Genomic DNA, 56,291 nt, shown 5'->3' with positions numbered 1-56,291 from the left:
AGGCCGCGGGGGTCACGCTCGCGATCGAGCCGCTGCATCCGATGTACGCCTCCGATCGTGCCGTCGTCTCGACGCTCGGTCAGGCGCTCGACATCGCCGCCGACTTCGAGCCCGCCGTGGTCGGTGCCGCGGTCGACACGTTCCACATCTGGTGGGATCCGCAGGTGCTCGAGCAGATCGCCCGTGCGGGTCGCGAAGGCCGCATCGCCACCTACCAGGTGTGCGACTGGAAGACTCCCCTCCCCGCCGACGTGCTGCTCTCGCGGCACTACACGGGCGACGGGGTGATCGACTTCGGTTCGCTCACCCGAGCTGTCATCGCGACCGGGTACGACCGCGACATCGAGGTCGAGATCTTCAACGCCGACATCTGGGCGGATGCCCCCGAGAACGTCGTGCGCCGCACCGCCGAGACCTTCGCCGCGGCCGTCTCCCCGCACCTCGGATGACGCGCGCCGGTCGCCGCTCGGGACTGAGAGGATGACGCCATGACCCGCACCCGCCCCGGACTGTGCTCGGTGACGTTCCGCGAGCTCGCGCCCGAGCGGATCGTCGAGCTCGCAGCGGATGCCGGGCTCGAGGCGATCGAGTGGGGCGGCGACGTGCACGTGCCGTCGGGAGACATCGTCCGAGCCGGGGAGGTCGCCCGCCTCACTGCCGACGCGGGCCTCGCGGTCGCGTCGTATGGGTCGTACTTCCGTGCCGGAGCGGACGAGCCCCTGACGCCGGTGCTCGACAGCGCCGAGGCGCTCGGCGCCGACCGGGTGCGCATCTGGGCGGGCAGGATCGGCTCGGATGCCGCGACCGCCGGCGACTGGAGCGCGGTGGTCGACCGGGTGCAGGCCGCGACAGCGGAGGCGGCAGGCCGCGGCATCACGCTCGCCCTCGAGTTCCATTCCCGCACGCTCGCCGACACGGCGCCGACCACACTGCGGCTGCTCGACGAGGTCGGAAGCCCCGCGCTCTCGACGTACTGGCAGCCGACGGTCGGAGCCTCGGTCGACACCGTGCTGGAGGAGTACCTCGCGCTCGCCGCGCACACGAGCGCGGCGCATGTCTTCTCCTGGTGGCCGCAGGACGAGCGGCTGCCGCTGCGGGCGCGGGATGCGCTGTGGACGCGGTTCTTCGCGGCGGCGACGTCGGCCGCAGCGCCCCCACGGGATGCGCTTCTCGAGTTCATACCCGGCGACGATCCGGCCCTGCTCGCACGCGAAGCGGCAGCGCTGCGCGACTATCTCGAGAGGCCCGAGTGACGAAGAGTCGGGAAGTAGGCTCGGAGACATGACCAACCCCGCATCGCCCGCGGAGCGGCCGGCGTCGGAGCGCGCCTCGCGTCATCCCCGCGGCCCCGCGCCCACGCTGCACGATGTGGCGCGGGAAGCCGGTGTCTCCCTGGCGACGGCCTCGCGCGCGCTCAACGGCTCGGAGCGCAAGGTGGCCGAGTCGTTCCGCGAACGCGTCGAAGCCGCGGCCGCGAAGCTCGGCTACACGGCCAACGTCTCCGCCCAGGCGATCGCCCGGGGAACGTCCCCCGTCATCGCCCTGCTCGTCGCCGACATCGCCGACCCCTACTTCGGTCTGATCGCGTCCGGCGTCGCGCGTGGTGCCGATGAGCACGGGCTGGTCGTGACGATCGCGATCACCGAACGCGACCAGGCGCGGGAGGCGCGGATCGTGCGTGCCCTGCGCGGTCAGCGGCCGCGCGGGCTGATCCTCGCGGCTTCTCGCACGCAGGAGCCGATGGAGGTCGACACCGCGCACGAGCTCGCCGAGTTCGCCCGCCTGGGCGGCACGGTCGTCGCCTTCGGGCCGGACGGCGATGCCGACCGCCGCATCGAGATCGACAACCGTTCCGGTGCCGAGACGCTGGCGCGGCGAATGGCTGAGCTCGGTTACCGCTCGGCGATCATCCTGGGCGCCGCCGAGGGCGTGCGTACCTCCGACGATCGCCTGGCCGGCTTCCGCGCCGGGTTCGAGGCCTCCGGAGGCGTGGTGGAGAGCGTGCGGCGGGGCGACTTCCGACGTGAATCGGGGAGTGCGGGCATGGCAGCCGCGCTCGCCGACGGGGTGCCGGCGGGAACCCTCGTCTTCGCGATCAGCGACGTCGTCGCGATCGGCGCGATGTCGGCCATCCGCGATGCCGGTCGTGAGATCGGTGCGGACATCGCGGTCTGCGGCTTCGACGACGTGCCGGCCGCGAGCGATGTGTCACCGGCTCTGACGACCGTCCGCGTGCCGCTGACCGAGGTGGGCTACCAGGCGTTCCGTGCGACGGTCGACGCCGACTGGGAACAGTCGCCGCTCCCTGTCGAGGTCGTCGTGCGGGCGAGCACTCCCGCGATCACCCGATGACCCGCGTGGTGCTGGCGCCCGACAGCTTCAAGGGCACGATCACGGCGGCCGATGCCGCGGCCGCGCTCGCCGAGGGCTGGGCCGCGGTGGATCCCGCCGCCGAGTTCGTGCATCGGCCGATGGCAGACGGCGGGGAGGGCACGGTCGCCGCATTCGAGGCCGCGGTCCCTGGCGCGGTCCGGATGCCGGTCGTCGTCGACGGTCCTTCCGGAACGCGCGTCGACACTTCGTGGCTGCTGCTGCCGCCGAGCGAGGATGCGCCCGCGGGAACCGCGGTGGTCGACCTCGGCTTGACCTCCGGAATCGAGCTCCTCGACGAGCTGCGGCCCTGGGATGCCGACACGAGGGGTCTCGGCCAGGCCATGGCCGCAGCCCTCGACCACGGCGTCTCGTGTCTCGTGGTCGGCATCGGGTCGAGCGCCTCGACCGACGGCGGCACCGGGATGCTCACCGCGCTGGGTGCGCGGTTCCTCGACGCGTCCGGCGTGCCCGTGGCCCGCGGTGCCCGAGGGCTCGCCGAGATCGCCGCGGTCGACCTGACGGGGTTGCGAGCGGCGCCCGAGGTGCGCGTGCTGACCGACGTCACCAACCCGCTCACCGGCCCACGGGGTGCGGCCGCGGTGTTCGGCCCGCAGAAGGGGCTGCGCGCGATGGCGGACATCGCGCTCGTCGACGACGGTCTGCGCCGCCTCGCCGAGCTGCTGGGCATCGACCCGGCGGGGGAGGGCAACGGCGCGGCGGGCGGCACCGGTGCCGCGCTCGTCGTGTGGGGCGGCGTGCTCGCTCCCGGCGCCGCCGAGGTGGCCGAGCTCATCGGCCTCGCCGACGCGATCGCCGACGCCGACATCGTCATCACCGGTGAGGGCTCCTACGACGGACAGTCCGGCGACGGCAAGGTGCCCTCGTTCCTCGCCGGCCTCGCCGCTGCGGCGGGCACCCGCGCGTTACTCGCCGCCGGACGCATCACCGCGGATGCCGACACCGCGCTGTTCACGGTATCCGTGTCTCTCACCGATCTTGCCGGATCCTCCGACGCAGCTCTCGCCGACCCCGCGCACTGGCTGCGGGAGGCCGGCGCCGTGCTGGCCCGCGCCGCGGCGTCCTGACTCAGGCCCTGCAGGCGGGCCTGAGGCCTCGGATGCGGCCGTGACACGGCGTTGTCTCCGTCGGAAATTGTTCATCCGACGTAGGGTTCGCCCTCTGCTACGATCAGCGCAGAATACCGGTTGTTCGATCGAATGGACTGAGCCGGCTTCGCTCGATCTAGGGGAGATTGTCCGTGAGTCCTGTCCGTTCGCGCCGTCGCGCTGCGCTGTCCGAATCCCACCGGGGGCTGGGGTCCCGCATGCTCCGCACCGGCGGAGTCCTGCTCACCGCACTCGCGCTGATCGCCTCCTCCGCAGTGCCCGCCGTCGCCGGCGAGATCGCACCCGCGACCCCGACGATCGTCACCGCAGCGGCACCGGATCTGGTCAGCGACGACCCCGCCGTGGTCTCCGCGGCCCACGGAGCGCAGATCAGCACCGAACTCGGTGACGTCTCATCCCGCGATGCTTCTTCCGACGATGCTTCTTCCGACGACGCCTCTTCCGACGCCGTACCGCCGACCCAGGATGCCCCGTCGACGCAGTCGCGCATCGCCGGTGCGGCAGCGACCGAGGCGGGCCCGCCGGAATCGAGCTACGGCGAGGTGGTGAGGGTCACCGTCTCCGGACGCTTCGTGACCCCCGCCGGAGCAGCCGTCAGGGGAGTGAACCTCCGCGCGGAGGCCATCTACGGCGATGGTCCCGGCCTGTTGGCTCAGGTCACCACCGGCGCAGACGGCACCTTCACGATGCACGTCGACACGGCGCGTCCGTTCTATCTCCTGGTGACCCCGGGGGCGGGCTATGTCGCCGGAACGCTCGGCACGGACCGCAAGATCCTTCCCGGCAACTGGGCGGAGGATCAGTGGGTCCTCGAGCCGGTCGCGGCCGTCTCGACGCTGGGCGATGTCGCGCTCGTCGCGGGACAGCAGGTGTCGGGAACCGTGGCGGTCACGGGCCCCCTGTCGCTCACCGAGGCGCGGCTCCAGCTGTCGGCGGACGGCATGCAGTTCGATCTGCCCCTCTCGATCCAGACGGGCTCGACGCCCTGGTCGGTGACCGTCCCCAAGGGTACGTATCGCGCATCGGTGAGCGCGTACGGCCTGGGTATCGACGCGTACCACGGAGGAACCTCGTACGAAACGGCGAAGCTGATCGTCGTGAACGGTGCGGTGGCGAACATCGGGATCGGCGTGACGGTGAGCTCCCGGACCATCTCGGGCACGGTCCGCGATCTCAAGGGGAACCCCGTCGAAGGCGCCGGTGTCACGCTGAACCCTCGCCCGTGGGTGGCGGGGAGCCTCTCCCGGTCCGCGTCCACTGCGGCCAACGGCACGTACACCCTCATCAACGTCGTTCCCGGTACCTATGACCTGAGCTTCTCCAGTTCCGGACCGCCCACGTACTGGCCCGGCGTCGGCAGCTGGGAGGATGCCGGGACCATCACCGTCACGGCGGCCTCCGGTTCGCTGACCGGCCGCGACGCCACGGTGACGGCCGGTGTGCGCATCTCCGGCACGTCGACCGACCCCGACGGGACGCCTCGAGAAGGCGACACGGTCTGGTTCCGTCTGGCGGGCAACGACGTCGGGTCCACCGTGACCGCTGCCGACGGCTCGTACTCGTCCTACCCGCTGGCGGCGGGGGAGTACACCGTCGGTCTGAGCCAGGCGGGCTCCACGGGAGCGCCGCAGCAGTGGTACGACGGCAAGAGGAGCGCGGCCGAGGCGGATCTCGTGCGTGCGACGACGGATGGCACGGTCTACGACGGCATCGACTTCGTCGCGGTGAAGGGCGGCTCGATCGCCGGCACCGTCTCCTTCGCGGGCGGTGCCGCGGTGAAGGGCGCCACGATCTCCGTGTTCGCGGCGCACAACACCTTCCAGCCGGTCGCCACGGCGACCACGGATGCGCAGGGCCGATACACGGTCAAGGGTCTGAACCGCGAGAACTACGTCGTCAAGGTCACCTCCGGCACGAGCGGCGTGGTCGATGTCTGGTACGGAGCCACCGCGAACGATCCGGCTGCCACGGTGATCGAGCTCGGCCTCGACGCGACGTTCCGCGCCGACGTCACCGCCGTCCTCGGCGGCACGATCAGCGGAAGCCTCACGCCGAGCATCGCAGGTCAGTCGTACTGGGTCTCGTTGAGCAAGCAGGACGGCTCCGATCAGCGCTCCATCGCGGTGCCGACCACCGACGGCTCGGCCGTGAAGTGGGAGGTCTCCGGACTGACGGGCACGTGGATCGTCTCGGTCAACGGCGTCTACTGGAACGGCTCCGAGTCTCCCGATGGTGTCACGCCGATCACGGTCCTGCCCGGAAAGGTCTTCGGCGGCGTCGACTTCGATCTGCGCAAGAACCTGAACGTCACGGGGGCGTTGCGGACGACCGACGGATCGCAGATCGCGCGCGTCGACGTGACGATCGAGCGCCAGGACGGCGAGTGGTGGAACTACGTGGACTCGTCGTACCCGACCGGTGCGCAGTTCGGGTTCTCCGTGGAACCGGGCGTCTACCGTGTGCGCACCTCCGGATTCTCCCCGAACGGCGACGCGCTGCGCGAGACGACGACGCCGTTCACCGTCGTCGCCGGCAAGCCGACCGTGCTCGACATCGCGACGCAGCGGGGCTGGGCGGTCAGCGGACGCCTGACCGATGCGGCGACGGGTGAGCCGGTGTCCGGGGCATCCGTGCGGGCGCAGTCGCTCGTCACCTACTCGACCGCCTACGGCATGACCCAGTCCGACGGGACCTACCGCGTCGTGGTCGGGGCCCCCGGCGCCTGGGACGTCGTCGCGGCGGAGGGTTCTGCCACCTACTCGGCCGCGACACGACGCGTCACCGTCGCCGGCACGGATCTCAAGGACATCACGTTCGCGCTCGCCAAGGGGCAGCGCGTGAGCGGCCGGGCGACCGGCGAGAACACGACGAATCCGCTGCCCGGCATCCAGGTCGATGTCTGGAACGCCGCGGGGGAGATCGTCGCCTCGGCGACCACCTCCGGCGATGGCACCTATCGCACTCCCGCCCTGGCCGACGGCACCTACACCGTGCGCTTCGTGAACTGGAACGGACTGTACGTCGAGGAGTGGTGGAAGGATGCCACGACCTCGGGAACCGCGACGAAGATCAGCGTCGCGGGCAAGCCGGTCACGGCCGTCGACGCCTCCATGCGTCTCGGCGGCGTCATCATCGGGTCGGTGCTCGACGCCGACGGCAACCCGCTCGCCGGGGCCACGGTCGGCCTCGCGTCGATGCCGGACACGGGGATCGGGGCGTTCTTCGCACCGCTGACTCAGATGTTTGGTGCCACGCCAGGGGGAACGATCCTCGACGTCGAGACCACAACGGATGAGCATGGCACCTACACCCTGCCTCCGGTTGAGGCGGGATCGTACGGGTTGTACGTGTACTCGCCGACGACGGGCACGACGTGGTTCGACGGCAAGAAGACGTTGCGCGAGGCGGATGCCGTGGAGGTGTCCGCCGGAGGGACTGTGAGCGTCTCGCCGCAGCTGCGTGCGCTCGCCTCGGGGGAGGAGCCGCGCACGCCCGAGCAGTCCATCAGCGATGAGTTCACGATTCAGCGACAGCCCGCCGACGTGACCGTGACCGACGGTGAGACGGCGACCTTCCGTGCCGCCGCATCGGGCGCGACGGCCCCGACGATCCGGTGGGAGAAGCGCAAGCAGGGAGCCGCGACGTTCACGACGATCGCGGGTGCGACCGACACGACGCTCGCGCTGACCGGAACGCTGGCCGACTCCGGCACAGCGGTGCGCGCCGTCTTCACGTCTGGAGGATCGACGAAGACGACGGACATCGCGACGCTGACCGTGAAGGCGAAGCCGTCGGTGCCGAAGGCTCCGACGGTGCCCGTCGTGTCGAAGCTGCAGGACACGGCCGCACAGCTCGACTGGACGGCGCCCGCCTCGGGAGGATCTCCGATCACCGGGTACTCGGTGCGGATCTACACCGGGGGAGCGCTCGTCCGAGAGATCGCCGTCACCGGTGCGTCCTTCTCGCTCACCGGGCTCACCGCGCAGACGACCTATGCGGCGTCTGTGACCGCGGTGAACGCGGTCGGCAGCGGTGTGGAATCGCCGCGGGTCTCGTTCACCACGCTCAAGCCCCTGACGGTGCCGACCGCTCCGACCGCGGTGTCGGCCGTTCCCGGCGACGGGCAGGCCGTGGTGTCGTGGAAGGCGCCGACCTCGAACGGCGGGTCTGCGATCACGGGTTACACCGTGACGGCGTCGCCGGGCGGTGCCAAGGTGACGACGACGGGTGCGACGACCGGGACGGTCACCGGACTCACGAACGGCACCGCGTACAAGTTCATCGTCACGGCGACGAACGCCGTCGGGACGTCCGTGGCATCGGCCGTCTCGGACGCGGTCACCCCTGTGGCCGCACCGAAGGCTCCCGGCGCCCCGACCGCGGTGTCGGCGGTGGCCGGCAACGGGCAGGCGACGGTGTCGTGGAAGGCCCCGACCTCGAACGGCGGGTCTGCGATCACGGGTTACACCGTGACGGCGTCGCCGGGCGGTGCCAAGGTGACGACGACGGGTGCGACGACCGCGACGGTCACCGGGCTCACGAACGGAACGGCCTACACGTTCACGGTCACGGCGAAGAATGCGATCGGCACGTCTGTCGCGTCTGCCGCCTCCGCGGCCGTGACGCCGACGACCGCCCCGACCGCTCCGGTGGCCCCGACCGCGGTGTCGGCGGTGGCCGGCAACGCCCAGGCGACGGTGTCGTGGACGGCGTCGGGGTCGAACGGCGGGTCCGCGATCACGGGCTACACGGTGACGGCGCAGCCCGGCGGCAAGACCGCCACGACCACGGGTGCCACGACGGCCACGGTCACGGGCCTCGCGAACGGGACGGCATACACGTTCACGGTGAAGGCGACGAACGCGGTCGGCTCCTCTGCGGCCTCTGCCGCATCCGCCGCCGTCACGCCGAAGGCTGCCGTCGCCGCGGTTTCCCGTCAGTCGGGTCCTGGTCGGTATGAGACGGCGGTGGCGGTGTCGGTGGCGTCGTTCCCGACGGCAGGTGTGCCGGTGGTGTATCTCGCGAACGGGCGGGACTTCCCGGATGCGTTGGCGGGCGCAGCGGCGGCGGGGCACTTCGGTGGTCCGGTGCTGTTGACGGAGCCGGGCGCGTTGCCACCCGTCGTGGCCGCGGAGCTGGCGCGTCTGAAGCCGCAGAAGATCGTGATCCTCGGTGGCACGGGTGTGGTGTCCGAGGCGGTCAAGAAGCAGGCGGGTGCCTACACGACAGGCGGCGTGACTCGGCAGTCGGGTCCGGGGCGGTATGAGACGGCGGTGGCGGTCTCGGTGGCGTCGTTCCCGACGGCCGGTGTGCCGGTGGTGTATCTCGCGAACGGGCGAGGCTTCCCGGATGCGTTGGCCGGTGCGGCGGCGGCGGGACACTTCGGTGGTCCGGTGCTGTTGACGGAGCCGGGCGCGTTGCCGCCGGTGGTGGCGGCGGAGCTGGCGCGTCTGAAGCCGCAGCGGATCGTGATCCTCGGTGGCACTGGTGTGGTGACCGAGGCGGTCAAGAAGCAGGCGGGTGCGTACACGACGGGCGGTGTTTCCCGTCAGTCGGGTCCTGGTCGGTATGAGACGGCGGTAGCGGTCTCGGTGGCGTCATTCCCGACAGCTGGCGTGCCGGTGGTGTATCTCGCGAACGGGCGGGACTTCCCGGATGCGTTGGCCGGTGCGGCCGCGGCGGGGCACTTCGGTGGTCCGGTGCTCCTGACGGAGCCGGGGGCGCTGCCGCCGGTGGTCGCTCAGGAGCTGGCGCGTCTGAAGCCCCAGAAGATCGTCATCCTCGGTGGCACGGGTGTGGTGACCGAGGCGGTCAAGAAGCAGGCCGAGACCTACGTCAAGCGCTGACGACAGAGGGTCGAGGGAGCGACCCGGTCGCTCCCTCGACCCTCTGCGGCGCAGAAGCGCTCGGGTCAGCCCTCGAGCGCAGCCGACACCACGGCGCGCGCCTCGGCCTGCACCTCGGCGAGGTGCTCCGGGCCGCGCAGACTCTCGGCGTACAACTTGTAGACGTCTTCGGTGCCCGACGGCCGGGCGGCGAACCAGGCGTGCTCGGTCTGCACCTTGAGGCCACCGATCGCCGCGCCGTTGCCCGGTGCGTGCGAGAGCTTCGCCGAGATGTCTTCGCCGGCCAGAGTCGTCGCCGTCACGGCCTCGGGAGCGAGCTTCGCGAGCGTCGCCTTCTGCTCGGGCGTCGCGGGAGCATCGACGCGCTGATAGGCGGATGCGCCGAAGGCAGCCTCCAGCTCGCGGTAGCGCTCCGACGGCGTCTTGCCGGTGACGGCGATGATCTCGGCGGCCAACAGGCACAGCAGGATGCCGTCCTTGTCGGTCGACCAGACCGAGCCGTCTCGGCGGAGGAAGGATGCTCCGGCAGACTCCTCGCCGCCGAACGCGACCGAGCCGTCGAGCAGGCCGGGCACGAACCACTTGAACCCGACGGGCACCTCCAGCAGGCGCCGGCCGAGCGACTCGGCGACGCGGTCGATGATCATCGACGACACGAGCGTCTTGCCGATCGCGGCATCCCGCGGCCAGTCCTGCCGGTGCGAGAAGAGGTAGTCGATCGCGACGGCCAGGTAGTGGTTCGGGTTCATCAGCCCGGCATCCGGGGTGACGATGCCGTGCCGGTCGGCGTCGGCGTCATTCCCGGTGAGGACGTCGTAGGAACCCTTCTTCGCGACCAACGAGGCCATCGCCGAGGGCGACGACGGGTCCATCCGGATCTTCTCGTCCCAGTCCAGGGTCATGAAGCGCCAGGTCGGGTCGACCTCGGGATTCACGACGGTGAGGTCGAGATCGTGCATCTCGGCGATCAGCGACCAGTACTCGACGGATGCTCCGCCCAGGGGGTCGGCGCCGATGCTGACCCCGGCGGTGCGGATCGCATCGATGTCGATGATCGAGGGCAGGTCACGCACGTAGGCGTCGCGGAAGTCGTAGCCGTTGAGCGCATCCCAGTCGACGTCGGCGAACCGCACCGACTTGACGCCCTCGAGCCCCGCGGCGATCAGCGCGTTCGCCCGGTCGGCGATCCAGCCGGTGGCATCGGTGTCGGCGGGTCCGCCGTGCGGCGGGTTGTACTTGAAGCCGCCGTCACGCGGAGGGTTGTGCGACGGGGTCACGACGATGCCGTCGGCGCGGCCCGGGTCGTCCGCCGCGCGTCCGCGGTTGTAGGTGAGGATCGCGTGGCTGAGCGCCGGCGTCGGCACCCACGAGTCGCGGGAGTCGACGCGCACATCCACACCGTTGGCGAGCAGCACCTCGATCGCGCTGCGCTCGGCGGGCAGCGAGAGTGCATGCGTGTCGCGGCCGAGGAACAGCGGACCGGCGATGCCCTGGGCCGCCCGGTAGTCCACGATCGCCTGAGTCGTGGCGAGGATGTGGTTCTCGTTGAAGCTGTTCGACAGCGACGAACCGCGGTGGCCGCTCGTGCCGAACACGACCCTCTCGGCGGCGACTTCTGGGTTCGGCGTGCGGTCGTAGTACGCGGCGATCAGCTCGTCGACATCGATCAGGTCACTTTCCTCCGCGGGGAGGCCGGCACGGCTGGTCATCTCTTCAGTCTGCCCCCTGATCGCCCGGTTCGCATCCGCGAAGTCATCCGCATATCGCTCTCCCGGCAGAGGGATAAGGTGAAACCCGTGACTGAACGCCGTACCTACAGCTATCTGGGCCCTGCCGGAACCTTCACGGAGGCGGCGCTGGAGCAGGTGGCCGAGGCCCGCGGTCAGCAGTGGCGCTCCGTGCACAACGTCGGTGAAGCTCTGGCCGACGTGCTCGAGGGCCGCAGCGACGCCGCGATGATCGCGATCGAGAACTCGATCGAGGGCGGCGTCTCCACCACGCAAGATGCCCTCGCGACGCTCCCCGGCCTGCGCATCGTCGGCGAATACCTGGTGCGGGTCAACTTCGTGCTGGTCGCGCCGCGGGGGACGACGCTCGACCAGGTCGAGGTGATCGCGGCGCATCCGGTCGCCTATGCCCAGTGCCACGGTTGGCTCGGCGCACACCTCCCCTCGCACTCGCACGTGCCCGCATCGAGCAACGTCGCATCCGCGATCGGCGTCCTCGACGGCACGCTGCCCGCGCAGGCAGCCATCGCGGCACCGGGCATCGTGAACCACTACGACGTCGACGTGCTCGCAGAGGGCATCGGCGACAACGCCCAGGCCGTGACCCGCTTCGTGCTCGTCACCCGCACGACCCGTTCACCCGAGCCGACCGGGGCGGACAAGACCTCACTGATCGTCGAGCTCCCGCACGACCACCCCGGCTCGCTCCTCGAGATGCTCGAGCAGTTCTCGACCCGCGGCATAAACCTGTCGCTCATCGAATCGCGGCCGATCGGCGACGAACTCGGCCGCTACCGGTTCGTCATCGACGCCGACGGGCACATCGAGCACGAGCGCATGGCCGATGCGCTGCTCGGCATCCGGCGGTTCAGCCCTCGCGTGGTGTTTCTCGGTTCGTACCCGCGCGCCGACCGGCAGATCGTGCACTACCCCGAGCGCTACTCCGACGACATCTTCATCGAGGCGCGCGACTGGCTGCGCGGAATCCTCTCCGGCGAGCCCGACGTCTGACGCCACCCGCCCGACCGCCCAGCACGGTCAGGCGGATGCCGTGGTTCAGTGCTCCTGGAAACGCGGCCAGTCGCTGCCCGGAGCCATATGGGAATGCAGGGCACCCTTGGCCGACGCGAGGTTCGGGTACGTCCCGGTCACCTCGTCGGAGCCGACCATCGTCACCGTGTAGCCGTCGTCATCGTGGCGGATGCTGCCGACGACGCCGTTGCGGCCATAGGCGACCCAGAGGGCGAGAGTCTTGGTGGTGCTCATCATCGAACTCCTTCTGCTGCTGCCGACAGTGCGATCGCCGAAGGGGCTGCGCCCCTGTCGACGGCACTGTTCGTGACGCTACGCCTGAACCGGCGGGAAAACCAGGGCTTGACAGGTGATCAGCGTGCTGCGGCGATGAGCTCGAGTGTCTGTGCGCGACCGGTCGGTGCGTCGTTCGGCTCGGCGTCGTAGGCGCCGGCGACCGGAGACAGCATGACCTCGTCGACGCCGTATCGTTCGGCGAAGGCGCCGATCTCCGCGGCCACACTCTCGCCCGTACCCACGAACCAGCGCGAGCGGGCGGCCTGCACGACCTCGTCGGTCGCGGCGTCGGTCTCGGCGGCGGCCGCCTGCTCGACGGTCTCGAGCGCGGCGAGCGGCTGATTCAGGCGCAGTCGCGCCATCATGCGCAGCTGCGGGAGGGCGCGTGCCTCCGCCTCCTCCTGCGTGGGTGCGGCGACCGCGTTCACCGTGAGGAAGGTGCGCGGCTCCGGGTGCTCCTCGCTCGGACGGTAGCCGGTGCGGTACAGGTCGAGCGCGCGCTCGAGGCCCTGACCCGAGAAGTGGTTCGCGAAGACGTAGGGCAGGCCGTGCGAGGCGGCCAGCTGCGCCGAGTAGTCGCTCGAACCGAGCAGCCACACCTCGGGGGTGCCGGTCGCGGCGGGTGTCGCGCGCACGGTGTACTCGCCGCCCGAGGTGAAACGCAGCGCGGCACCGTCGGCGGAGAGGAGGGCTGCGATGTCCTGCACGTGGCGGGGGAACTGCTCGACGTCGCTCGTGGTGCCCGAGCCGCGCAGCAGCTGGGTGATGACGGGGTCACTGCCGGGGGCGCGGCCGAGACCCAGGTCGATGCGTCCGGGCGCGATCGCCTCGAGCGCCGCGAACTGCTCGGCGACGATGAGCGGGGCGTGGTTGGGCAGCATCACGCCGCCGGAGCCCAGGCGCATGCGGGAGGTGCGGGTGGCGGCCGCCGCGATCAGTACCGGAGGTGTGGTGGATGCCACCGACGGCATGTTGTGGTGCTCGGCGAACCAGTACCGGCGGTAGCCGAGCCGATCGGCGATCTGGGCGAGGGACAGGGAGGCGGCGATGGCCTCGGCACTGGTCTGGCCGGTGCGCACCGGGACGAGGTCGAGGACGGAGAGGGCGACGTCATTCATCCCGAGGGACAACCCGCCGCCGCCCTCCGGCATTCCCCGATCAGGCCGCGAGCGGCGTGGCGGGGGTCAAAGCTTCCTGGAGAGTCCGGCGCGCGAGTCGGCAGCGGATGTGCCAGGCGGCGCTGTAGCTCTGCTCGGGGAGCGAGGCGAGGGGGCGGCGCACGCGGCGCCGCCCCCGGAGGGTCAGGCGTCGATGGCCTGGCGCTGCTCGGTGGACTCCACGGTGATCTTGCGCGGCTTGGCGCGTTCGCTCACGGGGATGATCACCGAGAGCACGCCGCTGTCGTACGAGGCGCTGATGCCGTCGAGGTCGACGCCCTCGCCGAGTGAGAACTGCCGCAGGAACGAACCTGCGCCGCGCTCGCGGGCGAGCCAGCGCACGCCTTCTCGGCTGTCGGCCGTGCGCTGCGCCCGGAGGGTCAGCTGGCCGCCGTCGAGGTCGACGTCGATCGATCCGGGATCGACTCCCGGCAGGTCGGCGTGCAGGATATACCGGTCGCCGTCGCGGTACAGGTCCACCGGCATCAGCCGGGGTGCGCGAACGGAGTCCAGCACGCTCGCGGCGAAGCGATCGAGCTGACTGAAGGGATCGAAGGTGAGTGCCATGGGTGTCTCCTTTCGTGCGGCCCATTCGGGCGAGGTTTCGATGCAGGTTATCTGCATCTCTTGCTGTAGATTTTTTATAGAACAACTTCGTAAAACTCGCAACTCGAGCTGAGGGACTTTTCAGGATGACGCACCGCGACTCACGCACACCGCTCTACGGCATCGCCGTGGCGGCCCAGCTCGTCGACCTTCCCGAAGCGACGCTGCGGCTGTTCGAGAGCAAGGGCCTGCTCCTGCCGGCGCGGAGCGAGGGCGGCACTCGGCGGTACAGCGACGACGACATCGACCGGCTTCGGCGCGCGGCGCAGCTGCGAGACGACGGCCTCAACATCGTCGGGATCGCCCGGGTGCTCGAGTTGCAGGACGAAAACGCCGACCTGCGCGAATCGCTCGCCGACAGCGCGGAGTCCGTCACCGAACCCGTCGGGCCCGCCTCGCGCCGCGTCTGATCGACGCATTGCCCTGCGGGGCGGCGATACGCTTCCCTCATGGAAGCGGGTATCTTCTACGTCCTCGTCGGCTCGGTCGCGGTGGCGGCGTTCGCGCGCTCACGAGGGTGGCCGGCGCCGCTGCTGGTGACGGTCGTGGCGCTCGCCGTCTCCTTCCTCCCGTTCGTCCCCGACATCGACATCGACGGGCACCTGCTCCTCAGCCTGGTGCTGCCGCCGCTGTTGTACTCGGCGGCGCTCGACGTGTCCTTCGTCGGGTTCAAGCGCAGCCTCCCGCAGATCCGGCGACTCGGCATCTGGCTCGTGCTGATCACCGCCCTCGCCGTCGGATTCGTGGCCTGGTGGATCTTCCCCGCGCTCACCCTCCCCGGCGCGCTGCTGCTCGGTGCGATCGTCGCCCCGCCCGATGCGGTGTCCGCCGCGGCGATCGGTCGCCGACTCGGTCTGCCCCGCCGGATCATGACCGTCCTCTCCGGCGAGAGTCTCATCAACGACGCCACCTCGCTCACGCTGTACCGGGTGTTCGCGGCGATCCTCGCCGGCGCCACGGTCTCGGTCTGGGGTGGGATCGGGCAGTTCCTGCTCGCCGTCGTGATCGGGGTCGGCATCGGCCTCGTGTTCGGCATCGTCCTGCACCAGCTGCGGATGCGCATCAGCGATGCGGTCGTGATCGGCACGTTCGGGCTCCTCGCTCCGTTCGGCGCCTACGCGATCGCCGAGCATCTGCTGGGCTCCGGCGTTCTCGCCGTCGTCGCGATGGGTCTCTACGTCGGCTACAACTCCCCGCGCACCGACTACACGACCCGTCAGCAGGAGAAGCCGCTCTGGCTCTCGGCCGACCTGCTGCTGGAGAGCTTCGTGTTCGCCTACATCGGACTGCAGTTCCCGCGGGTGCTCCGCGATCTCGGCAGCGAGTCGGTCGGGCACATCCTCCTGCTCTCGGGGGCCGTGCTGCTGGTCGTCCTGATCGTGCGGCCGCTCTACATCTATCCGACGAGCGCCTGGGCGAACTTCCAGGACCGCAGGAAGCTCGAACGGTGGGATCGCGGCGTGCAGAGCGGCGAGTTCGCGAAGCGGCACCGCAAGTCCCGACGCTGGGGGGACTACACCGCCGACGAGCTGCGCAGCCAGATCGTGCGCGACCGGATGGCGGGGCTCAAGCTCACCTGGAAGGACAGCGCCGTCATCTCCTGGGCGGGCATGCGCGGCGTGGTCACCCTCGCGATCGCGGTGGCCGCCGCCGACCTCGCGACGCTCGACAGCGAGGCCTCGCACGCGATCGTCGTGGTCGCGTTCATCGTCACCGTCGGCACGCTGCTGCTGCAGGGGCTCACACTGCCGCTGCTCATCCGGAGCCTCGGGATCGCCAGCGACGCCGATGAGAAGGAAGACGAAGCGGCGCTCGCCGACGTCAGGGCGAAGAGCCGCGAGGCCGGCAAGGAGTTCCTGGCCGAGAAGCGGGTCGAGTGGGAGGCGAAGTACGGGGAGGTCGATCTGAGTGTGTTCGACGCGTTCACGAAGCGCATGACCCGGGTCGAGAAAGACACCGACGAGGCGCAGAAGGTGGAGGATGCCGCGAGCCGCCCGTCGTACGAAGACCTCGTCGCCCTGTCCCGGGGATGGCTGCAGGTGCGGCGCGAGATCCTCCTCGCCGAGCGTGATGCCGGCAACCTCGACGAAGAGGTGATGCGCGAGCTGATCGCCGCGATGGATGCCGAGGAGCTCGCGCTCGACACCCGTGGCGCGACCCGTCAGCAGAGCCGGGCATGACCTGAAACGGCAGAGCGCCCCGTCCCGAGAAGGGGCGGGGCGCTCTGTGCGAGGCGGGAATGGGTTCAGCGGGCGCTGACCGGCTCCTTGTCCGAGGCGGCATCCGCTTCGGGTGCCTCGTCGTCGCCGGAGTCGTCGGCGAAGGGCAGGCCCTCGCGCGGCGCGTTGTAGAGCTCCTCGTTCAGGATGCCCTCACGCTTGGCGACGATGGTCGGGATCAGTGCCTGGCCCGCGACGTTGACCGCGGTGCGGCCCATGTCGAGGATCGGGTCGATCGCGAGCAGCAGTCCGACGCCCTCGAGCGGCAGGCCCAGGGTCGACAGCGTCAGCGTGAGCATGACGACCGCGCCGGTGGTGCCGGCGGTGGCGGCGGAGCCGACGACCGAGACGATCACGATCAGCAGGTACTGCACGAAGTTCAGCTCGATGCCGAAGAACTGGGCCACGAAGATCGCCGCGATGGCCGGGTAGATCGCGGCGCAGCCGTCCATCTTGGTGGTGGCGCCGAGCGGCACGGCGAACGACGCGTAAGAGCGCGGCACACCGAGGTTGCGCTCGGTGACGCGCTCGGTGAGGGGCAGTGTGCCGATCGAGGAGCGGCTGACGAAGGCCAGCTGCACGGCGGGCCACACACCCGAGAAGTACTGCTTGATCGACAGGCCGTGCGTGCGCACCAGGATCGGGTACACGACGAACAGCACGAGCGCGAGGCCGATGTAGACGGCGGCCGCGAACCAGCCCAGGGAGGCGAGCTTCTCCCAGCCGTACTTGATCACGGCCGAGCCGATGAGGCCGAACGTGCCGAGCGGGGCGATGCGGATGATCCACCACAGCACGCGCTGGATGACCTTCAGCAGCGACTCGGTGAAGACGAGGAAGGGCTCGGCCTTCTTGCCGGCCTTGAGGGCCGCGATGCCGATGACGGCCGCGACCACGATGACCTGGAGGATGTTGAATCCGACGCTCGACGAGAAGGTGCCGTCGACCTCACCCGGCGAGGTGTTGACCGTCAGGCCGAGGAAGTTCTGCGGGATCAGGCCCAGCAGGAAGTTCCACCAGGTGCCCACCGTGTACGGCTCGCCGGTCTCGAGACCCTCGCCGGCGCGGTTGCCCGGCTGAATCACGAGGCCGAGGACGATGCCGATGATGACCGCGATGAACGCGGTGATCGCGAACCACAGGATCGTCTGGCCGGCCAGGCGTGCGGCGTTCTGCACGCGACGCAGGTTCGAGATGCTGGCGACGATGGCCGTGAAGATCAGCGGGACGACGGCGGCGCGCAGCAGCGTGACGTACGAGTTGCCGATGGTGTCGAGGGTCGCCGACAGGCCGTTCGGGTTCTCTGCCGTGGCTCCGAGCTGGCGGCCGATCAGGCCGGCGGCGACGCCGAGGACGAGGGCTGCGAGGATCTGGAAGCCGAACGAGGTCAGCAGCTTCCGGACCGGCCCGCGGGTGTCAGGCGCCTTCTGGGCGCGTGCGGTGGTGCTCATGAGGGTGGGGACTCCAGAATCACGGCGCGCCGAGTGCGCGCCCTGAGGCCCAACGCTACGTCTGCCTGAGAATTCCCTGGGCGGATGTGACGAACGATGACGCGGGTGTTGCGTCAGCGCGGGGCCAGCACGAGCAGCTCGCCCACCTCGCAGTCGAGCGCCTCGCAGATCGCGCGAAGTGTCGAGTACCGGATGGCGCGGGCGCGGTCGTTCTTCAGCACCGACAGGTTCACGATGCTCACCCCCACCGTGGCGCTGAGCTCCGTGAGCGTCATCCCCCGGTCGGCGAGCAGCTCGTCGAGCCGGCAGTGGATGCCGGTGAGCTCGTCGTCGCTCTCGGCCGGGGTCACACCAGTCCCTCCGTGTCCTTCTGCAGACGCTCGGTCTCCTCCTGCAGGCGAGCCCTGTCCTGCTCGAGCCGCGATCCCTGGCGGAAGACGGCGGCGAGGGCGACGAGGGCGAGCGCGGCTCCGAAGGGGAGAGGGGTGACGGTGAGCTGATAGGCCGAGGGGTACCACTCGCTGTCGGGCGGGAACACCTCGCGCAGGCCGGTGGTCGCGGCGATGCCGCTCAGCAGGTCGGCCGCGACGCCGAACACGAGGACCGCGATGGCGCCACCCACGAGAGCCCGCGTGACCGTGCGCGAGAACACGCGTCCGCGCAGCGTGTGGAAGCAGATGACCGCGAGGATCACGGCGGGCATGGTCGTCAGGGCGAGGGTGCTCAGCTGTGCCGCTGCCGCGAGGAGGCGAAGCCCGAGGGAGGCGTTCCCGACCGTGAAATCCGCGAGCGACGACCCGCTGCAGGTGAGCATGGTCGTCGCGCTGTCGCCGAATTCGGAGCACGGAAGGTCCGCCGGCCATGCCACCCAGACGTTCGTCTCGCCGTGGAGCTCGGCCCAGTCGACGGTGAACGCTTTCGCGATGACGATCACTGCGCCCACGGCCGAGAGCAGGATCCACCACGCTGAGAGGGTGAGGGCGGCATCGAGGGCGACGGTGCGGCTCCCGCGGCGGCGACTGTTCCAGACGACGACCGCCACGATCAGGGCGATCACCGCGAGCCCGATCCCGATGAAGAGCAGGGATTGTCCGAGCTCGTCAGATCCGAAGGTGAGCATCAGACGAGTCCCTCCGTCTCCTTCTCGAGCGCCGCCTTCTCGTGCTGCAGGCGGATGCCGCGGCGGAATGCGACGGCCACCAGGCCGACCGTCACCCCGGTGGCGAAGAACGGCGCGATCGTCCAGAACTCGACCAGATGTACGGGCTCACCGTCGCCGAGACCGAGGGCGCTCGTCACGCCGTTGCGCCCCATGGTCTCCAGCATCACGATCAGGATCGGCGCTCCCACGAGCGTCCAGCCGATGATGTTGAACGCCCAGACGTTCGCGCGGACGAAGAACCGGCCGCGCAGGAAGTTCCAGGCGACCAGGGTCACGCTCGCGATCACCAGGAGCGCGGCGAGAGCCCACAGCGCGATCGCGGCGATGATCGCGACGATCGATACCGTATCCACGCCGCTCGCGATGATCATCGCCTCGTCGGCGAACCCTTCGATCGAGATGGCGCCCGAGTCGGTCGTCGCCGAGATCGGCTGCTGGTCGATCGGGATCGTCCAGGCGATTCCGGTCTCACGGAACGTTCTCGCGACGCGCAGGATCGTGGCGAACGCGACCGTGACCAGCGCCGCGGCGGCGTAGAGGATCACGGTGATGGCATCCGCCGTCTCGGATCGGGTGGCCCTGGTGGTCGTGTTGGTCGTGGTCATCAGACGAGTCCTTCCGTTTCGCGCTGCAGTCTTCGGCCGATCTCGAACAGGCCGGCGACGAGGGCGAGGGCGAACGCCCAGCCCACCGGCGCGAGGTCGAACTGCACGAGGAGCGTCCACAGCACGTCCTCGACCTGCGGATCGGTGGTGGCGAGGTCCTGCACGATCATGGCTCGACCGATGCCGCCGGCGAACTGTCCGAACAGCGATCCGGCGATCATCAGAGAGGCGGCGACGCCGAACATCCAGCTGAGTGAGGAGCGGAACGGTCGCGAGCGGATGAGGGAGACGCCGAGCCACCAGACGCCGGCGCACAGCGCCACGGTCGCGAGGGCGGGGAGCAGCGTCTCGAGGAGCAGCATCCAGCGGGCGCCCGAAGGCATCGCCGGAACCGTGACGAGCGCGGTGTCGACCGTCGCCGCGCTCACACCGGAGACTCCGTCCAGCGCGGTCAGGTCGACGTCGTGCACGGGCATCGACACGGTCGGCGCGGTGCCGAAGATCTCGGATGCGGCCGAGGTGACGGCGACGATCGCGCCGATCCCGACGCTGACGGCGCCGGTGGCGATGAGTCCGAGAGCGATCCCGTCGACGAGTGAGGGGCGTCCTTCTCTGGTGCGCATCGCTGCCTCCTTGAGTTCGGTTGTTATCGACTGTCGTTAACATAACGACTGTCGATAACTCGGTCAACCCCCGGTATGCCCACGGCGAACACGGGCATACCTGCCCTGCGCGGTGGTTACTCTCGATGTACAGGCGCAGAGAACGCCATAGGTGTCAGCGCTTCGCCCCGTGCGAATAAGGAGTCACAGCATGTTCGAGAGATTCACGGACCGAGCCCGTCGAGTGGTCGTCCTCGCCCAAGAAGAGGCGAAGATGCTCAACCACAACTACATCGGCACCGAGCACATCCTGCTCGGTCTCATCCACGAGGGCGAAGGCGTCGCCGCCAAGGCCCTCGAGAGCCTCGGCATCTCCCTCGACGCCGTGCGCGAACAGGTGCAGGACATCATCGGCCAGGGTCAGCAGCAGCCGACCGGGCACATCCCGTTCACGCCGCGCGCCAAGAAGGTGCTCGAGCTCAGCCTCCGCGAGGCTCTGCAGCTCGGCCACAACTACATCGGCACCGAGCACATCCTGCTCGGCCTCATCCGCGAGGGTGAGGGCGTCGCCGCTCAGGTGCTCGTCAAGCTCGGCGCCGACCTCAACAAGGTCCGCCAGCAGGTCATCCAGTTGCTCTCCGGAGCCCCTGGCCGCGAGCCGGCATCCGTCGGTGCGCAGACCAACGACTCGCCTGCCGGCACCCAGGGTGGTTCCGCGGTGCTCGACCAGTTCGGTCGCAACCTCACCCAGGCCGCCCGCGACAACAAGCTCGACCCGGTGATCGGGCGCGAGAAGGAGGCGGAGCGGGTCATGCAGATCCTCTCCCGCCGCTCCAAGAACAACCCCGTCCTGATCGGCGAGCCCGGCGTCGGCAAGACCGCCGTCGTCGAGGGTCTGGCCCAGGCGATCGTCAAGGGCGATGTGCCCGAGACGCTGAAGGACAAGCAGCTCTACTCGCTCGACCTCGGCTCTCTCATCGCCGGTTCCCGCTACCGCGGTGACTTCGAGGAGCGCCTGAAGAAGGTCACCAAGGAGATCCGCACGCGCGGCGACATCATCGTCTTCATCGACGAGATCCACACCCTCGTGGGTGCGGGTGCCGCCGAGGGCGCGATCGACGCGGCCAGCATCCTGAAGCCGCTGCTCGCCCGTGGTGAGCTCCAGACGATCGGTGCCACCACGCTCGACGAGTACCGCAAGCACTTCGAGAAGGATGCTGCGCTCGAGCGCCGCTTCCAGCCGGTGCAGGTCAACGAGCCGACGCTGCCGCACACCATCAACATCCTCAAGGGGCTGCGCGACCGGTACGAGGCGCACCACAAGGTGCAGATCACGGACGGTGCCATCGTGGCCGCGGCGAACCTCGCCGACCGCTACGTCTCCGACCGGTTCCTTCCGGACAAGGCCATCGACCTGATCGACGAGGCCGGCGCACGCCTGCGTCTGTCGATCCTGTCGAGCCCGCCCGAGCTGCGTGAGTTCGACGAGAAGATCGCCACGGTGCGCGAGCAGAAGGAAGTCGCCTCCGAGGAGCAGGACTTCGAGAAGGCCGCATCCCTCCGCGACGAGGAGAAGAGCCTCCTCGCCGAGCGTCTGCGTCTCGAGAAGCAGTGGCGTGCGGGCGACGTCGCGACCTCTGCGGTCGTCGACGAGGGTCTGATCGCCGAGGTGCTCGCACAGGCCACCGGCATCCCCGTCTTCAAGCTCACGGAAGAGGAGTCCAGCCGACTCGTCTTCATGGAGAAGGCTCTGCACCAGCGCGTCGTCGGTCAGGAAGAGGCGATCGCCGCCCTCTCCAAGACCATCCGTCGTCAGCGTGCCGGTCTCAAGGACCCGAAGCGCCCCTCGGGCTCGTTCATCTTCGCCGGCCCCACGGGTGTCGGAAAGACCGAGCTCGCCAAGGCTCTCGCCGAGTTCCTGTTCGACGACGAGGCGGCTCTCATCTCGCTCGACATGAGCGAGTTCGGTGAGAAGCACACGGTCTCGCGTCTGTTCGGTGCCCCTCCCGGATTCGTCGGATTCGAAGAGGGTGGCCAGCTCACCGAGAAGGTGCGCCGCAAGCCGTTCAGCGTGGTGCTGTTCGACGAGATCGAGAAGGCTCACCCCGACATCTTCAACTCACTGCTGCAGATCCTCGAAGAGGGTCGACTCACCGACGGCCAGGGTCGGATCGTGGACTTCAAGAACACGGTCATCATCATGACCACCAACCTCGGTGCGCGTGACATCGCGGGCGGTCCCGTCGGCTTCCAGATCGAGGGCAACGACTCGACCAGCTACGACCGGATGAAGGGCAAGGTGAACGAAGAGCTCAAGCGGCACTTCAAGCCTGAGTTCCTCAACCGTGTCGACGACATCATCGTGTTCCCGCAGCTGTCCAAGACCGAGCTGGTGCAGATCGTCGATCTGTTCGCCAAGCGCCTCGGCGAGCGTCTGCTGGACCGTGACATGACGATCGAGCTGTCGCAGGCCGCCAAGGAGCGTCTCATCGAGATCGGCTTCGACCCGGCGCTCGGCGCCCGACCGCTGCGCCGCGCGATGCAGCACGAGGTCGAGGACCGCCTGTCGGAGAAGATCCTGCACGGCGAGCTCAACTCGGGCGACCACGTGAAGGTCGACGCGAAGGACGGGGAGTTCCTGTTCGAGCACGGCCCGCGCGGCGAGAAGGTCGCGGTCGGTGCCAACACCGGCGGCGGCGCGATCGCCGGCACCCCCGACCTGGCGGTCGCCAGCGGGGAGTGACCTCCGGCTGAATCACGAAGGCTGAATCAGGAAAGGGGCGGATGCTGCGGCATCCGCCCCTTTCCTGTGTCCGGCACAGGCGGCGACGGGTCGTGGGTTCTAGGCTTGTCCCGTGAGCGAGTACATCGTCCGACCGGCGCGCAGTGCCGACATCGTCGGCATCCGCAACCTGCTGCAGCCCCTCGTGGAGCAGCGCATCCTGCTCGGCAAAGACCTGGCGGTGCTCTACGGCGCGGTGCAGGAGTTCGTCGTCGCCGAGGCTGACGGGGTGCTGATCGGATGCGGCGCGCTGCACGTGTTCTGGGAAGACCTCGGCGAGGTGCGCACCCTGCTCGTGCAGGATGACTGGCTGCACCACGGTATCGGCCGGGCCATCGTCGATCGTCTCGAGGAGAATGCGCGCACGCTCGGGCTTTCGCGCCTGTTCTGCCTCACGTTCGAGGTCGAATTCTTCAGCCGCCGCGGCTTCACTCCGATCGGTGAGCAGGTCGTCGACCCCGACGTGTACTCCCAGCTGCTGCGCAGCGGTGACGCGGGTGTCGAGGAGTTCCTCGATCTCGCGCACGTGAAGCCGAACACGCTCGGCAACACGCGCATGCTCAAGGTGCTCTGAGGACGCACGGCAGACCACCGCCGCGGCCTCCCAGGCTCCACGGGCACGATCGCTTAACCTGGAACCATGCCCCGTCCTTCCGCTGCCGTCTATCGTCGTCGGCGCCTGGTCGTGGTGATCGGGCTCATCCTGCTCGTCGCCGCCATCGGCATCGGGATCTGGCTCCTGATCGCGAAGCCGTGGGCCGCGGCGGATGCCTTTCCGAAGCCGACGTCCTCGTCGTCGCAGACACCCTCCACGACTCCGACGACCGATGCCGAGTCGCCGTCGCCGAGCCCCTCGGCCGAGCAGACGCCGGCGATCGTCGCGTGTGAGGCGAAAGACGTCGAGGTCTCGGCGGTCACGGACGCGGAGACCTATGCCGCGGGCGTCCTGCCGAAGCTCTCCATCTCGTTGACCAACAAGGGCACGAAGGACTGCACGCTCGACGTCGGATCGACGACGCAGGTCTTCACGATCTCCAGCGGCGCCGACGTCTGGTGGCGATCGACGGACTGCCAGGAGAACCCGAGCAGCATGATCGCGACGCTCACCGCCGGCACGACGGTCACCAGCAAAGACCCGGTGACCTGGGATCGCACCCGTTCGAGCGTCGAGACCTGCGACCAGGAGAACCGTCAGCGTGCGCCCGGCGGGGGAGCCTCGTACCACGTCGAGGTCTCCATCGGCGGGTTCACGAGCTTCACGACCACCCAGATCCTCCTGTACTGATCCGCATTCGCAGTTCGAAGGGAACGCGCCGCAACGCCTTCGAAATGCGTCGCGTCGAGCGACTTCCCGTGCGGAAAGACGCGACCTCGGGAGCCTTCGCTGTCTGAGGCAGACAGGCGCGGATCTTTGGGATACCATTGAGGTGACTCTCCGCATCATGCGGCAACATGCCATCCCCAGTGGCGTCGAACTACAGCGTCCCCAGCGCTTCGACATCGCCGCACCGAGAGTCCGAGGGCCCTCTCGAGTACCCCAGTCCCCAATGGAGGACTCGAGAGGGCCCCTTTACGTCTCCGCGGTCGATTCCGCGCGCTGCGCCTCGCCGCCTGCATAAGCTGGATGCATGGCAGCGAAGAAGGCGAAACCCGGGAAGAAGAAGCCCGCCCCCGAGGACTTCCGGTCGGAGGCTCTGGCTCTGGCGCTCGAGAAGCAGGATGTCGCCGCGGTCGCGCTCGCCTTGCGCAACGGCACCACGGTCGTGCCGCTGATCACGCCCGGAGCCCGCGACAATCCGCTCGACAGCGGCGAGGTGTGGACCTACCGCGACCCGAACACCGGCGACCTCGCGCTGCTGTTGTTCAGCGACGCGAAGAACAAGCCCGCCAACCTCCCGCCCGGCGTGGGCATCTACACGTCCGACTGGCTCCGGAAGTTCCTGGCGGCGCACCCGATCACGACCGTCTTCCTCGACATCGCGGGCCCGCATCCGATGCAGGCCGACCCGATCGAGCTGCTCAAAGCGCTCGACGCCTGAGGCGGACGTACGCCGATCTCAGGGAGCCGAGGGGCTCCCGATCAGAACGGCGGGACGTCGCGATCGGAACGGCGTGACGTGTTGCGCGCGCGCACATCGCCGAGCGCGGCGCGGAGCGTCTTCGACCGGTCGTCGACGACCTGCTCGTAGCCGAGCCGGGCGGCCTCGGACCGACGCTGCGCCGCCTGGGTGACCGGACGGATCTCGCCGGCGAGGCTGAGCTCGCCCACGGCGGCGACCGTGCGCGGCACCGAGAACTGCTGGATGGAGCCGGCCACCGCGATGGCGATCGCGAGGTCGGCTGCCGGTTCGGTGAAGCGCACCCCGCCCACGGTCGACACGTAGACGTCGAGCGTGCTCGTCGTGATGTTCGCGCGCCGCTCGAGGATCGCCAGAACCATCGCCACGCGCGACGAGTCGACTCCGTGCACGATGCGGCGGGGGTTCGGGGCGTTGCTGGGAACCGTGAGCGCCTGCACCTCGACGGGAAGCGCGCGGCGCCCCTCGAGCGAGATCGCGACGCACGTGCCGGGCTCGGTGGCCCCCTGCGAGAGGAAGAGGCCCGAAGGGTCGGGGACCTCGGCGATCCCGTCGCCGGTCATCTCGAAGCAGCCGACCTCGTCGGTGGGGCCGAAGCGGTTCTTGAGCGCGCGGATGAAGCGCAGCGACGTCTGCCGGTCGCCCTCGAAGTGGCACACCACGTCGACCAGGTGCTCGAGCACGCGGGGGCCTGCGACCTGGCCGTCTTTCGTCACGTGACCCACGATGATGATCGGCAGATCGCGGTCCTTCGCGATGCGGATCAGGGTCGCCGCGACCTCGCGCACCTGGCTCGGCTGCCCGGCGGCACCGTCGATCAGCGACGACGAGACGGTCTGCACCGAGTCGACGATCACGAGCTGCGGTTTGACCTCGTCGATGTGGCCGAGGATGGTCGCCAGGTCGGTCTCGCTCGCCAGATACAGCTCGTCGTGCAGGGCACCGGTGCGCTCCGCGCGCAGACGCACCTGGCCGGGGGATTCCTCAGCACTCGCGTACAGGACGCGGCGTCCACCGCGAGCCGCCTGGGCCGCGACCTCGAGCAGCAGGGTCGATTTGCCGACGCCCGGCTCACCGCTGAGCAGGATCGCGGCACCCGGCACGATGCCCCCGCCGAGCACCCGATCGAACTCCCCGACACCGCTCGAGCGCCGCGGAGCATCCTGCGTCGTGATCTGCGTGATGGGTCGTGCCGCGCGATCCGCCGTCGGAGCGACGGGGCCGACGCGTCGGAGGATGCCGGTCTGCGCTGCCTGCTCCTGGACCGTGCCCCACTGCTGGCATTCGCCGCAGCGGCCGACCCACTTGGCGGTGGTCCACCCGCATTCTGTGCATACGTAGGCTGGAGGAGCGGGTTTTCGGGTGGCCATGCTGCCAGGCTATCGCCGGGATCGGACATCCCTATCGACCAGGTGTTTATTCACGGCCGGACACCGGTGCAACCGGCCGGTATCACGGGATACTGGGATCATGGCCAACGGCGGGTCCGTCTGCGGGCCGATATCGAGCTACTCCCGGGTGCAGATCCTGCACCTGCTCTTCGAAGCGGGAAGCGCGAAGGCGCGCGCCGAACTCAGCATCGCTGAGCTGTGCGAGGCCACGGGTCTGCATCCCAACACGGTCCGCGAGCACCTGCAGCGGCTGATCGAAGGCGGCCACGTCATCCCGACCGTCGAGCACCGCACGACGCGGGGGCGACCGCGCACCCTCTACCGGGCCGCCACAGGCGCGCCGGGGGCATCCAGCCCGGTGGCGCGCGACAAGGCGAAGGCGGCTGCACGTCGGGGCGACCTGATGCGCAGCATGATCCCCGACGCCGGGTCAGGGCTCGGCCGCGATGCCACGTATCAGCTCGACGCGCTCGTGGAGCACCTGGAGGAGAGCGGCTTCGAGCCCCTGATCGACGACGGCAGCCTCACGATCGACCTCAGCCCGTGTCCGCATGCGGCCAGCCGGTCCGAGGACCGCCCGATGCTGTGCCGCGTGCATCTCGAGCTCATGCAGAGCGTGCTGAACGAGGCCGGCGGACCACTCGAAGCCGAGTGCGTCCGCGACGCCGTCCTCGCATCGGACTGCACCGTCCAGCTGCGCGACGCCACGGCGCGGATGGCCGAGGGAACGACGCTGCGGCGTCCCGGCACGGGGCAACAGCCTCACAGAACAGGAGTAGCGCATGGAATGGCTTGATCCGCTCGCTCTCGCCCGATGGCAATTCGGGCTGACGACCGTCTACCACTACCTGTTCGTTCCGCTGACGATCGGCATGGCCCTGGTGGCCGCGATCTTCCAGACCGCGTGGGTGCGCACCGGCAAGGTCCAGTACCTGCACCTGACCCGCTTCTTCGGCAAGATCTTCCTGATCAACTTCGCCATGGGCGTCGTCACCGGCATCGTGCAGGAGTTCCAGTTCGGCATGAACTGGTCGGACTACTCCCGCTTCGTCGGCGACGTGTTCGGCGCCCCGCTCGCGTTCGAGGGCCTGCTCGCGTTCTTCTTCGAGGCGACGTTCATCGGACTGTGGATCTTCGGCTGGGACAAGCTCCCGCAGAAGCTCCACCTCGCCACGATCTGGTGCGTCTCGATCGGCAGCATCCTCTCGGCGTACTTCATCATCGCGGCCAACGCGTTCATGCAGAACCCCGTCGGCTACACCTTCAACGAGGCGACCAACCGCGCCGAGCTGACCGACTTCTGGGCGCTGCTGACCAACCCCGTCGCTCTCGCCGCCTTCCCGCACACGATCTTCGGCGCGTTCATGTTCGCCGCCGGTGTCGTCATCTCGGTCTCGGCCTGGCACCTCTCGCGCGGCCAGCACTTCGACACCATGCGCATCTCGCTCAAGTTCGGGCTGTGGGCGATGATCGTCTCCACCGCGGGCGTCGTGCTCACGGGAGACCAGCTCGGACTCGCGATGTACGCCGCGCAGCCGATGAAGATGGCGGCAGCGGAGGCGACGTTCAACACGGTCTGCGGACCGGACGCCTCGTTCAGCCTCTTCACGCTCGGCACACCGGACGGCAGCTCCGAACTGTTCTCGATCCGAGTGCCGTATCTGCTGTCGCTGCTGTCGACGCACACCCTCGACGCCTGCGTGCACGGCATCAACGACCTGAATGCCGAGTACGCCCAGACGTACGCCGCCACGGGACTCGAGGACTTCGCCCCGGTCCTGTGGATCACGTACTGGGCGTTCCGCTGGATGATCGGCCTCGGCATCGCCGCCGCGCTCGTCGCCGTCGTCGGCCTGTGGCTCACCCGCAAGGGCGCCAAGAAGCCCCCGGCGCAGTGGATGTGGAAGCTCGCGATCTGGTCGTTCCCGCTCGCGCTCGCCGCCAACATCATGGGCTGGGTCTTCACCGAGATGGGCAGACAGCCCTGGATCGTGTTCGGGTTGATGACCACCCAGGACGGTGTCTCGCCGGGAGTCAGCGGCCTCGAGGTGCTGATCTCGCTGATCTCGTTCACGGCGATCTACGCGGCGCTCGCCGTCGTCGAGATCCGCCTCATCATCCGGGCCGCGCAGAAGGGACCGGACACCGACGAGCAACCGCACGAGGAGACGGCCCAGCTGCCGTCGGTCGTCTACTGAGAGGGAGGAGCATCATGGATCTCGCAACACTCTGGTTCTTCATCGTCGCCTTCTTCTTCGTGGGCTACTTCGTACTCGACGGGTTCGACTTCGGTGTGGGCATGTCGCTGCCGTTCCTCGGCAAGGACGACGTCTCGCGCCGCCAGGTCATCAATACGATCGGCCCGGTCTGGGATCTCAACGAGACCTGGGTCATCGTCGCCGGCGCCGTGCTGTTCGCGTCGTTCCCCGAGTGGTACGCGACGTTGTTCAGCGGCTTCTACCTGCCGCTGCTGCTGATCCTGCTCGCGCTGATCCTGCGCGGCGTCTCGTTCGAGTACCGGCACCAGCGCGACAGCGCGAAGTGGAAAGCGGGCTTCGACCGGATGATCGTGATCGGCTCGGTCGTCCCGGCGCTGCTGTGGGGCGTCGCCTTCGGCAACATCGTGCAGGGCGTCGCGATCGACGAGAACCACATCTACGTCGGAGGCTTCTTCGCGCTGCTGAACCCGTACGCCCTGCTGGTCGGCGTCACCACGCTGCTGCTGTTCTTCCTGCACGGCGTGCTGTTCGTCGCACTCAAGACCGACGGTCAGGTGCATGAAGACGCGCGGCGCCTGGCGAAGAGGGCGGCCATCCCCACGATCCTCGTCGCGGCGGCCACGGTGATCTGGACGGTCATGATCGCGATGGGGCGCGAGGCTCCGCTGCTCTGGCTCGTCATCGGCGCCGGTGCGCTCGCGGCGGTCAGTCTCATCGCAGCAGTCGGGTTCTCGCTCGCTCGGCGCGACGGCTGGGCGTTCTTCTCCGGCATGCTCACGGTGCTGTTCGCCGTGGTGATGCTGTTCGCCGCCCTGTTCCCGTTCGTGATGCCGTCGACGATCGACCCGGCCTACAGCCTCACGATCGCGAATGCGTCGAGCACTCCGTATACGCTGCAGATCATGAGCTGGACCGCCTTGATCGCGATGCCGCTCGTGCTCGCGTACCAGGCGTGGACGTACTGGGTGTTCCGCAAGCGCGTCACCCGCAAGTCCATCGAGGGGGCTCCGGCGCACGCGTGAAACCCGTCGATCCGAGACTGCTGCGATACGCGGGTGCCGCGAGGGGGTTCCTCGCGGCATCCGCGTTGATCGGCGTCGTCCAGACGGCGGTCGTGATCGTCTTCGCCTGGCTGCTGACGGATGCCGTCACCGGGGCGATCGCGGGGCGTGATGTCTCGGCATCCCTGCTCTGGCTGCTGCTCACGGCACTGCTGCGCGGGCTGCTGATCGCCGCCTCGGATGCCGCGGGGACGCGGGCTGCCGCGAAGACGGGGATGCAACTGCGCTCGGCCCTGATCTCGGCGGTCGGGCGACTGGGACCGGGGTGGCTCGCACAGCGGAACCAGACCGAGCTCGCCGTGACCGCGGGGCATGGACTGGAAGCCCTCGACGGGTACTTCGCCCGCTACATCCCGCAGCTCGTGCTGACCGTGATCGCGACGCCGGTGCTGGTCGCGGTGATGTGGTGGCAGGACTGGCCGAGCGGGCTGACCGCGATCATCACCCTGCCGCTGATCCCGCTGTTCCTCATCCTGATCGGGATGGCGACCCGCACGGTGCAGACCCGGCAGTGGCAGACGCTGCAGCGCCTCGCCGCCCGCTTCGCCGACACGGTGCAGGGACTGTCGACGCTGCGGCTGTTCGGGCGTGAGCGACGCGCTGCCGACCGCATCGAGGTCACCGCCGACGAGTATCGCCGCGAGACCATGAAGGTGCTGCGGTTCTCGTTCCTGTCCGGCTTCGCGATGGAGCTGCTGGCCTCGCTCGCGGTCGCGCTCATCGCGGTGTCGGTCGGGTTCCGGCTGCTGTCCGGCGACCTGACGCTCGAGGTCGGGCTGTTCGTGCTGCTGCTCGCACCCGAGGCGTTCCTGCCGATCCGACAGGTGGGGGTGCAGTTCCACGCGGCCGCCGAGGGTGTGGCGGCGACAGAGGACGTGTTCGAGGTGCTCGACGCGGCGCGGGCCCGGGTGCAGATGCAGGACGGTTCCACGGATGCAGGAGGAATCGCCGAAGAATCGCCCGACATCCGTGAATCGATCCTGCAAGTGGGACCGGCGGGAGCAGCGGGACCGGCGGATGCGGGAGCCCTCGTGGTCGAAGGGCTGCGCGTGCGGGGTCTGCCGCCGGTGTCGTTCACCGCCGCGCCGGGGACGATCACGCTGATCGAGGGGCAGAGCGGCGTGGGGAAGTCGTCGCTGCTCGCGGCTCTCCGGGGAGCAGCCGACTTCGACGGGGCGGCCGCCTTCGCCGGGAGCGACGTTCGCGAGCTCTCCCCGGCGGCGTGGCTCGCCTGGGCTGGGCAGACTCCGGGGCTGATGCGGGGGACGGTCGCCGCGAACGTCGCGCTCGGCGACGCGGAACCGGATGCCGACCGCGTCCGTGTGGCGCTCGACGCCGCCTGCGCCGAGGGCATCGACCCCGCCCTCGAGCTCGGCGTGCAGGGCAGTGGTCTGTCGGGAGGCCAGGCGCAGCGGATCGCTGTCGCCAGAGCGCTCTACCGGCAGTCGTCCGACCCGAGCCGGGTGCTCGCACTCGATGAGCCCTCGAGTGCTCTCGACCCCGACACCGAGGGGCGGCTCTGGCGGTCGCTGCGCGCGCGAGCGGATGCCGGGGCGACCGTCCTCCTGGTGTCGCACCGTCGGACCGCGCGGGACATCGCCGATCACATCGTGACGCTGGGGGTGAACGCATGAGCGGGTCGACACGTCGCGAACGGATCCGCGGCGTCCTGAAGCTCGCGCAGCCGCCGATCGGACGCTTCCTCCCCGGACTGGTCTGGGGAGTGCTGTCGGCTGCCGCCGCTGTGAGCCTGCTGGCGGTCAGCGGCTGGCTCATCGTGAGCGCCTCCATCGTCGACTCGCTCGTCCCGCTGTCGATCGCGGTCGTCGGCGTGCGGTTCTTCGCGGTGTCCCGCGCCGTCACCCGCTATCTCGAGCGGCTGAGCGGCCACGATGCGGCGCTGCGCCAACTCGCCTCGACGCGGGCCGACATGGTGCGGAGACTGACACCGCTCTCTCCGGCCGGTCTCGGCTCGACGGATCGCGGACAGATGCTCACGGCGCTCGTGGACGATGTCGAGAACCTGCAGAACCTGCCGCTGCGTGTGGTGCAGCCGCTCGGGGTCGCCGCGGTCGTGGCGGTCGGGGCCGTGGGCTTCATCGCATTCGTCTCGCCGCCGGCCGCCCTCACGCTGGCGGTGTGCCTGGTGGCCGCTGCGGCTGCGGCGATCGGACTCGGCTGGGTGTTCGGCTCGCGTGCCGAACAGCTCGTGTCCGTGCGACGGGCCGAGCTCTCGGCCGCGCTCGTCGACTACTTCGGCAGCCTCGACGTGCTCCTGGCTTACGGCGCCGAGGCGAAGGCGCGCGAGCGGATCGCGGCAGCCGACGCCGCATTGCGACGCGTCGTCGACCGTGCCTCGTTCGCGCAGGCCATCGCCGCCGGCGTCGTCTCCGCGGTCGCCGGGGCGTCATCCGTCTGGGCGCTCGCCGCTGCCGCGCCCGGGCTGACCGACGGTTCGATCGACGGACCCTGGTTGGCCGTGGCGGTGCTCGTGCCGATGGTGGTGTTCGAGATCTTCGGCGCGGTTCCGGTGGCCGCGGCGTCGTGGCGGAGCGTCCGCTCGAGCGCGGAGCGCATCGTCGACACGCTGCCGGAGCGGATGCCCGATGAGCTGCGGCCCGACGCGGGCGACGACGTCGAGCTCGCCGGCACGCCGACGATCCGGATGCGCGGCGTTCGCGCGAACTGGCCCGGCGGTGACCCTGCGCTCACGGGGGTCGACCTCGATCTGCAGCCAGGAGAGCGGGTGCTGGTGGCAGGGCCGAGTGGGGCGGGGAAGAGCTCGCTGGCGGCCGTCCTCGTCGGCTTCCTCCGCGTGCAGGGCGAGTACCTGATCGACGGGCAGGACGCAGCGGAGATGTCGGGGCCGGCGCTGCGTCGAACCGTCGGCCTCTGCGAGCAGAGCCCCCAGCTGTTCGATGAGGACATCCGCCAAAACCTGCTCTTCGCGCGCGACACGGCGACCGACGATGAACTGTACGCCGTGCTCGACCGGGTCGGTCTCGGTGAGTGGGCGCGGGAGCGCGGCGGTCTCGACGCCCGGGTCGGCGACCGGGGCGCGCTCGTGTCGGGCGGTCAGGCGCAGCGCATCGCCCTCGCCCGCGCCCTGCTGCGTGGGTTCCCCGTGCTGGTGCTCGACGAGCCGACCGCGGGGGTCGACCCTGATGCTTCCGATGCGCTGCTGCGCGACCTGCTCGAGGCGGCGGGGGAGCAGTCGGTGCTGTTGATCTCGCACGTGGCCCCGCCCGCAGGAACGGTCGACCGCGTGGTGCGCCTCGACGGCGGCCGCACGGTCTGAGTCGAGACGCCGACGTGACGACCGATGCGGGTCGTCTCGGCGTGACGAGACCCCGAATTAAAACGGTTCGGTCCGCGACCTGATCCGACGCCATCCGCGATACTGGATGTAACACGTTACATGCGTGTTCTGAAGGGATCGTGCACGTGAAATCCGGGGAAGCACTCGCCAAGGACCTGTCCAACTGGAATCCGGAAGACGACGCCACGTGGGACAGATCCCTCGCCTGGCGCACCCTCTGGATCACGACCTACTCGCTGTTGCTCGGCTTCGCGACCTGGTACCTGGTCAGCGCGATCGCCCCGCGGCTGAACGCCATCGGCTTCGACCTCGACCAGGGGCAGCTCTACTGGCTGGCGGCGATCCCCGGTCTGGCCGGCGGTCTCCTCCGCTTCGCTTTCATGTTCCTCCCGCCCATCGTGGGCACCAGGGCGCTCGTGGGATGGAGCTCGCTCCTTCTCGCCCTCCCCATGCTCGGGTGGACGCTCGCGGTGCGCGACACGTCGACTCCCTATGCCGTGCTCCTGGCATTGGCCTTCGCAGCGGGGATCGGCGGCGGCGTCTTCTCGGGCTACATGCCGTCGACCAGCTACTTCTTCCCGAAGCGGATGCAGGGCACGGCGCTCGGTCTTCAGGCCGGCATCGGCAACTTCGGCATCGGCGTCGTCCAGGTGCTGGTGCCGTGGGTGATCGGTTTCGGGCTCCTCGGCACCTGGTTCCTCGACCCGCAGTCGACGGTCGACGGCGGCGCGAACATGTGGCTGCACAACGGCGGTCTCGTCCTGATCCCGTGGGCGGTGCTGGCGAGCATCCTCGCCTTCGTCTTCCTCCGGCGCGTCCCCGTGCAGGCGAACTTCCGGGAGCAGCTCGACATCTTCCGCCTGAAGCACACGTGGATCATGACCGCGATCTACATGATGACCTTCGGTGCCTATGCGGGGCTCGCGGCGCAGATGGGGCTCATCATCGTCAACGTCTACGGCGGGTTCGAGAACGCCCCCGATCCGCTCGCCTACATGTGGATCGGTCCGGCACTCGGGGCCCTCGTGCGCGCGGTCGCCGGCCCACTGTGCGACCGATTCGGCGGGGCGCCGTTCACGTTCATCTCGGGCATCGGCATGACCGCCGGGACCATCATCACGCTGTTCTTCCTCGCGCCGACGGACGTGAACGGGTTCTGGGGATTCATGGCCGGAATGATCACGATCTTCTTCTTCGCCGGTCTGGGCAATGCGGGAACGTTCAAGCAGATGCCGATGCTGTTCCCGAAACGTCAGGCGGGCGGCGTCGTCGGCTTCACCTCCGCGGTCGCGGCCTTCGGACCGTTCATCGTCGGGATGTCGTTGTCGGCCGTCGCCCCGTTCGCGTTCTTCGTGATCTGCGGGGTCTGGTGCCTGTTCTGCACGGCGCTGACCTGGTACTACTACGCGCGTCCGGGCGCGCCCGCCAAGAGCTGACCGCACGATCTGAGAGTTGCGCCATGACACCGACCACGCATGACATCCATCCGGCCACCGATGGTCCCCTCGCCGACGCGCTGCTCGGCATGGGGCGCTTCCTCCGACGCGGCGAGGTCTCGCAAGACCTCCGGTCGCTCTTCCTCGAGGGCGGCCGCTCCGGCGACGTGTTCTACCGCGACCGGTGGGCGCACGACAAGGTGGTCCGCTCCACCCACGGTGTCAACTGCACCGGCTCCTGCTCGTGGAAGGTGTACGTCAAAGACGGCATCATCACGTGGGAGGCGCAGCAGACCGACTACCCCTCGGTCGGCCCCGATTCGCCGGAGTACGAGCCGCGGGGCTGTCCGCGCGGCGCGGCCTTCAGCTGGTACACCTACTCGCCGACCCGCGTGCGCTATCCCTACATCCGCGACACGCTCGCCGAACTGTATCGGGCGGCGAAGGCGCAGCACGGCGACCCCGTGACGGCGTGGGCGTCGATCGTCGAAGACCCCGAAGCCGCGCGCTCGTACAAGAGCGCGCGCGGCAAGGGCGGACTGGTGCGCACCACCTGGGACGAGGCGCTCGAGATCGCGGCGGCGGCCCATGTGCACACCGTCAAGACCTACGGCCCCGACCGGGTCGCGGGTTTCTCGCCGATTCCGGCGATGTCGATGGTGTCGCACGGCGCCGGAGCCCGTTTCCTCAATCTGCTCGGCGGGTCCATCCTCTCGTTCTACGACTGGTACGCGGATCTGCCCGTCGCGAGCCCCCAGGTCTTCGGCGACCAGACCGACGTGCCCGAGTCCGCCGACTGGTGGAACGCGGGCTACCTGATCATGTGGGGTTCGAACGTGCCGGTCACGCGAACGCCGGATGCGCACTTCATGGCCGAGGCCCGCTACCGCGGCCAGAAGGTCGTCACCGTCTCGCCCGACTACACCGACAACACCAAGTTCGCCGACGAGTGGGTCGCTCCGCACCCCGGCACGGATGCGGCATTGGCGCTCGCGATGGGGCATGTCATCCTGACCGAGCACTTCGTGCAGAAGCGCACCGAACGCTTCGAGGACTACATGCGCCGGTTCACGGATGCTCCGTATCTGGTGACGCTCGAGCGCCACGGCGACCGTCTCGTCGCGGGCAAGTTCCTGACCGCGAGCGACCTGGGTGGCGCGGAAGCCGCCGCCGTTCGCGCGGACTTCAAGACCGTGCTCCTCGACGAGCACGGCGACGCCGTCGTGCCGAACGGGTCGCTCGGACACCGGTTCACGCCCGAGGACGAGGGCAAGTGGAACCTCGACCTCGAGGGCGTCGAACCTCCGCTCTCCATCGCCGACCTCGCGTCGTGGGATGGAGCGGCCGCCGAGGTCGCCCTTCCTCGGTTCGACCTCCCGCCCGAGGCCGGCGCCGAGCACGCCGGCGGTTCCGGCGTCGTGGTCCGGGGCGTGCCGACCCGCGAAGTCGCCGGCACGCTCGTGACGACCGTGTTCGACCTCATGCTCGCGCAGTACGGTGTCGGTCGCGAAGGCATCCCCGGCCAGTGGCCCACGGGCTACGACGACCCGACGTCGCCGGGTACGCCGGCATGGCAGGAGGAGATCACCGCGGTGCCCGCCGAGCAGGCGATGCGCATCGGTCGGGAATTCGCCGACAACGCCGAGCGCTCCGGCGGCCGATCCATGATCCTGATGGGTGCCGGGACGAACCACTGGTTCCACTCCGACACGATCTACCGCACGTTCCTGGCGCTGACGACGATGACGGGCTGTCAGGGTGTCAACGGCGGGGGATGGGCGCACTACGTCGGTCAGGAGAAGGTGCGGCCGATCACGGGGTACTCGCAGTACGCGACCGCCGGTGACTGGAACCGTCCGCCGCGTCAGATGATCGGCACGGCCTTCTGGTACCTGGCGACCGATCAGTGGCGCTACGACGGACTGCCCGCGGATCAGCTCTCCTCGCCGCTCGCCCGCGGGGCTTTCGCCGGCCGCACGACCGCCGACTGCCTGGTCGAGTCGGTCAAGCGCGGATGGATGCCGAGCTACCCGACCTTCTCCCGCAATCCGCTCGACCTGTGCGACGAGGCCGAAGCCGCGGGCAAGGAGCCCGCGCAGCACATCGTCGACTCGCTGACCGACGGATCACTGCACTACGCCGTCGAAGACCCGGACGCACCGGAGAACTTCCCCCGCGTCGTATCGGTGTGGCGGGCCAACATCCTCGGGTCGTCGGGCAAGGGCAATGAGTACTTCCTCAAGCACCTGCTCGGAACGGACTCGGCCATCCGTGCTTCCGAGACGGAGGAAGGCTCTCGTCCGCGCGACATCGTGTGGCGGGAGGACGCACCGGTCGGCAAGCTCGATCTGCTCATGACGGCCGACTTCCGCATGACCTCGACGACGCTGTTCTCCGACCTCGTCTTCCCCGCGGCGACCTGGTATGAGAAGTACGACCTGTCGTCGACCGACATGCACCCGTTCCTGCACTCGTTCAACCCGGCCATCAACCCGCCGTGGCAGACGAAGACGGACTACGACCTGTTCGGCGAGCTCGCCGAGCGATTCAGTGAGCTCTGTGAGGGGCATCTGGGTGTGCGGCGCGACATCGTGGCCTCCCCGCTGCAGCACGACACCCCCGACGTGATGGCGTACGCGCACGGCGTGGTCCCGCAGGACGCGCCTCTCGTCCCCGGCGTGACGATGACGAAGCTCATCCCCGTCGAACGCGACTACCCCGCCCTCGCGGCGCGCTGGAAATCGCTCGGCCCGCTCACGGCCAAGCTGGGCATGACGACGAAGGCGATCACCTATCGGCCCGACAAGGAGATCGCGTCACTGGCGCAGTCCAACGGGGTGTTCCCGTCCGGGCCGGCCGCCGGACGTGTGAGGCTCGACACGGATAAGCGCGTGTGCGAGATGATCCTGGCGTTCTCCGGAACGAGCAACGGCCGGCTGGCGGTGCAGGGGTTCCGCGAACTCGAGAAGCGCACCGGCCAGCAGATGGCCTTCCTCGCCGAAGAAGAAGAGGGCAAGCGCATCACCTTCGCCGACGTGCAGGTGCAGCCACGGAGCGTGATCACCTCGCCGGAGTGGTCCGGATCGGAGCACGGCGGGCGGCGCTACACGGCCTTCGCGATCAACGTCGAGCATCTGAAGCCGTGGCACACCCTGACCGGGCGCCAGCACTTCTATCTCGATCACGACTGGATGGAGGAGCTCGGAGAGAACCTGCCGACGTTCCGTCCTCCGCTGGACATGCACCGGCTGTTCGACGATCCGAAGGTCGGCGCGACCGGGCCCAGCACCCAACGAGGTGCAACGGGCCAGGCCGAGGTCGCGGTGCGGTATCTGACTCCGCACTCCAAGTGGTCCATCCACTCGGAGTACCAGGACAACCTCTTCATGCTGTCGCTGTCGCGCGGCGGACCCACCATCTGGATGAGTCCGCAGGATGCCGACAAGATCGGCGTGCGCGACAACGACTGGATCGAGTCGTACAACCGCAACGGCGTTGTCGTCGCGCGGGCGAACGTCTCGCACCGGATGCCGGAGGGCACGGTGTACATGTACCACGCGAAGGACCGCACGGTGGATGTGCCGATCGCCGAGACGAGCGGCCAGCGCGGAGGGATCCACAACTCCCTCACGCGAATTCTGCTCAAGCCCAGCCATCTGATCGGGGGCTACGCGCAGTTGGCCTGGGCGTTCAACTACCTCGGCCCGACGGGGAACCAGCGAGACGAGATCACGACGATCCGCCGTCGTGACCAGGAGGTCGAGTACTGATGAAGGTCATGGCGCAGATGTCGATGGTGATGAACCTCGACAAGTGCATCGGATGTCACACCTGCTCGGTCACGTGCAAGCAGGCCTGGACCAATCGCACCGGTGTGGAATACGTCTGGTTCAACAACGTCGAGACCCGTCCCGGCGTCGGCTACCCGCGCAGCTACGAGGATCAGGAGCGCTGGGGTGGCGGATGGACGCGCACTAAGCGCGGGCGGCTCAAGCTGCGCAGCGGCGGGCGTCTGGCGAAGCTGGCTCGCATCTTCTCCAACCCGAAGCTCCCCGAGATCCACGACTACTACGAGCCGTGGACCTACGACTACGACATGCTCATCAACGCGCCGAAGGGTGCGCAGGTGCCGGTCGCTCGGCCGAAGAGCCTCCTCACCGGCGAGAACATGAAGATCTCGTGGTCGGCGAACTGGGACGACGACCTCGGTGGCTCGATGGAGACCATGCAGGACGACCCGATCCTCCAGAAGATGAGCGAGCAGGTCGAGGCGGAGTTCTCCAAGGCGTTCATGTTCTACCTGCCGCGTATCTGCGAGCACTGCCTCAACCCATCGTGCGTCGCCTCCTGCCCCTCGGGCGCGATGTACAAGCGTGCGGAAGACGGGATCGTCCTCGTCGACCAGGACCAGTGCCGCGGATGGCGCATGTGCGTGTCCGGTTGCCCGTACAAGAAGGTCTACTTCAACCACAAGACGGGCAAGGCCGAGAAATGCACGATGTGCTACCCGCGCATCGAGGTCGGTTTGCCCACCGTGTGCTCCGAGACCTGCGTGGGACGGCTTCGATACCTCGGCTTGGTGCTCTACGACGCCGACCGCGTGGCGGAGGCGGCGAGCGTGGAAGACGACAAGGCGCTCCTCGCGGCGCAGCGCAGCATCCTTCTCGACCCGAACGATCCGGCCGTGATCGAGCAGGCGCGGCGAGACGGCATTCAGGAGGACTGGATCGAGGCCGCCCAGCGCAGTCCGATCTGGCGGCTGATCCAGGAGTACGAGGTGGCGCTGCCGCTGCACCCCGAGTACCGCACGATGCCGATGGTCTGGTACATCCCGCCGCTCTCGCCCGTCGTGGACGTGATCTCGGGTTCCGGCAACGACGGTGAAGACGCGCGCACCCTGTTCGCGGCGATCGACAAGCTCCGGATCCCGCTCGGCTACCTCGCCGAGCTCTTCAGCGCGGGGGAGAGGGGGCCAGTCGAGCATGCGCTCCGTCGGCTCGCGGCGATGCGCTCCTACATGCGCGGGGTCAGCATCGACGATGTGCGCGATGAGCGCATCGCCAAGGCGGTCGGGATGACGGGCGAAGAGGTCGAGGCCATGTACCGCCTGCTGGCAATCGCGAAGTACGAGGATCGATACGTCATCCCCTCGGCCCATGCGGAGCAGGCGCACTCGCTCGAGGAGATGGCCTGCTCGCTCGACTTCGACGGTGGCCCCGGCATGGGCGGGGCAGGGCCGTTCGGACTCTCCAGCGGGCAATCCGTTCCGGTCGCCGTGGAGAACTTCCACATGCTGGCCGATCGGCAGAGTGCGGACCGGCCGTCGACGCCCGGCCGCGTCAACCTCCTCAACTGGGACGGCAACGGCGGCACGGATGGGCTGTTCCCTCCGCAGTCGACAGGGCCGGTGCGGACGACGGGCCCGACAGATCCCCAGGGGGACGATTCATGAGCACGATCCTGCCGCGGGTGACTCCGCGACGTGAGCTGCCGACGGAACTCGATCCGCTGGTGCTCTCCGCCGACCGGCGCGCGGCCGCGCACATGATCGCCTCGCTGCTGCTCGACTACCCCGACGACGCCTGGTACGCCCGGCTTCCGCTCCTCCAGGAGCGTGCGGCCGATCTACCCGGGCCGATCGCGGAAGCGCTGACGGGATTCATCGCGGCCGCGACGACCGCGGGGACGACCGAGTGGCAGCGACGGTATGTCGTCACGTTCGACCTCAAACGCAAGTGCAGCCTCTACCTGAGCTACTACGCCACGGGGGACACCCGCAAGCGGGGGACGGCACTCGTGACCTTCCTCGAGGCCTACCGCGCGGCGGGGTGGGAATTCGACGCGCAGGAGCTGCCGGACTATCTGCCGGCCGTGCTGGAGTTCTCGGCCCTGAGCGACTCACCGATCGCGGAGGCGCTGATCGCCTCGCACCGGGAGGGGATCGAAGTGCTGCGGGCCGCCCTCGAGGCGATGGACAGCGAGTGGGCAGCGGTGGTGCGTGCGATCACGCTCTCGCTTCCTCCCGTCGACGCCCGCACCCGGGAGCGATTCCTCGCGCTCGTGAGCGAAGGGCCTCCCACCGAGACCGTCGGGCTGAGCTTCCTCGGCAACCTCGCACCGTTCGCTCCGGTGTCGCAGCGAGGAGAGTCATGAACGCGGCCGGCTTCATCCTGTGGGTGGCGATCCCGTACGCCGCGATCGCCGTCTTCATCGTCGGCCATATCTGGCGGTACCGGTACGACAAGTTCGGCTGGACGACGCGTTCGAGCCAGACCTACGAGAACCGGCTTCTCCGCTGGGGATCTCCGATGTTCCACCTGGGCATCCTCATGGTCATCGCGGGACACGTCGTCGGTCTTCTCGTCCCGCGCGAATGGCTCTACGCGATCGGCATCTCCGAGGAGATCTACCACCTCGGCGCGACGTCGCTCGGAACGATCGCCGCGATCCTGACTCTCGCCGGGCTCGCGATCCTCATCTACCGGCGGCGGACCGTCGGGCCCGTCTTCCTCGCCACCACGGCGATGGACAAGGTGATGTACGTGTTCCTCGGGGCGACGCTCGGCTTCGGCACCCTCGCGACGGTGGTGTTCCAGGTGTTCGGCTCCGGCTTCCACTATCGCGAGACGATCTCGCCCTGGATTCGGTCGATCCTCTTCTTCCAGCCTCAGCCGGAACTCATGGCCGACGTGCCCCTGCTCTTCCAGATCCACGTCGTCACGGCTTTCGCGCTCTTCGCTCTCTGGCCGTTCACGCGTCTCGTGCACGTGTTCTCGGCGCCGGTCGGGTACCTGTTCCGCCCCTACATCGTGTACCGGTCCCGCGACGATCAGCGCGGTGCGCGGCAGGTGCGCCGCGGCTGGGACCCCGTGCAGGCACCGGATCCCGACAAGCTCCGCAAGCTCTAGGCCTCGGAAGGGATCACCGCTGTGTCTGTTGCCCCGCGTCCGGGTGCTGGGAGCGTCCTGACGCTCTCCACCATCGCGTTCACGCTGATGTTCGCCGTCTGGCTGATGTTCGGCATCCTCGGCATCCCGATCCGAGACGAGTTCGGGCTGTCCGATGTGCAGCTCTCGTGGCTCACCGCGGTCGCGGTGCTCAACGGGTCGATCTGGCGGCTGCCCGCGGGCATCATCACCGACCGGTTCGGTGGGCGTCGTGTCTTCGCCGTCATGCTGCTGATGGCCGCGGTGCCGACGTTCCTCGTCTCATTCGCACACGACTACGGGGTGCTCCTCGTGCTCGCGTTCTTCGTCGGCATCGCGGGGAATTCGTTCAGTGCCGGCGTCTCGTGGAACAACGCCTGGTGGCCCGATGCGCGAAAGGGCTTCGCCCTCGGCGTGTTCGGTGCCGGCAACGTCGGGGCGTCGGCGACGAAGCTCATCGGCCCGGGGCTCATCGCGGCGACGGCCGGCTCCACCTACCTCGGCTGGATCGTCGGCGGATGGCGTCTCGTGCCCGTGCTGTACGCCGCGCTCCTGGTGATCATGGCGGTGCTGGTGTGGTTCCTCGCGCCCCGTCCCGATCTGCTCCCAGGGCAAGGGCGGTCGCTGCGCTCGCAACTGCGACCGCTGAAGCATCTGCGCGTCTGGCGCTTCAGCCTCTACTACGTGGTCGTCTTCGGCGCGTACGTCGCCCTCTCGGCCTGGCTTCCGCTGTACTACGTCGACAACTACGGGCTGGATCTGGCGGTGGCGGCACTCCTGACGGCGAGCTTCATCTTCCCGGCATCCTTGCTTCGTCCGCTGGGCGGCTGGTTCTCCGATCGCTTCGGGGCGCGGCGGGTCATGTACGCGACCTTCACCGTGATGCTGGCGGTGCTCTTCTTTCTGTCGCTGCCCTCGGGGCACCTGGTCGTGCAGACCGTCGACGGGTCGGCGACGGCGCTGCCGTTCACGATGCCGCTTGCGGCCTTCGCGTCGTTGGTCTTCGTGCTCGGATGCGCGATGGGGGTGGGCAAGGCCGCCGTGTACAAGCACATTCCCGACTACTTCCCCGCCGATGTCGGCTCCGTCGGCGGGCTCGTGGGCATGCTCGGTGGGCTCGGCGGGTTCGTCCTTCCGCCGGTCTTCGCCTACACGCTGGCCCTGACGGGGCTTCCGACCAGCACCTTCGCCATCCTCTTCGTCTTGACCGCGGCATGCGCGGTGTGGATGCACCTGACGGTGTGGCGGATGCTGCACACTCATGCCCCGCAGCTCGCGGGCCGACTCGAGTCCGGGGAACTCGCCGGATGAGTCGGCGTACTCTCGGAACACGATCAGTCCATCCAGGAAAGGAGCGGGCATGAGCGCGATCCCGGTGCAGATCGGCCGTCGCGTTCCCGTCGCGCCCGAGATGCGCGCCGATGGCCCCCTGGTCGACACGCATGGCCGCGTCCACCGCGACCTCCGGATCTCGCTCACCGATCGCTGTTCGTTGCGCTGCACCTACTGCATGCCCGAGCAGGGGAACGAATGGCTCGCACGGGAGTCGATCCTCTCGGTCGACGAGATCGTGCAGGTCGCCCGCGTCGCCGCCGCTGCCGGTATCACCACGTTCCGCCTCACGGGTGGGGAGCCGTTGCTTCGACGCGACATCGTCGAGGTCGTGCGACGCCTCAGCGCGATCGAGTCGATCGACGGGCCGGTGCAGGTGGCGATGACGACGAACGGCATCCGTCTCGACGACGCGCTGGACGACCTGATCGCGGCGGGGCTGCACCGCCTCAACATCTCGATCGACACCGTGCGGCCGGAGCGGTTCGCCGCACTGACCCGACGAGATCGATTCGAGGATGTGCGCCGCGGCATCGAAGCGGCCGCCGCATCGGACCTGCGCCCTCTCAAGTTGAACGCGGTCGCCATGCGCGGTGTGAACGACGACGAGCTCTGCGACCTGGTCGACTTCGCGATCGCGCACGGTGCCGAGATGCGCTTCATCGAGCAGATGCCACTCGACGCGGGGCATGAGTGGGATCGCGGCACGATGGTGACGCGAGACGAGATCCTCGCCGCGCTCGCGCAGCGGTGGCAGCTGTCCGAGATGCCGGGCCGAGGGGGTGCGCCGGCCGAGCGGTGGCTGCTGGACGGCGAGCACACGGTCGGCGTGATCGCGTCGGTCACCGCTCCGTTCTGCGGAGACTGCGACCGCCTGCGGCTCACGGCCGACGGACAGTTGCGCAACTGCCTGTTCTCCGCCGATGAGTTCGACCTCCTCCCGGTGCTGCGTGGGGATCGACTCTCGGACGGCGACTCCGATGCGGCGATCGATGCCGTGCTCCGCGGATGCGTGTGGGCGAAGCTGCCCGGTCACGCCATCAACGACCCCTCATTCCTGCAGCCCGCACGCGGGATGAACGCGATCGGCGGCTGATCGCCTGAGGGGGAGCCCGGATCGGCCGGACGCTCAGCGTGCCGAATCGGCGACGGCCGCGGCGAAAGGGGTCGCCGGGGAGGTGAGCACTTCAGCGACGGCGGCATCCTGAACGATGCGCCCGGCCTGCACGATCACCAGCCGCTCCGCGAGAGCCTGGGCGTCGAGGATGCCGTGCGAGACGAGGATCGTCGTGGTGGCTCCGCGCTGTTCGCGCACGACCTCGCGCAGCTGGGCCGCGGCCTCGACGTCGAGCGAGGTGAACGGCTCATCGAGCAGCAGCAGTCGCGGCGAGGCGGCGAGGGCTCGCGCGAGGGCGATGCGCTGGCGCTGCCCGCCGGAGAGCTCATCGGGCCGCCGATCGCCATACCCGGCGAGGCCGATGCGGCCCAGCCACTCGGTGGCGCGCCGGGTGGACTCCTCTCGGGTGCGTCCGGCGGCCCGGGCGGCGAAGGCGATGTTCTGCGCAGCGGTCATGTGCGGAAACAGCAGGGCGTCCTGCCCGAGCAGGCCGATCGCGCGGCGCGACGGCGGCGTGTGCTGCCGCGGCCCGGAGAGGCGGAGCCCGTCGAGGTCGACGTGCCCCGCGTCGAGCCGCACGAGTCCCGCGATCGCCTCGAGGAGAGAGGTCTTGCCGGCACCGCTCGGGCCCATGATCGCGACGAACTCGCCCGCGGCGACGCGGAGTGCGGCATCGAGCCCCGCATGTCGCACGACGACGTGAGCGTCGAGGGATGCGGCCTCGGAGCCGACGTCGCCGGTCATCGGAGGGCCCCCGGCCGCCACGCCCGCACGAGCAGCAGCACGGCGACGGCAGTCCCCAGCAGCAGGATCGACAGGGCCACCGCCGTCTCGCGGCCCGCACCGGCGCCGTTGAAGGCGGTATAGATCGCGAGCGGCATCGTCTGCGTCACTCCGGGGGCGTTGCCGGCGAACAGGGCCGTGGCCCCGAACTCGCCGATGGCGCGGGCGAAGCAGAGGATCACCCCGACCACGATGCCGGGCGCGGCGAGGGGCAGCGTCACCCGCCACAGCACCGTGCTCGGCGAGGCCCCGAGCGTGGCAGCCGTGCGCTCGTATCGGCTTCCCGTGCTGCGGATCGTCCCCTCGACCGCGAGCACCAGGAACGGCAGCGCCACGAACGCCTGCGCGAGCACCACGGCCGCCGGCGTGAACGGGATGCCGGTGCCGAACCACGCGGCGATGAGGCCCCCGAGCGGACTGGAGCGGCCGAGGAGGAACAGCAGAGCCACCCCGCCCACCATCGGCGGGAGCACGAGCGGCACCGCGACGAGAGCCCGCAGCAGGGCGGAGGTGCGCGGCCCCGAGCGGGCGATGAGAAGGGCGAGCGGCAGGCCGAGCACGATGCACAGCGCGGTGGCGGCGAGTCCGGTGGTGAGTGAGAGGCGGAGGGCATCCAGTGCCACCGTCGAGGTGATGTCGGTCCAGAAGGTCGACCAGGATGCGCGCGTGAGCAGGGCGACCAGCGGCAGCGCGAGCAGGAGGATGCCGAGCACGGCGGGCGCGACGAGGAGGAAGGGGGGTGCCGCTCCCGTGTCGACCCGTCGCATCCTCGTCGTGCTCGTCCTCGTCATGCTCCGCCTCGCGGGCCGATCCCCGATCACGGCGTACCGAAGCCGTGGTCGGCGAGGATCTGGCGGCCGACCGGACCCCGCACGAACTCAGTGAATGCTCTTCCGGCTTCCGTGGCGCCGTCGAGTGCGACGATCGGGTAGCGGTTCACGACCTCGTCGCTGCCCTCCGGCGCGAAGCTCTCGACGTCTTCGCCCACCACGTCGGTCGCGTAGACCAGACCGGCGTCCGCTTCGCCGGCGACGATCTTCTGCAGGACCGCGGAGACGTTCTGCTCAAGGCTCGCCGCCGTGACCGAGACGCCGGCGGTGCGGAGGAGCGTCTGCGACGCCGCTCCGCAGGGCACCTCGGGCGCGCACAGCACGGTGGTCGCTTCCGCGAGGTCGGCGAGTGAGGTGATGCCGGCGGGGTTTCCTGCGGGCACCGCGACCACGAGGGTGTTCGTCGCGAACGACTCCGGGTCTTCGGCGAGTCCGGTGTCGACGAGCGTCTGCATCGTGCGCTCGTCGGCCGTGGCGAGCACGTCGGCCTGTGCGCCCTCGGTGAGCTGCGTCACGAGCACGCTCGACCCGTCGTAGACGATCGGGGCGACCTCGACCGCCGGATGTTCCGCGGTGAACGCCGCCGCGATCTCGTCGAAGACCGGGCTCAAGGAAGCCGCGGCGAAGACGGTCACCTCGCCGGTGAGCTCGCCATCGGCGGCAGAGGGTGACGGGTCTGCGGAGGGGGCTGCAGAGCATCCGCCCAGCAGCAGGGCGAGGACCAGCGCTGCCGACCCAGTGAGGAGCCGGTGGTTCACCGCGGCGTCTCCACGATCACGGTGGTCGCCTTGATCACCGCGACGGCGAGAGACCCCGGCTGCAGATCGAGCTCGCGAACGGCCTCGGCCGAGAGCAGCGATACGAATCGATGCGGACCCGCCTGGATGTCGACCTGCGCCATGACGCCGTCGATCTGCACGCGGGTGACGAGTCCCGTGAAGCGGTTGCGCGCGCTGGAGAGCACATCGCCCGGAGTGGGTGGCGCGGCGGCGAGGGCGACCGCGTGCTGGGCGAGAGCCTCGCCGGGGATGCGGGCGGGACTGTCGGCGGTGACCGGCAATGCGTCCTGGTCGATCCACCGCCGGACGGTGTCGTCGCTCACGCCGAGCAACCGTGCGGCTTCGGCGATGCGATAGGTGGTCACAGCCCGAGCCTAGAGCGGCGGATTCCGCAGATCCAGGCCCTCTGCCGTGCATATTCCGCATCCGCGGAGATCTGTCGCATCATCGGTCCCTCGGCGGGGGATTTCTCCGGCGCTCGAAGGGGCCGCCGCCACGCGTCCCGGGGTAGCCTGAGCGCATGCCGCTGCCTCCGCTCGTCGAGCCCGTCGCAGCACTCAGCGCCGCCGAAGCCCAGCGGACCGCGCGGCACCTCGTCCTCGCCGACCTGGGGGAACTCGGCCAGCGACGGTTGCGCGCAGCTCACGTCGCCGTCGTCGGCGCGGGCGGGCTCGGATCCCCTGTCGTGCTCGCGCTCGCCGCAGCCGGCGTCGGCACTCTCACGGTCATCGATGATGACGTCGTCGAGCTCTCGAACCTGCAGCGGCAGGTGCTGCACCGGCTCGCCGACGTCGATGCGCCTAAGGTCGACAGCGCGGTGCGCGTCGCGGCGGATCTCGCACCCGAGACGACCGTGCTTCCCGTGCGCGAACGACTGACCGCGACGAACGCCGAGGTGCTGCTGGCCGGTGCCGACCTCGTGATCGACGGCTCCGACACGTTCGAGACCCGCACGCTGGTGGCTGCCGCGTGCGAGCGGCTCGGGGTACCGCTGGTGTGGGGTGTCGTGCAGGAGTTCGCCGCACAGGTGACGGTGTTCTGGTCGGCACCACCCGCCGGAGTGCCGCCCGTCGTACTGAGCGACCTGTACCCGCCCGAGGGGGTCGGCGAGCTGCCGAGCTGCGCGGCGGTGGGAGTGCTCGGGGCGCTCTGCCTGCAGGTCGGATCGGTGCTCGCGATGGAGGCCATCAAACTCATCGCCGGCATCGGCGAGCCGCTGTTCGGTCGGGTGCTGCTGATCGACGCGTTGCGGGGCCGGATGAGCGAGGTTCCGCTGCGGGGGCGCGCGGAGGCGACCAGCGCGGCAACCTCGGTTCCGGCTCGCGCCGCCGTGCCTCACATCGCCGCGGGTGCACTCGACGACGAGATCGCCGCCGGAGCGTTCGTGCTCGATGTGCGCGAGGCGGATGAGATCGCCTTCGGGGCGATCCCCGGATCCCGGCACGCTCCGCTGGCGGAAGTGCTCGGTCGTCCCGAGGTATTCGCCGCAGAGGGCCGGGTCGTGGTGGTGTGCCGACGCGGGGTGCGGGCGGTGCGCGCGGCGGCCGCGCTGCGGAGCGCCGGGGCCGATGCCGTGGTGCTGACCGGCGGCATGGACGCCTGGAGCGCGCGATGAGCGGCATGCGCACGGTCGAAGAGCAGCTCGCCGTGGTGCTCGCCGCCGTACGGACCCGTCCGGCGGTCACCCGGGCTCTGGGCGAGGCGATCGGCTTCACGCTGACGGACCCTGCTCGCGCGCAGAACCCCGTCCCCGTTTTCGACAACTCTGCGATGGACGGCTTCGCGGTGCGTTTCGCCGACGTCGCCACGGCATCCGACGCGCATCCGGCGGTGCTGCGCGTCGTGGCGGACGTCCCGGCGGGCAGCGCGGAGGATCCACCACTCGCTCGGGGCACGGCCGCCCGCATCATGACCGGCGCCCCGGTGCCGGCTGCGGCCGACACGATCGTGCCTTTCGAAGACACCGCCGGTGGCCTCGCCGATTCCCTGGGCGAGATCCGGATCGTTCGCGCGCCGGCGGCGGAGGGCGCGCATGTGCGTCGGGCGGGGGCGGATGCCGCGGTCGGCGCCGTCGTGCTCGACCAGGGCGCGCTGCTCGGCGCCCGGCAGCTGGCCGCACTGGCATCCGTCGGCATCGCGCGGGTCGCCGTCGCCCCGCGGCCGCGAGTGGCGATCGTCTCGACCGGCGCCGAACTCGTGCCTCCGGGGGAGCCTCTGGCCCGAGGGCAGATTCCCGAGTCGAACGGCCTTCTGCTCGCCGGGCTCGTGGTCGAGGCTGGCGCCGAGGTCGTGTTCCGCGAGGTCGTCGGCGACGATGGTGCCGGCCCGGCCGACGCTGTGGCGCGTGCGAGCGCACTCGGGCTCGATGCCGTGATCTTCTCCGGGGGTGTGAGCGCCGGCGCATACGAGCCGGTGCGGCAGGGTCTGAGCGACGCGATGGAGTTCGTGAAGGTCGCGATGCAGCCGGGCAAGCCCCAGGGGTTCGGAGCGACGGACGCGGGCATGCTGCTGTTCGGGCTGCCCGGCAATCCGGTGAGCGTGGCCGTCTCTTTCGAGGTGCTGGTGCGTCCCGCGCTGCTGCGTCTGCAGGGCCGTCGGGAGATCCATCGCCCGCTCCGGCGTCTCGCCGCGGGCACCGGGTGGCGCACCCCTCCCGGTCGTCGTCAGTATCTGCCCGCCGTGATCGACGCGGACGGTCGCGTGCACCCGGCGACCCGCGGGGGATCCGGTTCGCACCTCGCGGTCGGCCTCGGGGTCGCCACCGCCTATGCCATCGTCGCCGCCGAGACCGACCAGGTCGAGGCCGGCGACCTCATCGACGTGCTGGAGCTGTCATGACCTTCACTCACCTGGATTCGGCCGGCCACGCGCGCATGGTCGATGTGACCGAGAAGCAACCGACCGTGCGGGCCGCGACCGCCGCGGGCTTCGTGCGCTGCGCGCCGGAAACGGTCGCCCTGCTCCGCGACGGCACGGTGCCCAAGGGTGATGTGCTCGCAGTGGCCCGCATCGCCGGCATCCAGGCGGCGAAGCGCACGCCGGAGCTGCTGCCACTCGCGCACGTCATCGGCGTGCACGGCGCGGTCGTCTACCTCGACATCGAAGACACCGGGATCCGGATCAGCGCGACCGTGCGCACGGCCGACCGCACCGGGGTCGAGATGGAGGCGCTCACCGCCGTCTCGGTCGCCGCGCTCGCCGTGGTCGACATGATCAAGGGTGTGGACCGCGCGGTGACGATCGAGAACGTGCGCATCGTCGCCAAGGAGGGTGGGCGCAGCGGTTCCTGGCGGAGGCCGGGGGAGTGACCACGTCGTCGCACGCCGAGGTCGGCGCCGTGCTGCTCGTGGGCGGCGAGGGGCATCGGATGGGCGGCATCGCGAAGCCTCTTCTCGTGCTGGAGGGGCGATCGCTGCTGGCGCGCACCGTGGATGCGGTGGTCGATGCGGGTGTGGGCCCGATCGTGGCGGTCGGTCCGGTGCTCGAGGAGTCGGGCGACGTGGTTTGGACGTGGGAGGAGCCGCCGCTGGGTGGCCCGGTCGCGGGGATCGCGGCCGGACTCGCGCAGATCGCGGCCGACGGGGTGCTGATCCTCGCCGGTGATCTCGCGCGACCGGACGCCGTCGTGCAGGGATTACTCGCCCACCGCTCCGACGATGCCGCGGCCCCGGCATCCGTCGAGGGAGTCGTGTTCTCTGCAGACGGGCAGCCGCAGTGGCTGGCCGGCCTCTACCGCACGGAATCGGTCCGCCGCGCGCTCGACGGGATCGAGACCGACCGGAATGCCTCCGTCCGCGCACTCCTCGGTGGCCTCGCCATCGAGTGGGTCGTCGACCAGGAGGGGATTACCGCCGACATCGACTCGCCCGCCGACCTGGCTCGCGCACGACAGGAACTCGAGGAGACGCCATGACCGAGAACAGTCGCACCCTTCCTCCGGAGGCGCTCGACGCCTGGGCGGCCGAGCTGCGTGAAAGATTCGACCTGGGCGAGGAGGATGCGCCGGTCGGGCTGATCCTCGACCTCGCCCGAGACGTCGCGAACGGGGTCGCGCGCCCGGCGGCGCCGTTCAGCGCCTTCGTGGCCGGTCTGGTCGCCGGTCGCGCGGGTGGCTCGCCCGACGACGTGCGTGCGGCGGTGGCCGCGATCGTCGAGCTCGCGAACGCGCATGCGGCTCAGGAGCCGAGCTGATGGCCACGGTGCGTTACTTCGCGGCCGCGGAGGATGCGGCGGGCCGGGCGACGGAGCCCTCGGATGCCGTGACTCTCGGCGCGCTGCGGGCCGAGCTCGTGGAGACCCATCCGGCGCTCGGAGCGATCCTCGACCGCTGTGCGCTGCTCGTCGACGGCGCCAGGGTGGACGACGACTTCGCGCTGGCGGGGGTGGGGACCGTCGACGTGCTGCCTCCGTTCGCCGGAGGCTGAGGTTCAGCCGCCGATGCCCTTCCACGCCGTGGTGCCGTCGGCCTCGACCTGACGCTTCCAGACCGGGAGCTCGCGCTTGATGGCCTCGATCATCTCGCGGCACACCACGAAGGCCTCGTCGCGATGCGCGGCGGCGACCGCGACGACGACAGCGGCCGAGCCGACCGGAAGTCGACCGATGCGGTGGCTCACGGCGATGATCGCCTCTCGGCTCACGCCCGTGGCGACGGCCTTCTCCGCGAGGTCGCGGAGGATCCGCTCGGCATCCGGGTGCGAGGAGTACTCGAGGGCGACGACCTCTCCGGCGGCATCCGGGTCGTGGTCGCGGACGCGTCCGAGGAATGTCGTGACCGCGCCCGCGCGGTCGTCGTCGACAGCGGCGAGGTGCGCGTCGAGAGACAGTTCGGTGTCGCTGATCGCGGCCAGGGTGACGGTCATCGGTGGTCCTCTCCGTCGAGCTGGGCGATCACATGCGGGGTGACCGACAGGATGACCGGCATGCCGTCGGCGACACCGCCGGGCGAACCGGGGAGGTTCACGATCAGCGCGCCCTGCGCGGTGCCGGCGAGGCCGCGGCTGAGCAGCGCGGCGGGGAACTTCGCGGCCCCCTGCCGCCGCAGCTCCTCCGAGATTCCCGGGAGCTGTCGATCGAGCACGCGCGCGGTGCCCTCGGGGGTCTCGTCGCGCGGGGAGATGCCGGTGCCGCCGGTGGTGACGATGAGCCGCACGCCGCGGGCGAGGAGTCCGCGCAGCGCCTGCTCGACGGCATCCGCTCCGTCGGGGATGATCACAGGATCGGCGCAGTCGAACCCCGCGTCGCGAAGTGCGGTGACGGCGAGGGGCCCGGCCGTGTCGGGGCGGGTGCCTGCTGCTCCGCGGTCGGACACGGTGAGCACGGCGGCGGAGGTCATAGGCCGAGGGTAGCGTCGGGCGTTCCGGACACGAGCGGTCAGACGCTCATGTCGACGGGCGGTTCCATCACGATGCCCTGCGCCTCGAAGGCACGGCGGCGCTCCTCGATGCGGCGGTGCAGCTCGACCTGCGCGTCGTCGACGAACTGCGGGTCGAGATCGACGGTCGGCGGATGCGGGTCGCCGTGGTTCGCGGCGATGTACGCGTCGAGCTCGGGTCCGCTCGTCCACGACGTGATGAGGGCGTAGCGAGGTGCGGTGCCGCGGTGCCAGACCGCGTGCCAGAAGCGCTGGGTGTCGACGATGATGCGCGAGCCCGCGCGCAGCGGCAGGCGAATCTCGGTGGCCGGGTCGAAGCGGTCTGAGCGCAGGATCAGCATCGACTCGGTGTCGTCGGAGAGGTTGAAGAATCCGCGGACCACCCAGCCGGTGCCCTCTTCGTTGAGGCGGTTGTTGTCGTCTTGATGCAGGTTGTAGATCGCGTCGGCGTACTCGTTGGGCTGCAGCTCGATCACGCGGCAGCGGCCGATGCCGGAGCCCGGCTCCTGTGCCCGGCGCTGGAGCGTGGGGGCGATCGCGATCTGCGACTCGACCCAGACGCCGTCTTTGTCGGCCCGCGGCGGGGTGTGGTTCCAGAAGCCGTTGCAGTCGACGTCGCCCGCGTAGCTGGTGAGCGGGGCGAAGCGCGTGATGCCCGAGGAGCGCCAACCGACGTACTCCAGATCGAGCCATTCGGCCGGATCGGCGGGCGACGTGTGGTCGTCGAGGACGACGTAGCCCGTCTCGGCCAGTGCCTCGGACGTGATGAAGCCCATGATGAGTAACCCTTCCCGTCATCGCTGCCCCCACAGGCGGCGGGTTCTTAGGCAATCCTAACCCGGTTCGGCCGCTCTCGTGGAGGGATGCTGCCGTGCAAAAGCGCGAGGGCGCCGGTCCTGCGCGCCGATATTCTGAGGGCATGACTCAGCCGCAGGGCGCCCTCCTCGTGGGCAGTGTGAACTTCGACGACGCCGAGACCACGATGCGCACCGCGGCGGAACTGCTCGGCGATCGGCTCCGCCGCATCCCGGACGGCGAGGTCGGCAAGCGGTTCCACTGGATCATGTTCCAGCCCGACGTGATCGGCCGGGCCGACGGCATCGAGCGCATCGGCGACGAGCCCATCCCGTTCCCGGCCGGTATCGACGCGCGTGGCCTGCGCATCGGCGAGGGAGTGGATGCGGCGAGCATCGTGCTGCCGCCGCTCGGCTACGCTGCCGCGGCGATCGAGTCGTATGCCGTATTCACGCGCCTCCGCGCCGAGGGGGCTGTGCCCGCCGGCATCCGATTCCAGGTGTCGCTGCCGACGCCGCTGGCCGTGATCTCCTCGTTCTTCCACGGCGACGACCGGGCCGCGATCGAGCCCGTGTACACGGCGGCCATCCTCCGCGAGCTCGACGAGATCCTCGCCGCGATCCCGCACGAAGACCTCGCCGTGCAGTGGGACGTCGCGACTGAGATGGGCATCATCGAGCGCGCGGCAGGTTACGGCGCGGTCATGGAGGCGTGGTGGCCCGGCGACCCGTTCGACGGTCTCGTCTCGCGCCTTGCCGCGCTGGTCGACGCCGTGCCCGCCGACGTCGAGGTGGGCGTGCACCTCTGCTACGGCGACGCGGGGGAGAAGCACTTCTTCGAGCCGACGGATGCTGCGAACCTGGTGCGCTACGCGAACGCCGTGGCTGCGGCATCCGCTCGCTCGCTGACCTGGCTGCACCTGCCCGTGCCGATCGCTCACGACGATGCGGCGTACTTCGCACCGCTCGCCGGCCTCGCCCCCGTGAACGAGCTGTATCTCGGGCTCGTGCACCGCGAGGACGGCGCGGAAGGGGCCGCGCGCCGCATCGCCGCAGCCACCCCGTACGCGGGCGAGTTCGGCGTCGCGACCGAGTGCGGCATCGGTCGCGCACCCGCCGGCTCGACCGAGGGCATCCTGCGCACCCACGCCGAGGTCGCCGCCGTCTGGTGACCCGCATCGCTCGATTCGCGCGCTCGCCCCGCGTCGCGTAAGCTATTCCGCGGTGACGTGTCCGAGCGGCCGAAGGTGCAACTCTCGAAAAGTTGTGTAGGGTAACCCCCTACCGTGGGTTCAAATCCCACCGTCACCGCCACCACGAAGGCCCCGACTCCCGTCGAAAGACTGGGATGCGGGGCCTTCGTCATGCGTGGAGTTCTGGCTGCGGTAACGCAGCGGTAACGGGAGTTGCATCGTGGTTGTAGTGGGGTGCCGGCTCAGTGATCGATCAAGACTGGGACCTCACGATTTTCGGTGGAGGGCTATCAGGGGTTGTTGCGGGATGCCTGGCCGTGCCTCTTCTCCTGGTCAGATCTTCTTTTGTCTGTCGAGAGTCCCTACGCGCTGTCGGAGAATCTGCGGAATATTCGCGGAGTCTGGGGCAGTCGCTGCTTGTCCAGAGCTGCCTCGCGAAGAGCTGTGGCTCGCACTGGCATGGAGTTTTCCGATTTCCGCAGAGTGGCTACCGGCTGAGGTTCGAGCCGCGCTAGCGGGAGCCGCTAGTCGAGTTGTTCGTCTCCTGGGACTTAGAGGCTCCAACTAGCGCGGTTGCTGAAGTAGGCGTGGCGGGCAAGGCCCGTCAGCGAGTACTCTCCGGAATCCAACGAGTTCTCGAGACACGAGTCGTTGTTCGTCGAGCTTCTTGGCCCTCCTGCCGACCCAGTGAACAACGCACGGCGCTAGAAGAGCATGCGCGGGCGCTCGATGCTATCTGGGACGGCGACAGGGAGCGTGCCGAGGCGGCGAGGCACTATCACATCCTCGAAGGGTGGGAGCGTCGCCGACCCTCGACTGAGCGCAAGCCGTAGCGACTCGTCGTCGCGATAGCGCGTGGGCGCCAGGCACTGTCACGGCCTTCGTTCCTCGAGCGCCGACGCAGTTGTTCGACAGTGGCTGTACCTATACGTGCACCGACACGAGGCGCTCTCCGTGACGAGACGATCGTCGAGGATGATGTCGGCGTCGTCGATGGGCTCGGCGCAAGCCGTTTTGACTCCGGAAGGCCTGGGTACCGCGCTCTAAGCTCCCGTGGCAGGGAGTCTCAGGGGCCCTCTCTTGTTCTTGATTTTTTTCTTTGGGGGGGCATATCTCAGGCACACGGTTCCGTTTTTCGCTCTGCTATCCCTAGGAAAGCGTGATCAAGTTCATGCTCGGAGTTTGTCACCGACCCGACGCCCTTCATCGTCGATTTCGTCGTGTGGAAGTCGCTGCACACGGTCGCGTTCATGTACTTCGTGGCGACAGCCACCGCTCCCACGTTTCGGGGCGATGGTCGGATCCGTTGCTGTGGGTAAACCTCGTCGGATCAGCTCTGACGCCTGTGATCGGGGCTGGGAGGGCGGGTAGCCTGAGCGGATGCCCGAGATACCGCCTTTCAGCCCCACGATCGCGTTGCTCGCCGTCGCTGCGGGTTGGCAGGAGTCATTTGCTGACGCGTTGAAGCCGCTGGGTCTGACGTCGCGAAAATACGCGCTGCTCGGACACATCCGCGTCACTCCGGGCATCTCCTTCAGCGAGCTGGCACGTCGGTCCCGCATCACGGCGCCGAGCGCCCACATCGCGGTCGCCGCGTTGAAGGATGCCGGATTGGTCGACGATGCCACGGCCCGCGCCGGCGCTGCCTCGCATCTGGAGGTCACGGATCAGGGTAGGCAGCTCCTGGAGGATGCCGCGGCGAGGATCGCCGTGCTCGACGAGATATTCGCTGCAAGGCATCCGCAACTCACCGACGCTCTCCGCGCCCACATGATCGCGACGTTTGCGGGAACGGACAACCTTTAGGTAAACTAAAGGAGTGGAAAATGTCCTACTGTCCGTGCACGTTGTCGCGGGTATCCTCTTCATCGGTCCCGTCGCCGTCACCACGAGTCTTTTTCCGCGGTTCGCCCTCTCGGCATCGACCGCGGATGGTGCAGCAGGCGGGCTCGATGCGGCGAAGCTGCTACATCGGGTCACGCGCACCTACGGCATTCTGGCGCTGAGCGTTCCTCTGGTCGGCCTGGCTCTTGCCGCCGTGCAGGGAAGGCTCGGCGAGATATGGATCACCGCCGCGATGGTGCTCACCGCCGTCGCGGGCGCCCTGCTCGTGCTGAGGATCGTACCCGCGCAGCGTGATGCCCTCGGCTCCGCGCTCGATCGCCGTGCACTCACGAATCTGCGTGTGATGGCGGGGGGCTTCAACCTGCTGTGGGTCATTGTCGTCGTGCTCATGATCGTTCGGCCGGGTGCAGAATGAGACCCCTGCTGCGCGCCCTCGACGTGCTCTCCGTGCTCGAGCTTCTGAGCATCGCCGTTCTGCTTGTCAACCTGTTCCTCGTGCATGCCGACGGGGTGGCCCCGGCGATCGGTCCGATTCACGGTGCGCTTTACCTCGCAGTCGGGGTGACGGCACTGTTCGGGCGCGATCTTCTGCTGCGGACTCGTCTGATGGCGCTGATCCCTGTTCTCGGCGGCATCCTCACGCTCATCAACGTGCGCACGGAGAATCGGCGGTGACGCCTGCCCGGCACTTCTTCCGCCGACCACGCGCGGTCAGCGCTTTGGAGGCGCGGGCGCTCGTGGAGAACGGTGCCCTCATCGTCGACGTGCGGCGTGCGCAGGAGTGGCGGCGGCATCACATCCCGAGGTCGGTGCTGATCCCGTTGGTGCAACTCGAGGAACGTGCCGATG

General features: G+C 69.3%; 53 protein-coding genes and 1 tRNA gene (2 of these 54 cut by a window edge). 37 read left to right on the top strand and 17 right to left on the bottom strand.

Translation table 11 applies throughout. From position 1 onward, the window contains the following. The 5 genes from BQ2383_RS04570 to BQ2383_RS04550 form a co-directional block, all read left to right on the top strand. Window positions 1-449, top strand: the 3' portion of a protein-coding gene (locus tag BQ2383_RS04570; RefSeq protein ID WP_091030203.1) for a sugar phosphate isomerase/epimerase family protein. Its footprint begins 418 nt before the window's first position; only the last 449 of its 867 coding nucleotides appear in the window; the start codon falls outside the window, past its left edge; its stop codon occupies window positions 447-449. A 39-nt stretch (window positions 450-488) separates the two neighbouring features. Beyond that, the gene (locus BQ2383_RS04565; RefSeq protein WP_091030200.1) at window positions 489-1,253 is read left to right on the top strand and encodes a sugar phosphate isomerase/epimerase family protein; all 765 of its coding nucleotides are present in this window, start codon (window positions 489-491) and stop codon (window positions 1,251-1,253) included. Between the two features lie 28 nt (window positions 1,254-1,281). Then, window positions 1,282-2,352 carry a LacI family DNA-binding transcriptional regulator gene (locus BQ2383_RS04560; protein ID WP_091030197.1) on the top strand — a complete coding sequence of 357 codons (1,071 nt, stop codon included), beginning with the start codon at window positions 1,282-1,284 and terminating at the stop codon, window positions 2,350-2,352. Next, entirely contained in the window at window positions 2,349-3,458 is a 1,110-nt protein-coding gene (locus tag BQ2383_RS04555; RefSeq protein WP_091030194.1) for a glycerate kinase, read from the top strand. The genes BQ2383_RS04560 and BQ2383_RS04555 overlap by 4 nt, the downstream gene beginning before the upstream one ends. A 239-nt stretch (window positions 3,459-3,697) precedes the next feature. Continuing rightward, complete coding sequence (locus BQ2383_RS04550) at window positions 3,698-9,346, top strand: fibronectin type III domain-containing protein (RefSeq protein WP_091030191.1); 5,649 nt, start codon at window positions 3,698-3,700, stop codon at window positions 9,344-9,346. A gap of 65 nt (window positions 9,347-9,411) precedes the next feature. Here the strand turns inward: BQ2383_RS04550 and pgm are convergent, their stop codons facing one another. Beyond that, a complete protein-coding gene (pgm, locus tag BQ2383_RS04545; RefSeq protein ID WP_029262459.1) occupies window positions 9,412-11,055 on the bottom strand; it encodes a phosphoglucomutase (alpha-D-glucose-1,6-bisphosphate-dependent) in 1,644 nt (547 codons plus the stop codon). A 78-nt stretch (window positions 11,056-11,133) separates the two neighbouring features. Here pgm and pheA point away from each other — a divergent pair, with 78 nt between their 5' ends. After that, entirely contained in the window at window positions 11,134-12,084 is a 951-nt protein-coding gene (gene pheA, locus BQ2383_RS04540) for a prephenate dehydratase (RefSeq protein ID WP_091030187.1), read from the top strand. A gap of 45 nt (window positions 12,085-12,129) precedes the next feature. On the opposite strand, the gene BQ2383_RS04535 is transcribed toward pheA, so the two are convergent. The 3 genes from BQ2383_RS04535 to BQ2383_RS04525 form a co-directional block, all read right to left on the bottom strand. Next, on the bottom strand, window positions 12,130-12,339 hold the full coding sequence (locus BQ2383_RS04535; protein WP_091030260.1) for a methyltransferase: 210 nt from the start codon (window positions 12,337-12,339) through the stop codon (window positions 12,130-12,132). A 119-nt stretch (window positions 12,340-12,458) separates the two neighbouring features. Beyond that, window positions 12,459-13,499 (bottom strand): LLM class flavin-dependent oxidoreductase, encoded by a 1,041-nt coding sequence (locus BQ2383_RS04530; protein WP_091030183.1) that lies wholly within the window; start codon window positions 13,497-13,499, stop codon window positions 12,459-12,461. A gap of 183 nt (window positions 13,500-13,682) precedes the next feature. After that, on the bottom strand, window positions 13,683-14,105 hold the full coding sequence (locus BQ2383_RS04525) for an Hsp20/alpha crystallin family protein (RefSeq protein WP_029262455.1): 423 nt from the start codon (window positions 14,103-14,105) through the stop codon (window positions 13,683-13,685). 125 nt (window positions 14,106-14,230) lie between these two features. On the opposite strand from BQ2383_RS04525, the gene BQ2383_RS04520 reads away from it, so the two are divergent. Beyond that, window positions 14,231-14,554 (top strand): MerR family transcriptional regulator, encoded by a 324-nt coding sequence (locus BQ2383_RS04520; protein WP_091030179.1) that lies wholly within the window; start codon window positions 14,231-14,233, stop codon window positions 14,552-14,554. A 39-nt stretch (window positions 14,555-14,593) separates the two neighbouring features. Then, window positions 14,594-16,324, top strand: a complete 1,731-nt coding sequence (locus BQ2383_RS04515) for a cation:proton antiporter (protein WP_091030177.1) — start codon at window positions 14,594-14,596, stop codon at window positions 16,322-16,324. A gap of 65 nt (window positions 16,325-16,389) precedes the next feature. Here BQ2383_RS04515 and BQ2383_RS04510 read toward each other — a convergent pair whose 3' ends face one another. The 5 genes from BQ2383_RS04510 to BQ2383_RS04490 all read right to left on the bottom strand — a co-directional run bounded on the left by BQ2383_RS04510 (window position 16,390) and on the right by BQ2383_RS04490 (window position 20,204). After that, a complete protein-coding gene (locus BQ2383_RS04510) occupies window positions 16,390-17,814 on the bottom strand; it encodes a dicarboxylate/amino acid:cation symporter (RefSeq protein WP_208617617.1) in 1,425 nt (474 codons plus the stop codon). Between the two features lie 113 nt (window positions 17,815-17,927). Continuing rightward, entirely contained in the window at window positions 17,928-18,164 is a 237-nt protein-coding gene (locus tag BQ2383_RS04505; RefSeq protein ID WP_029262449.1) for a helix-turn-helix domain-containing protein, read from the bottom strand. After that, window positions 18,161-18,934: a hypothetical protein gene (locus BQ2383_RS04500; RefSeq protein ID WP_091030174.1), complete on the bottom strand. Its 774-nt coding sequence runs from the start codon at window positions 18,932-18,934 to the stop codon at window positions 18,161-18,163. The genes BQ2383_RS04505 and BQ2383_RS04500 overlap by 4 nt, the downstream gene beginning before the upstream one ends. After that, window positions 18,934-19,581 carry a hypothetical protein gene (locus BQ2383_RS04495; protein WP_091030172.1) on the bottom strand — a complete coding sequence of 216 codons (648 nt, stop codon included), beginning with the start codon at window positions 19,579-19,581 and terminating at the stop codon, window positions 18,934-18,936. Before BQ2383_RS04495 ends, BQ2383_RS04500 begins: the two co-directional genes overlap by 1 nt. After that, complete coding sequence (locus BQ2383_RS04490; protein ID WP_091030170.1) at window positions 19,581-20,204, bottom strand: hypothetical protein; 624 nt, start codon at window positions 20,202-20,204, stop codon at window positions 19,581-19,583. Before BQ2383_RS04490 ends, BQ2383_RS04495 begins: the two co-directional genes overlap by 1 nt. A 190-nt stretch (window positions 20,205-20,394) precedes the next feature. On the opposite strand from BQ2383_RS04490, the gene BQ2383_RS04485 reads away from it, so the two are divergent. The 4 genes from BQ2383_RS04485 to BQ2383_RS04470 all read left to right on the top strand — a co-directional run bounded on the left by BQ2383_RS04485 (window position 20,395) and on the right by BQ2383_RS04470 (window position 25,004). Beyond that, window positions 20,395-22,926, top strand: coding sequence for an ATP-dependent Clp protease ATP-binding subunit (locus tag BQ2383_RS04485; RefSeq protein ID WP_029262445.1), 2,532 nt, complete (start codon window positions 20,395-20,397; stop codon window positions 22,924-22,926). 112 nt (window positions 22,927-23,038) lie between these two features. Further along, complete coding sequence (locus BQ2383_RS04480; RefSeq protein ID WP_091030167.1) at window positions 23,039-23,539, top strand: amino-acid N-acetyltransferase; 501 nt, start codon at window positions 23,039-23,041, stop codon at window positions 23,537-23,539. A gap of 66 nt (window positions 23,540-23,605) precedes the next feature. Then, the gene (locus BQ2383_RS04475) at window positions 23,606-24,250 is read left to right on the top strand and encodes a hypothetical protein (RefSeq protein WP_091030164.1); all 645 of its coding nucleotides are present in this window, start codon (window positions 23,606-23,608) and stop codon (window positions 24,248-24,250) included. 343 nt (window positions 24,251-24,593) lie between these two features. Beyond that, window positions 24,594-25,004, top strand: coding sequence for a dehydrogenase (locus tag BQ2383_RS04470; RefSeq protein WP_091030163.1), 411 nt, complete (start codon window positions 24,594-24,596; stop codon window positions 25,002-25,004). Between the two features lie 41 nt (window positions 25,005-25,045). Here BQ2383_RS04470 and radA read toward each other — a convergent pair whose 3' ends face one another. Next, on the bottom strand, window positions 25,046-26,413 hold the full coding sequence (gene radA / locus BQ2383_RS04465; protein ID WP_091030160.1) for a DNA repair protein RadA: 1,368 nt from the start codon (window positions 26,411-26,413) through the stop codon (window positions 25,046-25,048). A gap of 100 nt (window positions 26,414-26,513) precedes the next feature. On the opposite strand from radA, the gene BQ2383_RS04460 reads away from it, so the two are divergent. The 12 genes from BQ2383_RS04460 to moaA all read left to right on the top strand — a co-directional run bounded on the left by BQ2383_RS04460 (window position 26,514) and on the right by moaA (window position 43,823). Then, complete coding sequence (locus tag BQ2383_RS04460; RefSeq protein WP_091030156.1) at window positions 26,514-27,230, top strand: ArsR family transcriptional regulator; 717 nt, start codon at window positions 26,514-26,516, stop codon at window positions 27,228-27,230. Continuing rightward, entirely contained in the window at window positions 27,217-28,632 is a 1,416-nt protein-coding gene (locus BQ2383_RS04455; RefSeq protein ID WP_091030153.1) for a cytochrome ubiquinol oxidase subunit I, read from the top strand. Before BQ2383_RS04460 ends, BQ2383_RS04455 begins: the two co-directional genes overlap by 14 nt. A gap of 14 nt (window positions 28,633-28,646) precedes the next feature. After that, a complete protein-coding gene (cydB, locus tag BQ2383_RS04450; protein ID WP_091030149.1) occupies window positions 28,647-29,675 on the top strand; it encodes a cytochrome d ubiquinol oxidase subunit II in 1,029 nt (342 codons plus the stop codon). Next, complete coding sequence (cydD, locus tag BQ2383_RS04445) at window positions 29,672-31,348, top strand: thiol reductant ABC exporter subunit CydD (protein WP_091030147.1); 1,677 nt, start codon at window positions 29,672-29,674, stop codon at window positions 31,346-31,348. Before cydB ends, cydD begins: the two co-directional genes overlap by 4 nt. Continuing rightward, window positions 31,345-33,012, top strand: coding sequence for a thiol reductant ABC exporter subunit CydC (cydC, locus tag BQ2383_RS04440; RefSeq protein ID WP_091030144.1), 1,668 nt, complete (start codon window positions 31,345-31,347; stop codon window positions 33,010-33,012). The genes cydD and cydC overlap by 4 nt, the downstream gene beginning before the upstream one ends. A gap of 146 nt (window positions 33,013-33,158) precedes the next feature. Beyond that, window positions 33,159-34,469, top strand: a complete 1,311-nt coding sequence (locus BQ2383_RS04435) for an MFS transporter (protein ID WP_091030254.1) — start codon at window positions 33,159-33,161, stop codon at window positions 34,467-34,469. Window positions 34,470-34,492: 23 nt separating this feature from the next. After that, a complete protein-coding gene (locus BQ2383_RS04430; RefSeq protein ID WP_091030141.1) occupies window positions 34,493-38,239 on the top strand; it encodes a nitrate reductase subunit alpha in 3,747 nt (1,248 codons plus the stop codon). Further along, a complete protein-coding gene (gene narH, locus BQ2383_RS04425) occupies window positions 38,239-39,921 on the top strand; it encodes a nitrate reductase subunit beta (RefSeq protein WP_091030139.1) in 1,683 nt (560 codons plus the stop codon). Before BQ2383_RS04430 ends, narH begins: the two co-directional genes overlap by 1 nt. Continuing rightward, on the top strand, window positions 39,918-40,622 hold the full coding sequence (gene narJ, locus BQ2383_RS04420) for a nitrate reductase molybdenum cofactor assembly chaperone (protein WP_091030136.1): 705 nt from the start codon (window positions 39,918-39,920) through the stop codon (window positions 40,620-40,622). Before narH ends, narJ begins: the two co-directional genes overlap by 4 nt. Then, window positions 40,619-41,377, top strand: coding sequence for a respiratory nitrate reductase subunit gamma (gene narI, locus BQ2383_RS04415; RefSeq protein ID WP_091030133.1), 759 nt, complete (start codon window positions 40,619-40,621; stop codon window positions 41,375-41,377). The genes narJ and narI overlap by 4 nt, the downstream gene beginning before the upstream one ends. 21 nt (window positions 41,378-41,398) lie before the next feature. Beyond that, window positions 41,399-42,706, top strand: a complete 1,308-nt coding sequence (locus tag BQ2383_RS04410; protein ID WP_244175889.1) for an MFS transporter — start codon at window positions 41,399-41,401, stop codon at window positions 42,704-42,706. A gap of 49 nt (window positions 42,707-42,755) precedes the next feature. Continuing rightward, complete coding sequence (moaA, locus tag BQ2383_RS04405) at window positions 42,756-43,823, top strand: GTP 3',8-cyclase MoaA (protein ID WP_091030131.1); 1,068 nt, start codon at window positions 42,756-42,758, stop codon at window positions 43,821-43,823. A 33-nt stretch (window positions 43,824-43,856) separates the two neighbouring features. Here moaA and BQ2383_RS04400 read toward each other — a convergent pair whose 3' ends face one another. Genes BQ2383_RS04400 through BQ2383_RS04385 form a run of 4 tightly spaced genes read right to left on the bottom strand, consistent with a single transcriptional unit; the run spans window position 43,857 to window position 46,601 of the window. Beyond that, a complete protein-coding gene (locus tag BQ2383_RS04400; protein WP_140403300.1) occupies window positions 43,857-44,588 on the bottom strand; it encodes a sulfate/molybdate ABC transporter ATP-binding protein in 732 nt (243 codons plus the stop codon). Next, window positions 44,585-45,418: an ABC transporter permease gene (locus BQ2383_RS04395; RefSeq protein ID WP_432206333.1), complete on the bottom strand. Its 834-nt coding sequence runs from the start codon at window positions 45,416-45,418 to the stop codon at window positions 44,585-44,587. The genes BQ2383_RS04400 and BQ2383_RS04395 overlap by 4 nt, the downstream gene beginning before the upstream one ends. Window positions 45,419-45,444: 26 nt before the next feature. After that, window positions 45,445-46,215 (bottom strand): molybdate ABC transporter substrate-binding protein, encoded by a 771-nt coding sequence (gene modA, locus BQ2383_RS04390; RefSeq protein ID WP_091030117.1) that lies wholly within the window; start codon window positions 46,213-46,215, stop codon window positions 45,445-45,447. Continuing rightward, window positions 46,212-46,601, bottom strand: a complete 390-nt coding sequence (locus tag BQ2383_RS04385; protein WP_029262425.1) for a TOBE domain-containing protein — start codon at window positions 46,599-46,601, stop codon at window positions 46,212-46,214. The genes modA and BQ2383_RS04385 overlap by 4 nt, the downstream gene beginning before the upstream one ends. 155 nt (window positions 46,602-46,756) lie before the next feature. Here BQ2383_RS04385 and BQ2383_RS04380 point away from each other — a divergent pair, with 155 nt between their 5' ends. The 6 genes from BQ2383_RS04380 to BQ2383_RS04355 are packed head-to-tail and all read left to right on the top strand — an operon-like array spanning window position 46,757 to window position 50,660. Next, window positions 46,757-47,851 (top strand): HesA/MoeB/ThiF family protein, encoded by a 1,095-nt coding sequence (locus tag BQ2383_RS04380; protein ID WP_091030115.1) that lies wholly within the window; start codon window positions 46,757-46,759, stop codon window positions 47,849-47,851. Beyond that, a complete protein-coding gene (locus BQ2383_RS04375) occupies window positions 47,848-49,074 on the top strand; it encodes a molybdopterin molybdotransferase MoeA (RefSeq protein WP_091030111.1) in 1,227 nt (408 codons plus the stop codon). The genes BQ2383_RS04380 and BQ2383_RS04375 overlap by 4 nt, the downstream gene beginning before the upstream one ends. Beyond that, complete coding sequence (gene moaC / locus BQ2383_RS04370) at window positions 49,071-49,544, top strand: cyclic pyranopterin monophosphate synthase MoaC (RefSeq protein WP_091030108.1); 474 nt, start codon at window positions 49,071-49,073, stop codon at window positions 49,542-49,544. The genes BQ2383_RS04375 and moaC overlap by 4 nt, the downstream gene beginning before the upstream one ends. Continuing rightward, entirely contained in the window at window positions 49,541-50,149 is a 609-nt protein-coding gene (gene mobA / locus BQ2383_RS04365) for a molybdenum cofactor guanylyltransferase (RefSeq protein ID WP_091030104.1), read from the top strand. Before moaC ends, mobA begins: the two co-directional genes overlap by 4 nt. Further along, complete coding sequence (locus tag BQ2383_RS04360; protein WP_091030102.1) at window positions 50,146-50,427, top strand: DUF6457 domain-containing protein; 282 nt, start codon at window positions 50,146-50,148, stop codon at window positions 50,425-50,427. The genes mobA and BQ2383_RS04360 overlap by 4 nt, the downstream gene beginning before the upstream one ends. Next, window positions 50,427-50,660, top strand: a complete 234-nt coding sequence (locus BQ2383_RS04355; RefSeq protein WP_091030099.1) for a MoaD/ThiS family protein — start codon at window positions 50,427-50,429, stop codon at window positions 50,658-50,660. The genes BQ2383_RS04360 and BQ2383_RS04355 overlap by 1 nt, the downstream gene beginning before the upstream one ends. 3 nt (window positions 50,661-50,663) lie before the next feature. Here the strand turns inward: BQ2383_RS04355 and BQ2383_RS04350 are convergent, their stop codons facing one another. From BQ2383_RS04350 to BQ2383_RS04340, 3 genes are read right to left on the bottom strand one after another with little or no spacing between them, the layout of a single operon-like run. Then, complete coding sequence (locus tag BQ2383_RS04350; protein WP_091030097.1) at window positions 50,664-51,098, bottom strand: molybdenum cofactor biosynthesis protein MoaE; 435 nt, start codon at window positions 51,096-51,098, stop codon at window positions 50,664-50,666. Then, window positions 51,095-51,571 (bottom strand): MogA/MoaB family molybdenum cofactor biosynthesis protein, encoded by a 477-nt coding sequence (locus BQ2383_RS04345; protein WP_091030095.1) that lies wholly within the window; start codon window positions 51,569-51,571, stop codon window positions 51,095-51,097. Before BQ2383_RS04345 ends, BQ2383_RS04350 begins: the two co-directional genes overlap by 4 nt. A gap of 38 nt (window positions 51,572-51,609) precedes the next feature. After that, the gene (locus tag BQ2383_RS04340) at window positions 51,610-52,386 is read right to left on the bottom strand and encodes a hypothetical protein (protein WP_091030092.1); all 777 of its coding nucleotides are present in this window, start codon (window positions 52,384-52,386) and stop codon (window positions 51,610-51,612) included. 143 nt (window positions 52,387-52,529) lie between these two features. On the opposite strand from BQ2383_RS04340, the gene BQ2383_RS04335 reads away from it, so the two are divergent. The 7 genes from BQ2383_RS04335 to BQ2383_RS04310 all read left to right on the top strand — a co-directional run. After that, window positions 52,530-53,576 (top strand): hypothetical protein, encoded by a 1,047-nt coding sequence (locus BQ2383_RS04335; RefSeq protein ID WP_091030090.1) that lies wholly within the window; start codon window positions 52,530-52,532, stop codon window positions 53,574-53,576. Window positions 53,577-53,627: 51 nt separating this feature from the next. Next, window positions 53,628-53,718: transfer RNA gene (locus BQ2383_RS04330), tRNA-Ser, on the top strand. A 466-nt stretch (window positions 53,719-54,184) separates the two neighbouring features. Next, the gene (locus tag BQ2383_RS19650) at window positions 54,185-54,430 is read left to right on the top strand and encodes an FCD domain-containing protein (protein ID WP_167381536.1); all 246 of its coding nucleotides are present in this window, start codon (window positions 54,185-54,187) and stop codon (window positions 54,428-54,430) included. A gap of 547 nt (window positions 54,431-54,977) precedes the next feature. Beyond that, entirely contained in the window at window positions 54,978-55,403 is a 426-nt protein-coding gene (locus BQ2383_RS04325) for a MarR family winged helix-turn-helix transcriptional regulator (protein ID WP_091030087.1), read from the top strand. 13 nt (window positions 55,404-55,416) lie between these two features. Next, a complete protein-coding gene (locus BQ2383_RS04320; RefSeq protein ID WP_091030084.1) occupies window positions 55,417-55,857 on the top strand; it encodes a hypothetical protein in 441 nt (146 codons plus the stop codon). Then, complete coding sequence (locus BQ2383_RS04315; RefSeq protein WP_091030081.1) at window positions 55,854-56,117, top strand: hypothetical protein; 264 nt, start codon at window positions 55,854-55,856, stop codon at window positions 56,115-56,117. The genes BQ2383_RS04320 and BQ2383_RS04315 overlap by 4 nt, the downstream gene beginning before the upstream one ends. Next, window positions 56,114-56,291, top strand: the 5' portion of a protein-coding gene (locus BQ2383_RS04310; protein WP_091030078.1) for a rhodanese-like domain-containing protein. Its footprint extends 161 nt past the window's final position; the window shows 178 of its 339 coding nt (coding positions 1-178); its start codon is at window positions 56,114-56,116; the stop codon falls past the right edge of the window. Before BQ2383_RS04315 ends, BQ2383_RS04310 begins: the two co-directional genes overlap by 4 nt.

The sequence above is a fragment of the Microbacterium oxydans genome (assembly GCF_900095745.1).
Lineage (GTDB): Bacteria > Actinomycetota > Actinomycetes > Actinomycetales > Microbacteriaceae > Microbacterium > Microbacterium oxydans_B.
This window is presented reverse-complemented; position numbering and strand designations above follow the sequence as displayed.

Excerpts from the sequence above, each read along its gene's own strand:
- BQ2383_RS04355 (WP_091030099.1), top strand. The coding sequence starts at position 50,427 with ATGGCCACGGTGCGTTACTTCGCGGCCGCGGAGGATGCGGCGGGCCGG.
- narH (WP_091030139.1), top strand. The coding sequence starts at position 38,239 with ATGAAGGTCATGGCGCAGATGTCGATGGTGATGAACCTCGACAAGTGC.
- BQ2383_RS04430 (WP_091030141.1), top strand. The coding sequence starts at position 34,493 with ATGACACCGACCACGCATGACATCCATCCGGCCACCGATGGTCCCCTC.
- BQ2383_RS04380 (WP_091030115.1), top strand. The coding sequence starts at position 46,757 with ATGCCGCTGCCTCCGCTCGTCGAGCCCGTCGCAGCACTCAGCGCCGCC.
- BQ2383_RS04565 (WP_091030200.1), top strand. The coding sequence starts at position 489 with ATGACCCGCACCCGCCCCGGACTGTGCTCGGTGACGTTCCGCGAGCTC.
- BQ2383_RS04535 (WP_091030260.1), bottom strand. The coding sequence starts at position 12,339 with ATGAGCACCACCAAGACTCTCGCCCTCTGGGTCGCCTATGGCCGCAAC.
- BQ2383_RS04550 (WP_091030191.1), top strand. The coding sequence starts at position 3,698 with ATGCTCCGCACCGGCGGAGTCCTGCTCACCGCACTCGCGCTGATCGCC.
- BQ2383_RS04335 (WP_091030090.1), top strand. The coding sequence starts at position 52,530 with ATGACTCAGCCGCAGGGCGCCCTCCTCGTGGGCAGTGTGAACTTCGAC.
- BQ2383_RS04470 (WP_091030163.1), top strand. The coding sequence starts at position 24,594 with ATGGCAGCGAAGAAGGCGAAACCCGGGAAGAAGAAGCCCGCCCCCGAG.
- BQ2383_RS04375 (WP_091030111.1), top strand. The coding sequence starts at position 47,848 with ATGAGCGGCATGCGCACGGTCGAAGAGCAGCTCGCCGTGGTGCTCGCC.
- BQ2383_RS04315 (WP_091030081.1), top strand. The coding sequence starts at position 55,854 with ATGAGACCCCTGCTGCGCGCCCTCGACGTGCTCTCCGTGCTCGAGCTT.
- BQ2383_RS04515 (WP_091030177.1), top strand. The coding sequence starts at position 14,594 with ATGGAAGCGGGTATCTTCTACGTCCTCGTCGGCTCGGTCGCGGTGGCG.
- cydC (WP_091030144.1), top strand. The coding sequence starts at position 31,345 with ATGAGCGGGTCGACACGTCGCGAACGGATCCGCGGCGTCCTGAAGCTC.
- BQ2383_RS04460 (WP_091030156.1), top strand. The coding sequence starts at position 26,514 with ATGGCCAACGGCGGGTCCGTCTGCGGGCCGATATCGAGCTACTCCCGG.
- BQ2383_RS04455 (WP_091030153.1), top strand. The coding sequence starts at position 27,217 with ATGGAATGGCTTGATCCGCTCGCTCTCGCCCGATGGCAATTCGGGCTG.
- BQ2383_RS04510 (WP_208617617.1), bottom strand. The coding sequence starts at position 17,814 with ATGAGCACCACCGCACGCGCCCAGAAGGCGCCTGACACCCGCGGGCCG.
- narJ (WP_091030136.1), top strand. The coding sequence starts at position 39,918 with ATGAGCACGATCCTGCCGCGGGTGACTCCGCGACGTGAGCTGCCGACG.
- BQ2383_RS04490 (WP_091030170.1), bottom strand. The coding sequence starts at position 20,204 with ATGCGCACCAGAGAAGGACGCCCCTCACTCGTCGACGGGATCGCTCTC.
- radA (WP_091030160.1), bottom strand. The coding sequence starts at position 26,413 with ATGGCCACCCGAAAACCCGCTCCTCCAGCCTACGTATGCACAGAATGC.
- BQ2383_RS04530 (WP_091030183.1), bottom strand. The coding sequence starts at position 13,499 with ATGAATGACGTCGCCCTCTCCGTCCTCGACCTCGTCCCGGTGCGCACC.
- BQ2383_RS04350 (WP_091030097.1), bottom strand. The coding sequence starts at position 51,098 with ATGACCGTCACCCTGGCCGCGATCAGCGACACCGAACTGTCTCTCGAC.
- BQ2383_RS04400 (WP_140403300.1), bottom strand. The coding sequence starts at position 44,588 with ATGACCGGCGACGTCGGCTCCGAGGCCGCATCCCTCGACGCTCACGTC.
- BQ2383_RS04560 (WP_091030197.1), top strand. The coding sequence starts at position 1,282 with ATGACCAACCCCGCATCGCCCGCGGAGCGGCCGGCGTCGGAGCGCGCC.
- BQ2383_RS04485 (WP_029262445.1), top strand. The coding sequence starts at position 20,395 with ATGTTCGAGAGATTCACGGACCGAGCCCGTCGAGTGGTCGTCCTCGCC.
- BQ2383_RS04325 (WP_091030087.1), top strand. The coding sequence starts at position 54,978 with ATGCCCGAGATACCGCCTTTCAGCCCCACGATCGCGTTGCTCGCCGTC.
- BQ2383_RS04340 (WP_091030092.1), bottom strand. The coding sequence starts at position 52,386 with ATGGGCTTCATCACGTCCGAGGCACTGGCCGAGACGGGCTACGTCGTC.
- BQ2383_RS04520 (WP_091030179.1), top strand. The coding sequence starts at position 14,231 with ATGACGCACCGCGACTCACGCACACCGCTCTACGGCATCGCCGTGGCG.
- moaA (WP_091030131.1), top strand. The coding sequence starts at position 42,756 with ATGAGCGCGATCCCGGTGCAGATCGGCCGTCGCGTTCCCGTCGCGCCC.
- cydB (WP_091030149.1), top strand. The coding sequence starts at position 28,647 with ATGGATCTCGCAACACTCTGGTTCTTCATCGTCGCCTTCTTCTTCGTG.
- BQ2383_RS04395 (WP_432206333.1), bottom strand. The coding sequence starts at position 45,418 with ATGACGAGGACGAGCACGACGAGGATGCGACGGGTCGACACGGGAGCG.
- BQ2383_RS04555 (WP_091030194.1), top strand. The coding sequence starts at position 2,349 with ATGACCCGCGTGGTGCTGGCGCCCGACAGCTTCAAGGGCACGATCACG.
- narI (WP_091030133.1), top strand. The coding sequence starts at position 40,619 with ATGAACGCGGCCGGCTTCATCCTGTGGGTGGCGATCCCGTACGCCGCG.
- BQ2383_RS04525 (WP_029262455.1), bottom strand. The coding sequence starts at position 14,105 with ATGGCACTCACCTTCGATCCCTTCAGTCAGCTCGATCGCTTCGCCGCG.
- moaC (WP_091030108.1), top strand. The coding sequence starts at position 49,071 with ATGACCTTCACTCACCTGGATTCGGCCGGCCACGCGCGCATGGTCGAT.
- pgm (WP_029262459.1), bottom strand. The coding sequence starts at position 11,055 with ATGACCAGCCGTGCCGGCCTCCCCGCGGAGGAAAGTGACCTGATCGAT.
- BQ2383_RS04475 (WP_091030164.1), top strand. The coding sequence starts at position 23,606 with ATGCCCCGTCCTTCCGCTGCCGTCTATCGTCGTCGGCGCCTGGTCGTG.
- BQ2383_RS04500 (WP_091030174.1), bottom strand. The coding sequence starts at position 18,934 with ATGCTCACCTTCGGATCTGACGAGCTCGGACAATCCCTGCTCTTCATC.
- BQ2383_RS04360 (WP_091030102.1), top strand. The coding sequence starts at position 50,146 with ATGACCGAGAACAGTCGCACCCTTCCTCCGGAGGCGCTCGACGCCTGG.
- BQ2383_RS04345 (WP_091030095.1), bottom strand. The coding sequence starts at position 51,571 with ATGACCTCCGCCGCCGTGCTCACCGTGTCCGACCGCGGAGCAGCAGGC.
- BQ2383_RS04495 (WP_091030172.1), bottom strand. The coding sequence starts at position 19,581 with ATGACCACGACCAACACGACCACCAGGGCCACCCGATCCGAGACGGCG.